This is a genomic window from Pseudomonas costantinii, from assembly GCF_001870435.1.
Classification (GTDB): Bacteria; Pseudomonadota; Gammaproteobacteria; order Pseudomonadales; family Pseudomonadaceae; genus Aquipseudomonas; species Aquipseudomonas costantinii.
The window spans coordinates 56,351-112,934 of the sequence record NZ_MDDR01000065.1 but is presented as its reverse complement, the minus strand read 5'-3'; the positions used below and the strand labels follow the sequence as shown (position 1 = coordinate 112,934).

General features: G+C 58.8%; 54 protein-coding genes (2 of these 54 cut by a window edge). 36 read left to right on the top strand and 18 right to left on the bottom strand.

Annotated elements, in window-relative coordinates; genetic code table 11:
* Window positions 1–21: the final stretch of a cold-shock protein gene (locus BFL40_RS30715; protein WP_071487465.1), read on the top strand. 189 nt of this gene lie to the left of the window's left edge; the window shows 21 of its 210 coding nt (coding positions 190–210); its start codon lies beyond the left edge, outside the window; the stop codon is at window positions 19–21.
* 52 nt (window positions 22–73) lie between these two features.
* On the opposite strand, the gene BFL40_RS30710 is transcribed toward BFL40_RS30715, so the two are convergent.
* From BFL40_RS30710 to BFL40_RS30695, 4 genes are all read right to left on the bottom strand, one after another.
* Window positions 74–451, bottom strand: coding sequence for a hypothetical protein (locus tag BFL40_RS30710; RefSeq protein ID WP_071487464.1), 378 nt, complete (start codon window positions 449–451; stop codon window positions 74–76).
* Between the two features lie 70 nt (window positions 452–521).
* On the bottom strand, window positions 522–1,331 hold the full coding sequence (locus tag BFL40_RS30705; protein ID WP_071487463.1) for a putative RNA methyltransferase: 810 nt from the start codon (window positions 1,329–1,331) through the stop codon (window positions 522–524).
* Window positions 1,331–2,482, bottom strand: a complete 1,152-nt coding sequence (dapE, locus tag BFL40_RS30700) for a succinyl-diaminopimelate desuccinylase (RefSeq protein ID WP_071487462.1) — start codon at window positions 2,480–2,482, stop codon at window positions 1,331–1,333. Before dapE ends, BFL40_RS30705 begins: the two co-directional genes overlap by 1 nt.
* Window positions 2,483–2,651: 169 nt before the next feature.
* Complete coding sequence (locus BFL40_RS30695) at window positions 2,652–5,243, bottom strand: glycosyltransferase (RefSeq protein ID WP_071487461.1); 2,592 nt, start codon at window positions 5,241–5,243, stop codon at window positions 2,652–2,654.
* 217 nt (window positions 5,244–5,460) lie between these two features.
* Here BFL40_RS30695 and tcdA point away from each other — a divergent pair, with 217 nt between their 5' ends.
* A complete protein-coding gene (gene tcdA / locus BFL40_RS30690; protein WP_052198936.1) occupies window positions 5,461–6,270 on the top strand; it encodes a tRNA cyclic N6-threonylcarbamoyladenosine(37) synthase TcdA in 810 nt (269 codons plus the stop codon).
* Window positions 6,271–6,304: 34 nt separating this feature from the next.
* On the opposite strand, the gene BFL40_RS30685 is transcribed toward tcdA, so the two are convergent.
* The 4 genes from BFL40_RS30685 to BFL40_RS30670 form a co-directional block, all read right to left on the bottom strand.
* Window positions 6,305–6,718, bottom strand: a complete 414-nt coding sequence (locus tag BFL40_RS30685) for a SufE family protein (protein ID WP_071487459.1) — start codon at window positions 6,716–6,718, stop codon at window positions 6,305–6,307.
* Entirely contained in the window at window positions 6,715–7,920 is a 1,206-nt protein-coding gene (locus BFL40_RS30680) for an aminotransferase class V-fold PLP-dependent enzyme (RefSeq protein ID WP_071487458.1), read from the bottom strand. The genes BFL40_RS30685 and BFL40_RS30680 overlap by 4 nt, the downstream gene beginning before the upstream one ends.
* Window positions 7,921–7,984: 64 nt before the next feature.
* The gene (gene dapD, locus BFL40_RS30675) at window positions 7,985–9,019 is read right to left on the bottom strand and encodes a 2,3,4,5-tetrahydropyridine-2,6-dicarboxylate N-succinyltransferase (RefSeq protein WP_071487457.1); all 1,035 of its coding nucleotides are present in this window, start codon (window positions 9,017–9,019) and stop codon (window positions 7,985–7,987) included.
* Window positions 9,020–9,051: 32 nt separating this feature from the next.
* Window positions 9,052–9,360, bottom strand: a complete 309-nt coding sequence (locus tag BFL40_RS30670) for an arsenate reductase (protein ID WP_231982825.1) — start codon at window positions 9,358–9,360, stop codon at window positions 9,052–9,054.
* 278 nt (window positions 9,361–9,638) lie between these two features.
* On the opposite strand from BFL40_RS30670, the gene BFL40_RS30665 reads away from it, so the two are divergent.
* Window positions 9,639–11,282: a Na+/H+ antiporter gene (locus BFL40_RS30665; RefSeq protein WP_071487456.1), complete on the top strand. Its 1,644-nt coding sequence runs from the start codon at window positions 9,639–9,641 to the stop codon at window positions 11,280–11,282.
* 12 nt (window positions 11,283–11,294) lie between these two features.
* On the opposite strand, the gene dapC is transcribed toward BFL40_RS30665, so the two are convergent.
* From dapC to map, 3 genes are all read right to left on the bottom strand, one after another.
* The gene (gene dapC / locus BFL40_RS30660; RefSeq protein ID WP_071487455.1) at window positions 11,295–12,494 is read right to left on the bottom strand and encodes a succinyldiaminopimelate transaminase; all 1,200 of its coding nucleotides are present in this window, start codon (window positions 12,492–12,494) and stop codon (window positions 11,295–11,297) included.
* A gap of 111 nt (window positions 12,495–12,605) precedes the next feature.
* On the bottom strand, window positions 12,606–15,308 hold the full coding sequence (locus BFL40_RS30655) for a [protein-PII] uridylyltransferase (protein WP_071487454.1): 2,703 nt from the start codon (window positions 15,306–15,308) through the stop codon (window positions 12,606–12,608).
* Between the two features lie 69 nt (window positions 15,309–15,377).
* Window positions 15,378–16,160, bottom strand: coding sequence for a type I methionyl aminopeptidase (map, locus tag BFL40_RS30650; protein WP_016974402.1), 783 nt, complete (start codon window positions 16,158–16,160; stop codon window positions 15,378–15,380).
* Window positions 16,161–16,547: 387 nt separating this feature from the next.
* On the opposite strand from map, the gene rpsB reads away from it, so the two are divergent.
* The 23 genes from rpsB to ispD all read left to right on the top strand — a co-directional run bounded on the left by rpsB (window position 16,548) and on the right by ispD (window position 42,706).
* The gene (gene rpsB / locus BFL40_RS30645; protein WP_003189158.1) at window positions 16,548–17,285 is read left to right on the top strand and encodes a 30S ribosomal protein S2; all 738 of its coding nucleotides are present in this window, start codon (window positions 16,548–16,550) and stop codon (window positions 17,283–17,285) included.
* Between the two features lie 191 nt (window positions 17,286–17,476).
* Complete coding sequence (tsf, locus tag BFL40_RS30640; RefSeq protein WP_071487453.1) at window positions 17,477–18,340, top strand: translation elongation factor Ts; 864 nt, start codon at window positions 17,477–17,479, stop codon at window positions 18,338–18,340.
* Between the two features lie 210 nt (window positions 18,341–18,550).
* On the top strand, window positions 18,551–19,294 hold the full coding sequence (pyrH, locus tag BFL40_RS30635; RefSeq protein ID WP_071487452.1) for a UMP kinase: 744 nt from the start codon (window positions 18,551–18,553) through the stop codon (window positions 19,292–19,294).
* The gene (gene frr / locus BFL40_RS30630; RefSeq protein WP_049709667.1) at window positions 19,291–19,848 is read left to right on the top strand and encodes a ribosome recycling factor; all 558 of its coding nucleotides are present in this window, start codon (window positions 19,291–19,293) and stop codon (window positions 19,846–19,848) included. The genes pyrH and frr overlap by 4 nt, the downstream gene beginning before the upstream one ends.
* Window positions 19,849–19,865: 17 nt before the next feature.
* Entirely contained in the window at window positions 19,866–20,621 is a 756-nt protein-coding gene (gene uppS / locus BFL40_RS30625; protein ID WP_071487451.1) for a polyprenyl diphosphate synthase, read from the top strand.
* Window positions 20,622–21,428 carry a phosphatidate cytidylyltransferase gene (locus tag BFL40_RS30620; RefSeq protein WP_071487450.1) on the top strand — a complete coding sequence of 269 codons (807 nt, stop codon included), beginning with the start codon at window positions 20,622–20,624 and terminating at the stop codon, window positions 21,426–21,428.
* Window positions 21,425–22,615 (top strand): 1-deoxy-D-xylulose-5-phosphate reductoisomerase, encoded by a 1,191-nt coding sequence (ispC, locus tag BFL40_RS30615; RefSeq protein WP_071487449.1) that lies wholly within the window; start codon window positions 21,425–21,427, stop codon window positions 22,613–22,615. The genes BFL40_RS30620 and ispC overlap by 4 nt, the downstream gene beginning before the upstream one ends.
* Window positions 22,616–22,668: 53 nt before the next feature.
* Window positions 22,669–24,021 carry a sigma E protease regulator RseP gene (rseP, locus tag BFL40_RS30610; protein WP_071487448.1) on the top strand — a complete coding sequence of 451 codons (1,353 nt, stop codon included), beginning with the start codon at window positions 22,669–22,671 and terminating at the stop codon, window positions 24,019–24,021.
* Between the two features lie 74 nt (window positions 24,022–24,095).
* Window positions 24,096–26,483: an outer membrane protein assembly factor BamA gene (gene bamA / locus BFL40_RS30605; protein ID WP_071487447.1), complete on the top strand. Its 2,388-nt coding sequence runs from the start codon at window positions 24,096–24,098 to the stop codon at window positions 26,481–26,483.
* A 45-nt stretch (window positions 26,484–26,528) separates the two neighbouring features.
* Window positions 26,529–27,032, top strand: coding sequence for an OmpH/Skp family outer membrane protein (locus tag BFL40_RS30600; RefSeq protein WP_003189173.1), 504 nt, complete (start codon window positions 26,529–26,531; stop codon window positions 27,030–27,032).
* Window positions 27,033–27,035: 3 nt separating this feature from the next.
* The gene (lpxD, locus tag BFL40_RS30595; RefSeq protein ID WP_071487446.1) at window positions 27,036–28,091 is read left to right on the top strand and encodes a UDP-3-O-(3-hydroxymyristoyl)glucosamine N-acyltransferase; all 1,056 of its coding nucleotides are present in this window, start codon (window positions 27,036–27,038) and stop codon (window positions 28,089–28,091) included.
* A gap of 111 nt (window positions 28,092–28,202) precedes the next feature.
* Window positions 28,203–28,643, top strand: a complete 441-nt coding sequence (gene fabZ / locus BFL40_RS30590) for a 3-hydroxyacyl-ACP dehydratase FabZ (protein ID WP_071487445.1) — start codon at window positions 28,203–28,205, stop codon at window positions 28,641–28,643.
* Entirely contained in the window at window positions 28,640–29,416 is a 777-nt protein-coding gene (gene lpxA, locus BFL40_RS30585; RefSeq protein ID WP_071487444.1) for an acyl-ACP--UDP-N-acetylglucosamine O-acyltransferase, read from the top strand. The genes fabZ and lpxA overlap by 4 nt, the downstream gene beginning before the upstream one ends.
* Window positions 29,417–29,418: 2 nt before the next feature.
* On the top strand, window positions 29,419–30,558 hold the full coding sequence (lpxB, locus tag BFL40_RS30580) for a lipid-A-disaccharide synthase (protein ID WP_071487443.1): 1,140 nt from the start codon (window positions 29,419–29,421) through the stop codon (window positions 30,556–30,558).
* Window positions 30,555–31,181 carry a ribonuclease HII gene (rnhB, locus tag BFL40_RS30575; protein ID WP_071487442.1) on the top strand — a complete coding sequence of 209 codons (627 nt, stop codon included), beginning with the start codon at window positions 30,555–30,557 and terminating at the stop codon, window positions 31,179–31,181. Before lpxB ends, rnhB begins: the two co-directional genes overlap by 4 nt.
* Before the next feature lie 82 nt (window positions 31,182–31,263).
* The gene (gene dnaE / locus BFL40_RS30570; RefSeq protein WP_071487441.1) at window positions 31,264–34,785 is read left to right on the top strand and encodes a DNA polymerase III subunit alpha; all 3,522 of its coding nucleotides are present in this window, start codon (window positions 31,264–31,266) and stop codon (window positions 34,783–34,785) included.
* 129 nt (window positions 34,786–34,914) lie between these two features.
* Window positions 34,915–35,862, top strand: coding sequence for an acetyl-CoA carboxylase carboxyltransferase subunit alpha (locus BFL40_RS30565; protein ID WP_071487440.1), 948 nt, complete (start codon window positions 34,915–34,917; stop codon window positions 35,860–35,862).
* Window positions 35,863–36,026: 164 nt separating this feature from the next.
* On the top strand, window positions 36,027–37,346 hold the full coding sequence (gene tilS, locus BFL40_RS30560) for a tRNA lysidine(34) synthetase TilS (RefSeq protein WP_071487602.1): 1,320 nt from the start codon (window positions 36,027–36,029) through the stop codon (window positions 37,344–37,346).
* A gap of 273 nt (window positions 37,347–37,619) precedes the next feature.
* Entirely contained in the window at window positions 37,620–39,251 is a 1,632-nt protein-coding gene (pyrG, locus tag BFL40_RS30555; protein ID WP_029297256.1) for a CTP synthase, read from the top strand.
* A 5-nt stretch (window positions 39,252–39,256) separates the two neighbouring features.
* Window positions 39,257–40,102, top strand: coding sequence for a 3-deoxy-8-phosphooctulonate synthase (kdsA, locus tag BFL40_RS30550; RefSeq protein ID WP_010212442.1), 846 nt, complete (start codon window positions 39,257–39,259; stop codon window positions 40,100–40,102).
* Between the two features lie 157 nt (window positions 40,103–40,259).
* Window positions 40,260–41,549: a phosphopyruvate hydratase gene (eno, locus tag BFL40_RS30545; RefSeq protein WP_071487439.1), complete on the top strand. Its 1,290-nt coding sequence runs from the start codon at window positions 40,260–40,262 to the stop codon at window positions 41,547–41,549.
* A 165-nt stretch (window positions 41,550–41,714) separates the two neighbouring features.
* Window positions 41,715–41,999, top strand: coding sequence for a cell division protein FtsB (gene ftsB, locus BFL40_RS30540; RefSeq protein ID WP_174555612.1), 285 nt, complete (start codon window positions 41,715–41,717; stop codon window positions 41,997–41,999).
* A complete protein-coding gene (ispD, locus tag BFL40_RS30535; RefSeq protein ID WP_071487437.1) occupies window positions 41,996–42,706 on the top strand; it encodes a 2-C-methyl-D-erythritol 4-phosphate cytidylyltransferase in 711 nt (236 codons plus the stop codon). Before ftsB ends, ispD begins: the two co-directional genes overlap by 4 nt.
* Before the next feature lie 115 nt (window positions 42,707–42,821).
* Here the strand turns inward: ispD and BFL40_RS30530 are convergent, their stop codons facing one another.
* Entirely contained in the window at window positions 42,822–43,718 is an 897-nt protein-coding gene (locus tag BFL40_RS30530) for a LysR substrate-binding domain-containing protein (RefSeq protein ID WP_071487436.1), read from the bottom strand.
* Window positions 43,719–43,827: 109 nt separating this feature from the next.
* Between BFL40_RS30530 and BFL40_RS30525 the strand changes: the two genes are divergently transcribed.
* The 8 genes from BFL40_RS30525 to rpoS all read left to right on the top strand — a co-directional run bounded on the left by BFL40_RS30525 (window position 43,828) and on the right by rpoS (window position 50,956).
* On the top strand, window positions 43,828–44,940 hold the full coding sequence (locus tag BFL40_RS30525; protein WP_071487435.1) for an S-(hydroxymethyl)glutathione dehydrogenase/class III alcohol dehydrogenase: 1,113 nt from the start codon (window positions 43,828–43,830) through the stop codon (window positions 44,938–44,940).
* A gap of 8 nt (window positions 44,941–44,948) precedes the next feature.
* Window positions 44,949–45,794 (top strand): S-formylglutathione hydrolase, encoded by an 846-nt coding sequence (gene fghA / locus BFL40_RS30520; RefSeq protein ID WP_071487434.1) that lies wholly within the window; start codon window positions 44,949–44,951, stop codon window positions 45,792–45,794.
* A gap of 54 nt (window positions 45,795–45,848) precedes the next feature.
* Window positions 45,849–46,322, top strand: a complete 474-nt coding sequence (gene ispF / locus BFL40_RS30515) for a 2-C-methyl-D-erythritol 2,4-cyclodiphosphate synthase (protein WP_012722614.1) — start codon at window positions 45,849–45,851, stop codon at window positions 46,320–46,322.
* On the top strand, window positions 46,319–47,377 hold the full coding sequence (gene truD / locus BFL40_RS30510; protein WP_071487433.1) for a tRNA pseudouridine(13) synthase TruD: 1,059 nt from the start codon (window positions 46,319–46,321) through the stop codon (window positions 47,375–47,377). The genes ispF and truD overlap by 4 nt, the downstream gene beginning before the upstream one ends.
* On the top strand, window positions 47,365–48,114 hold the full coding sequence (surE, locus tag BFL40_RS30505; RefSeq protein ID WP_071487432.1) for a 5'/3'-nucleotidase SurE: 750 nt from the start codon (window positions 47,365–47,367) through the stop codon (window positions 48,112–48,114). The genes truD and surE overlap by 13 nt, the downstream gene beginning before the upstream one ends.
* 41 nt (window positions 48,115–48,155) lie before the next feature.
* Window positions 48,156–48,791, top strand: coding sequence for a protein-L-isoaspartate(D-aspartate) O-methyltransferase (locus BFL40_RS30500; protein ID WP_169850588.1), 636 nt, complete (start codon window positions 48,156–48,158; stop codon window positions 48,789–48,791).
* 209 nt (window positions 48,792–49,000) lie between these two features.
* Window positions 49,001–49,843 carry a peptidoglycan DD-metalloendopeptidase family protein gene (locus tag BFL40_RS30495; RefSeq protein ID WP_071487431.1) on the top strand — a complete coding sequence of 281 codons (843 nt, stop codon included), beginning with the start codon at window positions 49,001–49,003 and terminating at the stop codon, window positions 49,841–49,843.
* Between the two features lie 105 nt (window positions 49,844–49,948).
* Window positions 49,949–50,956, top strand: a complete 1,008-nt coding sequence (gene rpoS / locus BFL40_RS30490; RefSeq protein WP_071487430.1) for an RNA polymerase sigma factor RpoS — start codon at window positions 49,949–49,951, stop codon at window positions 50,954–50,956.
* 239 nt (window positions 50,957–51,195) lie between these two features.
* On the opposite strand, the gene BFL40_RS30485 is transcribed toward rpoS, so the two are convergent.
* Window positions 51,196–51,405 carry a cold-shock protein gene (locus tag BFL40_RS30485; RefSeq protein ID WP_002554837.1) on the bottom strand — a complete coding sequence of 70 codons (210 nt, stop codon included), beginning with the start codon at window positions 51,403–51,405 and terminating at the stop codon, window positions 51,196–51,198.
* A 388-nt stretch (window positions 51,406–51,793) separates the two neighbouring features.
* Here BFL40_RS30485 and dcd point away from each other — a divergent pair, with 388 nt between their 5' ends.
* Both dcd and BFL40_RS30475 read left to right on the top strand, forming a co-directional pair.
* The gene (dcd, locus tag BFL40_RS30480) at window positions 51,794–52,360 is read left to right on the top strand and encodes a dCTP deaminase (RefSeq protein WP_071487429.1); all 567 of its coding nucleotides are present in this window, start codon (window positions 51,794–51,796) and stop codon (window positions 52,358–52,360) included.
* A gap of 107 nt (window positions 52,361–52,467) precedes the next feature.
* Window positions 52,468–52,665, top strand: coding sequence for a hypothetical protein (locus BFL40_RS30475; RefSeq protein WP_071487428.1), 198 nt, complete (start codon window positions 52,468–52,470; stop codon window positions 52,663–52,665).
* 230 nt (window positions 52,666–52,895) lie between these two features.
* On the opposite strand, the gene BFL40_RS30470 is transcribed toward BFL40_RS30475, so the two are convergent.
* The 5 genes in view from BFL40_RS30470 to BFL40_RS30450 are tightly spaced (at most 59 nt apart) and all read right to left on the bottom strand, a layout consistent with a single transcriptional unit that may run on beyond the window.
* Window positions 52,896–53,660: an ABC transporter ATP-binding protein gene (locus BFL40_RS30470; RefSeq protein ID WP_060754065.1), complete on the bottom strand. Its 765-nt coding sequence runs from the start codon at window positions 53,658–53,660 to the stop codon at window positions 52,896–52,898.
* Window positions 53,661–53,673: 13 nt separating this feature from the next.
* A complete protein-coding gene (locus tag BFL40_RS30465) occupies window positions 53,674–54,792 on the bottom strand; it encodes a succinylglutamate desuccinylase/aspartoacylase family protein (protein ID WP_071487427.1) in 1,119 nt (372 codons plus the stop codon).
* Between the two features lie 9 nt (window positions 54,793–54,801).
* Window positions 54,802–55,512: an ABC transporter permease gene (locus tag BFL40_RS30460; protein ID WP_071487426.1), complete on the bottom strand. Its 711-nt coding sequence runs from the start codon at window positions 55,510–55,512 to the stop codon at window positions 54,802–54,804.
* Window positions 55,509–56,237 (bottom strand): ABC transporter permease, encoded by a 729-nt coding sequence (locus BFL40_RS30455; protein ID WP_071487425.1) that lies wholly within the window; start codon window positions 56,235–56,237, stop codon window positions 55,509–55,511. Before BFL40_RS30455 ends, BFL40_RS30460 begins: the two co-directional genes overlap by 4 nt.
* Window positions 56,238–56,296: 59 nt before the next feature.
* Window positions 56,297–56,584: the 3' end of a transporter substrate-binding domain-containing protein gene (locus tag BFL40_RS30450; RefSeq protein ID WP_071487424.1), read on the bottom strand. The gene runs 492 nt beyond the window's last position; 288 of the gene's 780 nt are visible here — the last part of the coding sequence; the start codon falls outside the window, past its right edge — the gene reads right to left on this strand; the stop codon is at window positions 56,297–56,299.

Here is a 56,584-nt window from a genome sequence, read left to right as displayed (position 1 = left end):
GAGGATGTGGTAGGTCTGTGAACCCATGTTGATCGTACCCACGCTCTGCGTGGGAACGATCTTCAGTTTTAAATCAGGCAGTTTTCCAGGTGATTTGCTCTTCACCGTCTTCGCTGATACGAATCCAGGTGTCAGCGCTTTCCTCACCTTCTTCCTCCACCCAACTGCCCGGCGCGCAACGCACTTCAACGTTCAGCGCGGCAAACGCGGCGCGGGCGCAGGCGACGTCGTCGTCCCACGGGGTCTGGTCGCTTTCCAGATACAGGCTGTTCCATTTTCCTACTGCTTTAGGCAGCCAGGTGACGGGTACGCTGCCGGCCTTGCACTTGTAGGTTTGACCCCTCTGGACCCAGTCGGTGCACGGGCCCAACGCGGCGCCCAGCCAGGCGGAGACGGCTTTGTGATCGACGTCGGCGTCCTTCAGGTAAATCTCGATATCAGGTTGGCGCATGGATGTTCCTCGTTGCGGGATTCGAAAATCCATTCGCGGATTCAGGGTGGGCGTAGCGCCCGAAAATCGGTTATTGAAGCACGAAATAATCGTAGCGCATCGACACAGTGACCCGCAGCGGCTCGGCCGCCTCGATCACTTCGGTACGACGCTCGGCACTGGCACGCCAGCCATGGGGCGTCATCGCCAGCAGATTGGCGCGGTCTTCGGGCTCGGCCAGGCTCAGCGTGAACTCAAGTGTTTCGCTGTGCGCAAGGCTCATGCCGTCCGGCACCAGGGCCAGATGCTTGTCGTCGGTGTACTCGCGCACTTCGTCGTACAGGCGTTCGCGCAGTTCCATCAAGTGGCCGGCGGTCGGGCCAACTTTCATCAAGCCGCCGCCGGGGCTGAGCAAGCGTTTGGCCTCTTGCCAGTCCAGAGGGCTGAACACGCTGGCGAGGAACTGGCAACTGGCATCGGCCAATGGCACACGTGCCATGCTGGCGATCAACCAGGTCAGTGCCGGGTTGCGTTTGCAGGCACGCTTGACTGCTTCTTTGGAGATATCCAGCGCGTAGCCATCGGCGTGAGGCAGGGCATCGGCGATTTGCGCGGTGTAGTAACCCTCGCCACAACCGATATCCACCCAGCGCTGCGGCGCACGTTCTGCGGCAAGCTCGGCCAGGCGCTTGGCCACCGGGGCGTAGTGCCCGGCGTTGAGGAAGTCGCGACGCGCCTCGACCATGGCGAGGTTGTCGCCCGGGTCGCGGCTGTTTTTGTGCTGCACCGGCAACAGGTTCAGGTAACCCTGGCGCGCGCGGTCAAAACGGTGCCCGACCGGGCACACCACGCCATTGTCCACCGCGTTGAGCGGTGCGCTGCAAATGGGACAAGCAAGCATCAGGCGAGCAACTTGATCAGGGTTTGGTAATAGATTTCGGTCAGCACATCGAGGTCACTGGCCAGGATGCGTTCGTTGACTTGATGGATCGTCGCGTTGACCGGGCCCAACTCCACGACTTGAGTACCGAGGGTGGCGATAAAACGGCCATCGGATGTACCGCCGCTGGTGGATGCTTTGGTTTCACGACCGGTAATTGCCTTGATACTGGCCGATACCGCATCCAGCAGAGCGCCCGGCTCGGTGAGGAACGGCAGGCCTGACAAGGCCCACTCCACGTGCCAGTCCAGGCCATGCTTGTCGAGAATCGCCGCAACGCGCTGTTGCAGGCCTTCGACAGTAGATTCGGTGGAGAAACGGAAGTTGAACACTGCCGTCAGGTCACCCGGAATCACGTTAGTGGCGCCGGTACCGGAGTTCAGGTTGGAAATCTGGAAGCTGGTCGGTGGGAAGAAGGTATTGCCGTCATCCCAATGCTCGGCGGCCAGTTCGGCCAGGGCCGGTGCGGCCAGGTGGATCGGGTTCTTCGCCAAGTGCGGGTAGGCCACGTGGCCTTGTACTCCGCGTACGGTCAGGGTGGCGCCGAGGGAGCCACGACGGCCATTTTTGACTACGTCGCCAACTAGGCTGGTGCTCGACGGTTCGCCGACGATGCACCAGTCCAGGCGTTCCTTGCGTGCCGCCAGGCGTTCGATCACAGCTTTGGTGCCGTGGTGCGCCGGGCCTTCTTCATCGCTGGTGATCAGGAAGGCGACCGAGCCTTTGTGGTCCGGGTAGTCGGTGACGAAACGTTCCGATGCCACCAGCATTGCGGCCAGGCTGCCTTTCATGTCCGCCGCGCCACGGCCGCAGAGCATGCCGTTCTCGTCGATCAGCGCGTTGAACGGGTCGTTTTGCCAGGCTGTCACCGGACCGGTCGGTACCACGTCGGTGTGGCCGGCGAAACACAGTACGGGGCCTTCATGCTTGCCGTGCGTGGCCCAAAAGTTGTCCACGTCTTCAATGCGCATGGGTTCAAGCGCAAAACCTGCGTCGCCCAGGCGCTGCATCATCAGCTTCTGGCAATCGGCGTCGATCGGTGTCACCGAGGGGCGGCGGATCAGGTCGATAGCGAGTTGGAGGGTCGGCGAAAGGTCGGCATGGGCCGTCATGGGAAAACTCCGGAAAGCGTGTGATGGGCGCAGGACGAATGTGGAATACAGAACCTGAAGCCGCACAGACCCAATGTGGGAGCAGGGCTAGGCCAAGTCTTACAAAACGGCCGTTATCTTATAGCAAAACGGCGGCCAGAGGCCGCCGTTTAGTGCATTGCGCAAGTTTTTACGCGGCTGGCTCAGGTTCCGGTGCCGCCGCCGGTTTAGGCAACGAGGAGAGGAACGCCATGATCAACGCCGCTACGTACGGCAGCGATTGCACCAGCAGCATCACCACCCAGAAGCGTATGTCATTGCTTGGCAGGCCTTGCACCAGGTAGATCCCCAGCGCCGCGCCCCACAACAGCAGCATGATGAACATTTCTTCGCGGGCTTCGGAGATCGCTACCCAGAAGCCGTGGTTATCCGCGTTTTTCGGTGTACGAAAGAACGGAATACTGGTGGTGAAGAAGCCATACAGCACGGCCTTGGCGATCGTGTGAGACAACGCCAACCCAGCCAAGGCCGCGCAGAACGCATCCTTGAGGTTCACGCCCACCGCACGGCGGTAGAGGAAGATGATCTTGCCGACCTTGAACACGAACAGTGCCAACGGCGGGATCGCGAAAATCAGCAGCGGTGGGTCAACACGGGTCGGCACGATGATCATCGCCGCCGACCACAACAGGGCGCCGACGGTGAAGAAGATGTTCATGCCATCCGCCACCCACGGCAGCCAGCCCGCGAGGAAGTGGTAACGCTGGCCACGGGTCAGCTCGGTGTCCTTGCCGCGCAACAGGCTCGCAGTATGGCGCTTGATGATCTGAATCGCTCCGTAGGCCCAGCGGAAACGCTGTTTCTTGAAGTCGATAAAGGTATCCGGCATCAGACCTTTGCCGTAGCTGTCATGGTAATAGGCCGCCGACAGGCCTTTCTCGAACACGCGCAGGCCCAGTTCAGCGTCTTCGCAGATGCACCAGTCAGCCCAACCCAGCTCTTCAAGCACCGAGCGACGGGTCATGGTCATAGTGCCGTGCTGGATGATCGCGTCACGGTCGTTACGGGTGACCATACCGATGTGGAAGAAGCCCTTGTACTCCGCGTAGCAGAGCTTTTTGAAGGTGCTTTCGTTCTGGTCGCGGTAATCCTGCGGCGACTGCACCACGGCGATTTTCGGATCGGCGAAGTGCGGCACCATGTGCTTGAGCCAGTTCGGCGACACGCAGTAGTCCGAGTCGATCACCGCGATCACTTCGGCGTCCTTGGCAGTGTGCGGGATCAGGTAGTTCAGCGCGCCGCCCTTGAAACCGGCCAGGGGCGAGACGTGGAAGAACTTGAAGCGCGGGCCCAGTGTTTCGCAGTAGTCGCGCACGGGCTCCCACACGGCCGGATCCTTGGTGTTGTTGTCGATGATCAGGACTTCGAAGTCCGGGTAATCGAGGGCGGCCAGCGCGTCGAGGGTCTGTTTGACCATTTCCGGCGGCTCGTTGTAGCACGGCACATGGATCGAGACTTTCGGGCGGTAGTCCGAATCTCCTTCGACCGGCAGGAATTCACGCCGGCGCTTGTGGGTCCATACCGCTTCCGCTAACTCGTGGGCCTCGGTCAGCAATACGATAAACACGCCCAGGGCGCCGAGTGCCAGCAAGATACCGACGGTCACGCTGAACCATGTGCTGTATTGCTGGCTGTAGTCGTAGCCGATCCACACCAACACCGAGCCGCAGAGGAACGCGATAAAGGTCAGGAAGGTCCGACCACGCTGACGCAGGGCCGAGCCATCGATCATCAGCAACGTCAGGGACAACAGTGCCAGCACCACCGAACCGATGGCCAGCACGCGCCATTGCGGGATCGCGACCACCGGGCCTTCAAAGTTGAATTTCTGCTGACGCGCGGCGTTGTACACGCCCCAATAAGCGCCCGCCGAGCCTTCATCGCTGACTTTCCACGGCTGGTCGAACGCCTCAATCACGAAGTAGTTGTAGCCTTGGCGGTTCAACTTGTTCACCAGCGTACGCAGGTAAATCGCCTGGTCTGCCGGGGACGTTTCATTGCCACCGCGCATGCGCCCGTTACTCGGCCAGCCAACTTCCGACAGCAGCAGCGGCTTTTTCGGGAACAGTTTCTTCAGATCCCTGGCGCGGTCGAGTACGTACTGGCCGGCCTTGTCCATCGGGATAAACTCCCAGAACGGCAGGATGTGCGCGGCGATCAGATCGACGTGCTTGGCCAGTTGGGGGTTCTTTTCCCAGATGTGCCATTGCTCGGAGGTGGTCACCGGTACTTTCACGGCGGCGCGCACCCGGTCCAGCAACACTATCAGCGCTTCCGGGGTGATTTCTTCACGGAACAACGCTTCGTTGCCGACCACTACCCGCACGACGCTGCGCGAGCTGTTGGCCAGTTCGATGGCGCGCTGGATTTCGCGTTCGTTACGCTCCAGGTCCGGGCTGATCCAGATACCCAGGGTCACCCGCAGGCCGAACTCTTCCGCCAGCTTGGGGATATCCCCCAGGGTGCCGTCGACCGAGTAGGTACGGATGTTGTCCGTCATCTTGCTCATGATCGCAAGATCCTGGCGCATCTGGTCGTCGGTCGGGTACTGGTCTTTTTGCGGGAACTGGCCTTGCTGGAACGGCGAGTACGAAAACCCGGAGATCTGTTCAGGCCAGTTAGGGGTAGTGACTGGGCGGTTGATCAGCGCCCAGAAGCCGGTGAACAGCGCGGCAATTGCCAGCACGATCACCAGGTTGAGTCCAAATTTACGCGATGCCATGGCTATTTCGGGTTCCAAAGGGTGTGGAACGAAAAGAGGTGTCGGCCTACGCCGAACGGCGCGCATCCTACACCGGCCCTTCCCTGAGCGTACAGCAGACTGAGAAAAGCCGGACGTTAGTCAGCGAATGTTCACCTAAGTTCTTTACTTGTAGCTTGAAGCTTCGAACTTGTCGCTACGTAGTCCATAATGCGCGCCGGTTTTTGGGGTAATGGTCATGAGTACAGAAGATCCGCGGTTTGCAGGCGTCGCCCGCTTATATGGCATTGAAGGCCTGGAACGCTTGAAGGCGGCCCACGTGGCGATCGTCGGCGTCGGCGGCGTAGGCTCCTGGGCGGCGGAAGCCATGGCCCGTTGCGGGGTGGGCGAGATTTCGCTGTTTGACCTGGACGACGTCTGCGTCAGTAACAGCAACCGCCAGTTGCACGCGCTGGACAGTACCGTCGGCAAACCCAAGGTCGAAGTGATGGCTGAGCGCCTGCGCGGTATCAACCCGGACTGCACGGTGCACGCGGTGGCGGACTTCGTGACTCGCGATACCATGGCCGAATACATCACGCCGAATATCGACTGCGTGATCGACTGCATCGACGCCGTCAACGCCAAGGCGGCACTGATTGCCTGGTGCAAGCGCCGCAAGATCCAGATCATCACCACCGGCGGTGCGGGTGGGCAGATCGACCCGACGCTGATCCAGGTCTGCGACTTGAATCGCACCTTCAATGACCCGCTGGCCTCGAAAGTACGTTCCACCTTGCGCCGCGACTACGGCTTCTCCCGCACCGTGACCCGCCATTACAGCGTGCCCTGCGTGTTTTCTACCGAGCAACTGCGCTATCCCAAGCCGGACGGCAGCATTTGTTTGCAGAAGAGTTTCGTGGGGGATGGCGTAAAGCTGGACTGCGCCGGTGGGTTTGGCGCGGTGATGATGGTCACCGCGACATTTGGCATGGTGGCGGCGACCAAGGCAGTGGACAAGATTGTGGCCGGGGTACGTCGGCCGTCGGAGCGGGTCAAACCCACTTAACTACCCCTGCCTCCCACGCAAGCCAGCGGCTGCTTTAGTTTTGTGTACGACTTAGTTCACGCATGCGCTGCAATACGGCGTTGAGACCATTGCTGCGCGACGGTGATAGTTGGCGGGAAAGCCCCAATTGCTTGAACCAGTCGGGCAAGTCGACGGCCTGCAACTCGGTCGCAGACAGCCCGTTGACCCTTGCCAGCAGCAACGCCACCAGGCCACGAATCATGCGGGCGTCGCTGCTCGCGGCAAACTGCCAATGGCCGTCGTGCAAGCGCCCCACCAACCACACCAGGCTTTCGCAGCCCTGCACCAGGTTGGCGTCGATCTTCTCCTCATCGGCCAAGGCAGGTAGGCGTTCGCCCCATTGCATCAGCATTCGCGCGCGTTGTTCCCAACTGCCTACCGCCTGAAACGCTTCCAGGGCAGTAACCGCTTCTACCGGCAAGCTCATCGCAACATATCCAGTGCCTGGTCCAGCGCTTCAAAGAAGCGCTCCAGGTCATCGGAGTCGTTATACAGCGCCAGGGACACGCGAATTGCCCCCGACAAATGCATCGCCTTGAGCAGTGGCATCGCACAATGATGCCCGGCACGCACGGCAATGCCTTGTTCGGTCAGCAGATGCGCCAGGTCGGCGTTATGCACACCGTCCACCACAAAACTGGCCAACGCCACCTGTGGTGATCCCAGTACGCGCACGCCATTGCGCGCTTTCAACCCACGCAACAGGTAGTCATGCAGCGCGGCTTCATGGGCGATCACCGCGTGCTGATCCAGCGAACTCAGGTAATCCAGGCTGGCGCCCAAGCCGATCACGCTGGCAATCGGCGGTGTCCCGGCCTCGAAGCCTAACGGTGCGGGGCGGAAGCTGGCGCTGTGGTAGTCCGCCTGTTGCACCATCTCACCACCAAACTGCCAGTGGCGCAGGTGATGCAGGGCCTCGTTGCGGCCATACAGCACGCCGACGCCGTCCGGGCCGTACAGTTTGTGGCTGGAAAATACGTAGAAATCGCAACCCAGCGCCTGCACATCGTGGCGGCCGTGGACGATGCCTTGGGCACCGTCGACCACGGTCAGGGCTCCATGCGCCTTGGCCAGTGCCAGCAGGGCTTCCAGCGGTTGCCAGGCGCCGAGCACGTTGGATAGCTGGCTCACGGCCAGCAGCCGCGTGCGCGGTCCGATCAGTTCTGCGGCGGCAACGAGATCAATCACGCCGTCATCACCCAGAGGCAATACCACTAGCGTGAGTGCGCGACGCTTGGCCAGTTGCTGCCAGGGCAACAGGTTGGCGTGGTGTTCCAGGGCGCTGATGACAATTTCATCGCCCGCATTAAATAAGTGCTCAAGGCCATAGGCCAAGAGATTCAGCGCAGAGGTTGCGCCGTGGGTAAAGACAATTTGCCCGCTGTCACCTGCGTTCAACCATTGCGCGACCTTACTGCGGCTGTCTTCAAAAGCCTGGGTCGCATGGGCCCCCGGCAAATGCTGGGCACGGTGCACATTGGCCGCGCCATTGGCGTAGTAATGGCTGATGGCATCCAACAGGGCCTGGGGTTTTTGCGTGGTAGCGGCGTTGTCCAGATAGGTCTGGTCTTGCCGTTGCAGGGTGGCGATGGCCGGAAAGTCGGCGCGCCAAGGGGAGGGCACAAGCATGGTAATCAAGACTCGTATAAGCGAGCCCCAGGTTCGGGGCTCGCCAGTGGCATCGAGTCGCTGCTTAGTTGTGAGCGTGCAGCGCTGCGTTCAGTTCGATCGCCGATTTGTGGGTTTTACATTCCACGGCGCCGGTTTCGGAGTTACGGCGGAACAGCAGGTCCGGTTGACCGGCCAGTTCGCGTGCCTTGACCACTTTGACCAATTGGTTCTGCTCGTCCAGCAGCGCAACCTTGGTGCCGGCAGTCACGTACAGGCCCGACTCTACAGTGTTGCGGTCGCCCAACGGGATACCGATACCGGCGTTAGCACCGATCAGGCAGCCTTCGCCGACCTTGATCACGATGTTGCCGCCGCCCGACAGGGTGCCCATGGTGGAGCAACCGCCGCCCAGGTCCGAGCCCTTGCCGACGAACACGCCAGCCGACACACGGCCTTCGATCATGCCCGGGCCTTCGGTGCCGGCGTTGAAGTTGACGAAACCTTCATGCATCACGGTGGTGCCTTCGCCCACGTAGGCACCCAGGCGGATACGTGCTGCGTCAGCGATACGCACGCCGGCCGGTACTACGTAGTCGGTCATTTTCGGGAACTTGTCCACCGAGAACACTTCCAGCAGCTCGCCACGCAGGCGTGCTTCGAGCTGGCGTTCGGCGAGTTCGCCGATGTCGATTGCGCCCTGGCTGGTCCAGGCTACGTTCGGCAGTTGCGGGAACACACCGGCCAGGCTCAGGCCGTGAGGCTTGACCAGGCGATGGGACAGCAGGTGCAGCTTGAGGTAAGCCTCAGGCGTGGAGGTGAGTGCGGCGTCTTCGGCCAGCAGGGTGGCGACCAGCGGCTTGTGGCTTTCGGCCAGGCGGGTCAGCAGCGCGGCTTGGGTGGCGTCGACGCCTTTCAATGCGTCAGCCAGTTGCGAAGCTTGGGCCACGGTGAAGGTGATGGCTTGGTTGCCTTCGGTGTAACCGAGGATCGGCGCGATGGCTTTGATGATGTCGGCCGACGGGTTGAGCAGCGGTTGTGCGTAAAACACTTCCAGCCAAGCACCTTGGCGGTTCTGAGTGCCGACGCCGAAGCCCAGGCTGAACAGGGAGTTAGACATGCTGTTACCTCTACAAAAAATGAAGGGCTGGCCTACTTGAGGGCCGCCGAATAACTATCTGGCTTGAAGCCAATCAGGGTTCTGTCACCGAGATCGAGCACCGGGCGCTTGATCATCGAGGGTTGTGCGAGCATCAATTCAATGGCTTTCGACTGATCGAGATCGGCTTTGCGTTCGTCTTCGAGTTTGCGAAAGGTGGTGCCCGCACGGTTCAAAACCACCTGCCAACCGTGCTCGTTGCACCATTGGGTCAAGTGTTCGCGGTCGATTCCGGCCGTTTTGTAGTCGTGAAACTCATAGCTCACAGCGTGCTCATCGAGCCAGGTGCGCGCCTTTTTCATGGTGTCGCAGGCTTTGATGCCGAAAAGGTGCAACGTTTTGCTTGAAGCGGTCAAGGAATTGCCCCCTTTGAGCTAATGAAAATTAAAGGTCACGGATTATGCCACGACCAGCGGCTTTGGGTGCCGCTCGTCATGCCTGCCTATGACTAAGTGCGACTTTTGTGCAAAAGCCAGCGCGCAGCATAGGTGGGTAACATAGCCGGGTAATATGGCACTTCAACGGCGAGTTGTTGCCTGATGTGTGTCGTTGCAAGTCGATTGTCCGGGAAACCCGCGTTATGCAAACCGCCTACACCGTTCTTATCCTACTGATGCTGGTCAGTGTTTCACGTCTTGTCGGGCGTGTTATTCCTCTGCCGTTACCTTTGGTGCAGATCGCTGCGGGCGCCTTGCTGGCCTGGCCCACGCTGGGGTTGCATGTGGCGCTGGACCCGGAGTTGTTCCTGTTTCTGTTCCTGCCACCCTTGTTGTTCTCCGACGGTTGGCGCATGCCCAAGCGTGAATTGTGGCGCCTGCGGGGGCCAATCCTGACGTTGGCGGTGGGGCTGGTGCTGTTCACGGTGGTTGGGGCCGGTTACTTCATTCACTGGTTGTTGCCTACGATCCCGTTGCCGGTGGCTTTCGCCCTGGCCGCCGTATTGTCGCCAACTGACGCCGTGGCGGTGTCGGCTATTTCCCAAAATCGCCTTCCAAAACCCTTGATGCATATGCTCCAGGGCGAAGCCCTGATGAATGATGCATCGGGCCTGGTGACCTTCAAGTTTGCCCTGGCGGCGGCGTTGACCGGGGTGTTCTCCCTGGCGGATGCCAGTCTGACCTTTGTATTGGTGGCCGTCGGTGGCCTGGCCGTTGGCGTAGCGCTGAGCTGGCTGGTCGGCCGCCTGCGCGCGTGGATGATCGCGCGGGGTTGGGACGACCCGGCGACTCACGTGGTGTTCATGTTGTTGCTGCCGTTCGCCGCGTATGTACTGGCTGAGCGCCTGGGCGCATCGGGCATCCTGTCGGCGGTAGCGGCAGGCATGATGCAAAGCTGGCTCGACCTGCTGCCACGTCAGACCAGTACGCGTTTGCTCAACCGCAGTGTCTGGTCACTGCTGGAGTTTGCCTTCAACGGCTTGATTTTCCTGCTGTTGGGCTTGCAACTGCCGGACATCATCGAGGCGGTGGTCAGTCACGAGCCGACGCTGTGGCCAGCCTTGTTATATCGCTGTCTGGATGTGGTCGCGATTTTCCTGGTGTTGTTAGTGCTGCGCTTTATCTGGGTGCAGAGCATCTGGCGCCTGTCAGAGTTGTTGCGGCGGCTACGTGGGAAAAGCGAGCTTACATCCATGCCGAAAGCCCGTTCCTGCTGGCTGTTGACCGTCGGCGGTGTGCGCGGCGCGGTGACCCTGGCCGGTGTGATGTCGGTGCCTTTACTGCTGGCGCCGGGGCAGGATTTCCCTGAGCGCGACCTGCTGGTCTTTATTGCTGCGGGGGTGATCCTACTGTCACTGATCGCCGCCTGTATTGCTTTGCCGTTGCTGTTGCGTGGTATCGAAAAAAGCCCTGATGAAAAGCGTCACAACGAAGTACGCGAGGCTTGGAAAAAGACCGCAGTGGCTGCAATCCATGCCCTTGAAGCGCAGGAGCCTGCCGAAGCTGAAACCCAGGACGCCGCTCAGGCTGCACTGGTCGCGGAGCTCAAGGCACGGCTGATGTCCGAATATCGCCATCAGTTGGAAGTGTTCAACGACTCGGCCGAGGCCCAGGCGCTGGCGCAGCAGATGGACCTGCTGGAACGCAAATTGCGGCTCAAGGCCCTGCGCGCGCAACGTTTGGAGTTGTATTCCTTGAGCCGTCATCACCAGATTGGTGATGACGTTTTGAGGGAGGTGCTGGCGGATCTGGATATGAGTGAGGCGAATTTGGGTCATGTGAAATGACCCGAAAAGCCCTTATCGGCGACGCTGGATGAAGTCGCGAATCCGCTCGGCCGCTTCCACACACTCCGCCAACGGCGCAACCAGCGCCATGCGCACACGGCCGGCGCCAGGATTGAAACCGTCGACTTCACGCGACAGGTATGAGCCCGGCACCACGGTCACGTGTTCTTCCACAAATAAGTCCCGGCAGAACGCGGCATCGTCACCATTCACATTCGGCCACAGGTAGAAGCCGCCATCCGGGCTTTGCACGTCCAGCACCGGCTTGAGGATGGCCAGCACGGCGTCGAATTTTTCCCGGTACAGGTCACGGTTGGCTAGTACGTGTGCTTCGTCCTGCCAGGCAGCAATACTGGCCAGCTGGGTTTGCACCGGCATCGCGCAGCCATGGTAGGTGCGGTACAGCAGGAAAGCTTTGAGGATATCGGCATCGCCCGCCACGAACCCAGAGCGCAGGCCCGGCAGGTTGGAGCGCTTGGACAGGCTGTGGAACACCACGCAACGCTTGAAGTCCTGGCGGCCCAGTTCGACGCAGGCGCTGAGCAGACCTGGTGGCGGGGTTTGTTCGTCGAAGTACAGCTCGCTGTAGCACTCGTCGGCGGCGATCACGAAGTCGTATTCGTCGGCGAGGGCGATGAGTTTTTTCAGTGTCTCGACCGGGATCAGCGCGCCGGTCGGGTTACCTGGGGAGCACAGGAACAGGATCTGGCAGCGTTTCCAGATGTCCGGCGTGACGGCGTCGAAGTCAGGGTTGAAGCCGTTGGCGTCCAGGCATGGCAGGTAATGCGGCTTGGCTCCGGCCAGGAACGCAGCGCCTTCATAGATTTGATAGAACGGGTTCGGGCTGACTACCAGCCCATCGTCGCCACGATTGACCACTGTTTGAGTGAAGGCGAACAACGCTTCGCGGGTGCCGTTGACCGGCAAGATGTTGCGCGCCGGGTCCAGCCAGCCCTTGGGCACATTGAAGCGGCGTTCGCACCAGGCGCCGATGGCCTCACGCAGGGCCGGGATGCCCAGAGTGCTCGGGTACACCGCCATCTGGTCGAGGTTGTCAGCCAGCGCTTTGGCAACGAACGCCGGGGATTTGTGTTTCGGCTCGCCGATGGACAAGGCGATCGGGCGTTTTTCCGGGTTCGGTGTGACGCTGCCGAGCAGGGCGCGCAGTTTTTCGAACGGGTAGGGCTGCAACTGATTCAGGGCGTTGTTCATGATGGTCTCTATCAGGATCCTGTGGGAGCTGGCATCGCCTCGGGGTGCCAGATGCACCGTGGCGCCTGCATCGCAGGCAAGCCAGCTCCCACATGAATCGGGGTCACAAAGTTAAATGGTCAGGCGCGTCAGTTCGACCCCGGGTTCCTGGGTCACGCTCAGCTGCTGGACGATGGCTTCCTGCAGGCGCAGACACAACTCAGGGTCGGACAGCGGCTGGTTGTCGGCATCGGTAATGAAGAACACGTCTTCCACGCGCTCGCCGAGGGTCGCAATCTTGGCGTTCTGCAACGACAGGTCGAACTCCAGGAAGATTCCGCCGATGCGTGCCAGCAGGCCTGGGCGATCCGGTGCGCTGAGTTCCAGCACGGTCACCGGGCGCTGGGCGTCGTTGGAAATGGTCACCTGTGGCGCAAACGCAAAATGCTTGAGCTGGCGCGGTACCCGGCGCTGGATGATGGTCGGGTAGTCGTCAGGGTTGCGCAGGGCCTCGGTAAGACCCTCGCGGATTTTTTTCACGCGTGCCGGGTTATCGCCGATCGAATCGCCGTCGGTGTCGAGCACGATGTAGGTGTCGAGGGTGAACTGGCTGCTGGAGGTGATGACCCGCGCGTCATGGATGTTCAGGTTGAGCTGGTCCATGGCGGCCACGGTCACGGCGAAGAAGTCGTGTTGGTCCGGTGCGTAGATGAAAATCTGCGTGCCACCTTCGAATTCGCGCTGGGTGGTTTCCTTGATCAGCACCAGCGGGCCGCCATCGGCCGGTTGCTGCAAGATGGCATCACTGTGCCAGGCCACATCGCCGGCGGTGTGGCGCAAGAAGTAATCGTCACCTAATTGCGACCACAGTTGCTCGACGTCGTCCGGGTCGTTGCCGCCACGCACCAAAATGTCCAGGGCCGCGCTTTGGGTGCGGCGGATCTGCTCTTCGCGGTCCACCGGGTTTTCCAGGCCTCGGCGCAGCGCGCGCTTGGTCTCGGTGTACAACTGGCGCAGCAGGCTGGCGCGCCACGAGTTCCAAAGGGTCGGGTTGGTGGCGTTGATGTCGGAAACGGTCAGCACGTACAAATAGTCGAGGCGGGTTTCATCGCCGACGATCTGCGCAAAGTCGTGAATCACTTGCGGGTCGGACAGGTCCTTGCGCTGGGCGGTAGTCGACATCACCAGGTGATTTTGCACCAGCCAGACGATCAGGCGGCTGTCCCACAGCGGCAATTGGTGGCGCTGGCAAAAGGTCTCGGCGTCGACGGCACCGATTTCCGAGTGATCACCATGTCGGCCCTTGCCGATGTCGTGGTACAAGCCCGCGAGGTAAATCAGCTCAGGCTTGGGCAGTTTGGCCATCAGCTTGCTGGCTAGCGGGAATTTCTCTGACACCTGGGTGTATTGCAGCTTACGCAGGTGCTTGATCAGGTTCAGGGTGTGGGCGTCCACGGTATAGATGTGGAACAGATCGTGCTGCATTTGCCCTACGATAAAGCCGAACTCAGGCAGGTAGCGCCCGAGAATGCCGTAACGGTTCATGCGCCGCAGGTTGCGGTGGATGCCTATCTTGCATTTGAACAGTTCGATAAACAGGCTGGTGTTGCGAATGTCGTTGCGAAAATCATCGTCGATCAGGTGACGGTTTTCCCGCAGCAAACGGATGGTGTCGGCGCGTACGCCTTTGATTTCCGGCTGCTGGGCCATCAGCACGAAGATTTCCAGCATGGCGAACGGCGTACGGCGGAACACATTATCGTTGCGCGCCTCGATATAGCCGTCGTGCAACTGGAAGCGCGCATTGATCGGCTGCGGCGGCGCTTCGTCTTCGGGGGCGAGGATCACTTCTTCAAAGTGCTGGATGATCAGGTCGCTGAGCTGGGCAATGCTCATGACTACCCGGTAGTACTGTTGCATGAAGCTTTCGATGCTGGTCTTTGCGTCTTCACCTTCAAAGCCCAGCAAGGTGGCGATGGAGCGCTGATGATCGAACAACAGGCGATCTTCGGAGCGCCCGGCGAGCATGTGCAAGGCGTAGCGCACCTTCCACAGGAACTCCTGGGACGAGGCCAGCAGGGCGTTTTCGCTCTCTACCAGGAAGCCTTCGCCAGCCAGGGCACGCAGGTTCAGCGTGCCGTATTGGCGACGCGCGACCCACAGAATCGTCTGGATATCCCGCAGCCCGCCTGGCGAGCCTTTGACGTTGGGCTCCAGGTTGTATTCGGTGTCGTTGTACTTGTGGTGCCGGGCTTTTTGCTCGGCGCGCTTGGCCAGGAAGAACTCTTTGCTCGGCCACATATGCGCGGTGCTGGTGACTTCGAGCATTCGCTGGCGCAGACGCTCGGGGCCTGCGATGGTGCGGCTTTCCATCAGGTTGGTAATGACGGTCAGGTCGGCGCGGGCCTCGTCGGCGCATTCGTCCACTGAGCGCACGCTCTGACCGACTTCCAGGCCGATGTCCCACAACAGCGTCAGAAAACGCTCGATGGAATCGCGAAAGATCTCATGATCGGCGCTGTCCAGCAGGATCAGCAGGTCGATATCTGAGTAGGGGTGCAGTTCGCCGCGACCGTAGCCGCCGACCGCCACCAGAGCGATATCGGCGTCTTCGCTCCAACTGAACTGTTCCCAGGCCTTTTGCAGGATGTTATCGACGAACCAGGCACGGTCTTCAATCAGCCGGCGAATGTCCCGGCCGCTGCGAAAGCGCTCATCGAGCACTTCGCGGGCTTGCCGGATAGCCTTCTTGAAGGCGGCGATGGGGCTCGCCTTCAGTGCCAGCTCGGCCTGGAACTGGCCACGGTCGAAGAGTTCGGGATCCACCTGGGGCATCGTTCGGCTTTCCTTTCTATCTATTCAGTCATTCACAACACAGTTTGGGAAAGCCTAAGCAACCTTCTATTACGCCGAAACGCGAGGGATTGTGTCGTCCGCGCGCAGGGTGAAGATCTCGTAGCCGGTTTCGGTAACCAGCAGGGTGTGTTCCCACTGGGCCGAGAGCTTGCGGTCCTTGGTGATGGCAGTCCAGCCGTCGCCCAGCACCTTGGTGTCGGCCTTGCCCTGGTTGATCATCGGCTCGATGGTGAAGGTCATGCCTGCTTTCAGCTCCATACCGGTGCCGGCGCGGCCGTAGTGCAGGATCTGCGGTTCTTCGTGAAAGACTGTACCGATACCGTGGCCGCAGAATTCGCGTACCACCGAGAAGCCATTCTTTTCGGCGTGCTTCTGGATCACTTCACCAATATCGCCCAGGCGGCAGCCAGGCTTGACGATTTCGATGGCCTTGTACATACATTCCTGGGTGACTTGGGACAGGCGCTCGGCCCAGACCGGTACGGTGCCGACGTGGAACATGCGGCTGGTGTCGCCGAAATAGCGGTCTTTGATCACGGTAACGTCGATGTTCAGGGTGTCGCCGTCCTTCAGGGGTTTGTCACCCGGAATCCCGTGGCAGACCACGTGGTTGACCGAGGTGCAGATCGACTTGGGGAAGCCTTTGTAGTTCAGCGGGGCAGGGATGGCCTTCTGAACGTTCACTATATAGTCGTGGCAGATCTGGTTCAGCGTGTCGGTGGTGACGCCTGGCTTGACATGCTCGGCAATCATTTCCAGCACGTCGGCAGCCAGTTTGCCGGCAATGCGCATGCCGGCGATGTCTTCGGCGGTTTTCAAACTAACGGTCATACAGGCTCTCTCTAGCGCGACGCGCTGAAATCAATACGGTTTACGGGCGTGCGACAAAAGGTTACAGAATTCGCACAAGCCACAGAAAACACGATTCTAACAGACGCGGGCAGCAAATCATGAGCCCCTGACGATCGCTTCTCTCTATAGAGTAGGGGTATGTCTGCTCTATTCAAGGGGTTACACGAAAGCGGTCGTCGGCAAATGTGATTGCGGGTTTCGTTTTCGTTGTTCGTGTGGTATAAAATGCGCCGCTTTCCGGGGATACCCCGCAAAGCTTAAATCCACACACGTGTCGACACGATGACCTGGGTGCCGGAGGCCTTGATGCCGCTGGTTGGTCATTGGGATACGTGGAGGCCAAACCCGACTTATTAAGGAACTATCATGTCCCAAGTCAACATGCGCGATATGCTGAAGGCCGGTGTGCACTTCGGTCACCAGACCCGTTACTGGAACCCGAAAATGGGTAAATACATTTTCGGCGCGCGTAACAAGATCCACATCATCAACCTTGAAAAAACCCTGCCAATGTTCAACGAAGCTCTGACTTTCGTAGAGCGTCTGGCCCAGGGCAAAAACAAGATTCTGTTCGTCGGCACCAAGCGTTCCGCTGGCAAGATCGTTGCTGAAGAAGCAGCACGTTGCGGTTCGCCGTACGTCGATCACCGCTGGTTGGGCGGCATGCTGACCAACTTCAAAACCATCCGTGCTTCCATCAAGCGTCTGCGTGACCTTGAAGTGCAAGCCGAAGACGGTACTTTCGCCAAGCTGACCAAGAAAGAAGCGCTGATGCGCTCCCGTGACCTGGAAAAGCTCGATCGTTCCCTGGGTGGTATCAAGGACATGGGCGGTCTGCCTGACGCACTGTTCGTTATCGACGTTGATCACGAGCGCATCGCGATCACCGAAGCCAACAAACTGGGCATCCCTGTTATCGGCGTAGTCGATACCAACAGCAGCCCGGAAGGCGTTGACTACATCATCCCAGGCAACGATGACGCAATCCGCGCTATCCAGCTGTACATGGGTTCGATGGCTGACGCTGTAATCCGTGGTCGCAACCACGTTGCTGGTGGTACCGAGCAGTTCGTAGAAGAAGCTCCGGTAGCAGCCGCTGAGTAATTAACGCCCTGGCGTTGACTCAGTAAGCAAAAAGGGGGCTTGGCCCCCTTTTTGCCACCTCGAAAACCATTTGTCGGCAGCGCAGCTACATCATTTGTAACGTGCAGCGGCCTACAAGGGTGATTCGGGAAGAATTGATCGCCCGTTTGATCGGGTGGAATGGTTGAAAACCTATCCAAGAGGATTTTGAAATGGCAGAGATTACTGCAGCGTTGGTTAAAGAACTGCGTGAGCGTACCGGCGAAGGCATGATGGATTGCAAAAAGGCCTTGACCAAGGCCGGCGGCGACATCGAAAAAGCCATCGACGACATGCGTGCTTCCGGCGCCATCAAGGCTGCCAAGAAAGCAGGCAACGTAGCTGCTGAAGGCGCTATCGCTCTGAAAGAAGACGGTAAAACCGCAGTTCTGCTGGAAGTGAACTCGCAGACCGACTTCCTGGCCCTGCAAGATGACTTCAAGGCATTCGTTGCTGCCAGCGTTGAAAAAGCGTTCGCTGACAAGCTGACTACCGTTGAGCCTCTGATCGAAGCTCAAGAAGCTGCTCGCCTGGTACTGGTCGGCAAGGTTGGCGAAAACGTCAACATCCGTCGCCTGGCTCGCGTTGAAGGTGATGTTGTTGGTGGTTACCTGCACGGCAACAAAATCGGCGTTGTGGTTGCCCTGAAAGGCGGCGACGTTGAGCTGGCTAAAGACATCGCTATGCACGTAGCGGCCAGCAACCCTGAATTCCTGCTGCCATCGGAAGTGTCCGCTGACGCAATCGAGCGCGAAAAAGCCGTGTTCCTGAGCCTCAATGCCGACAAGATCGCCGGCAAGCCAGAAAACATCGTTGAAAACATGATCAAAGGCCGTATCAGCAAGTTCCTGGCTGAAGCGAGCCTGGTTGAGCAGGCGTTCGTCAAGAACCCTGAAATCAAGGTTGGCGAACTGGCTAAGAAAGCCGGTGCTGAAATCGTTTCCTTCACCTACTACAAAGTAGGCGACGGCATCGAGAAGCCGGTCGACAACTTCGCTGAAGAAGTTGCTGCCCAGCTGGCTGCCGCCAAGCAATAAGACAGCTTTCAACTGTCGCCCGAAAGAGGCTGCCCGCTCACGCGCGCAGCCTCTTTTCAAATGGGAAGGCTAATTTTATTTGGCTTCCTTTCGGAACTGGCTTACAAAGCCGTGTTCCGATGGCGCTGTGATAGCGTCCAGCTAGAGTGAACGCAAGCCGTAAACGGCTCGCCAAGAATTTTTAAAAATACGCCGCAGGAGAGATTCGCAATGGCTCAGCAGGGCAGTGGTTATCAGGCTCGCTATAAACGCATTCTACTCAAGCTTAGCGGCGAGGCCCTGATGGGCTCGGAAGAGTTCGGGATCGATCCCAAGGTGCTCGACCGTATGGCGCTGGAAGTCGGCCAACTGGTTGGTATCGGCGTCCAGGTTGGCCTGGTGATCGGCGGCGGTAACCTGTTCCGCGGCGCGGCACTGAGTGCGGCAGGCATGGATCGTGTTACCGGCGACCACATGGGCATGCTGGCCACTGTGATGAATGCCCTGGCCATGCGCGACGCGCTGGAGCGCGCCAACATTACCGCTATCGTGATGTCGGCTATTTCCATGGTCGGCGTAACCGATCACTATGATCGGCGCAAAGCCATGCGTCACTTGGATGCCAAGGAAGTGGTGATTTTTGCTGCCGGTACCGGCAACCCTTTCTTCACCACCGATTCGGCAGCTTGCCTGCGCGGCATCGAAATCAATGCCGACGTGGTGCTCAAGGCTACCAAGGTCGATGGCGTATACACTGCTGACCCATTCAAAGACCCGCATGCCGAGAAGTTCGATCATCTGACTTACGATGAAGTGCTGGATCGCAAGCTGGGCGTGATGGACCTGACGGCTATTTGCCTGTGCCGTGACCACAAGATGCCGCTGCGCGTATTTAACATGAACAAGCCCGGCGCCCTGCTGAATATCGTACACGGCGGTGCGGAAGGGACTCTGATCGAGGAAATCGAACAATGATCAACGAAATCAAAAAAGACGCTCAAGAGCGCATGCAGAAATCCCTGGACTCTCTGAACCATGCATTTGGCCAGATTCGTACCGGCAAGGCCCACCCAAGCATTCTGGGTAGCGTGATGGTGCCGTATTACGGCGCAGACACTTCCATCACTCAAGTCGCCAACATCACCGTAAAAGACTCGCGCACCCTGCAAGTTGTGGCTTTCGAGCGCAACATGCTCGGTGCCGTCGACAAAGCGATCCAGAGCGCCGGTCTGAACCTCAACCCGACCAACTTGGGTGAGTTGCTGCTGATCTCCATGCCTGCCCTGACTGAAGAAACCCGTAAGGGTTTCACCAAGCAGGCGCGCAGCGCAGCTGAAGATGCGCGTGTTGCCGTGCGCAACATTCGTCGTGATGCATTGGGTGACCTGAAGAAGCTGGTCAAGGACAAAGAAATCAGCGAAGACGAAGAGCGTCGTGCCGTCGCCGATATCGATAAGTTGACCAAGGACGCCGAGGCCCAGATCACCAAGGCCACGGAAGAAAAAGAAAAGGACCTGATGGCCGTATAAGGGGTCAGGACGCCTTCATGGAAAAGACCAAGCAGACTGTGCCCTCTGTGGTGCCGCGCCATGTCGCGATTATCATGGATGGGAATAATCGCTGGGCGAAAAAACGCTTTATGCCCGGCGTTGCCGGGCATAAAGCGGGTGTCGATGCGGTGCGGGCTGTAATCGAGGTGTGCGCCGAAGCCAAGGTCGAAGTATTGACCTTGTTCGCCTTCTCCAGTGAAAACTGGCAGCGTCCCGCCGAAGAAGTCAGTGCCTTGATGGACCTGTTCTTCAAGGCCTTGCGTCGTGAGGCCAAGCGCCTCAACGACAACAACATCAGCTTGCGCATCATTGGTGATCGCTCGCGGTTCCATCCGGAGCTGCAGGCTGCCATGCGCGAGGCCGAGGCTATCACCGCCGGAGCTAACCGTTTTGTGCTGCAGATTGCCGCCAACTATGGTGGTCAGTGGGACATCGCCCAAGCTGCGCAGCGACTTGCCCGCGAAGTGCAGGCCGGTCATCTGCGGCCGGAGGACATTACACCCGAGCTGTTACAAACCTGTCTGGTAACCGGCGACCTGCCGTTGCCGGACTTGTGCATCCGTACCGGCGGCGAGCACCGCATCAGCAATTTCCTGCTGTGGCAGCTGGCGTATACCGAGCTGTACTTCTCCGACCTGTTCTGGCCGGACTTCAAACACGATGCCATGCGTAATGCGTTGGCCGATTTTGCTTCCCGTCAGCGTCGCTTCGGTAAAACGAGCGAGCAGATCGAAGCTGGAGCCCGGGTTTAAATGCTTAAACAACGAATCATCACCGCACTGATCCTGCTGCCGATCGCCTTGTGTGGTTTTTTTCTGCTCGACGGTTCCGGCTTTGCGCTGTTTATCGGTCTGGTCGTGACCCTGGGTGCCTGGGAGTGGGCGCGCCTGGCGGGTTTCAATGCCCAGCTGCCGCGCGTGGTGTACGCCGCGGTCGTGGCGCTGTTGCTGTTCCTGATGTACATCCTGCCGGACATTGCGCCTTGGGTACTGGGTGCGGCGGTGCTCTGGTGGGCGCTGGCGACATTCCTGGTGCTGACCTATCCGCGTACCAGTGGTCAGTGGTCCAGTGTGGCCTGCAAGCTGGTCATTGGCTTATTGATCCTGCTGCCGGCTTGGCAAGGGTTGGTGGAGATCAAGCGTTTCCCAATCGGTAACGAGTTGATCCTGGCGGTGATGGTGCTGGTCTGGGGCGCTGATATTGGTGCCTATTTTTCCGGTCGAGCCTTCGGCAAGCGCAAACTGGCGCCGGCAGTCAGCCCGGGCAAGAGCTGGGAGGGCGTTTACGGCGGCCTGGCATTAACGTTGGTGATCGCTCTGGTTGTTGGTGTAGTGCGCGATTGGTCGGTGAAGGAAATTTTCCTGGCCCTGCTGGGCACGGCCATTGTCGTGTTTATCTCGGTAGTGGGTGACCTCACCGAAAGCATGTTCAAGCGCCAGGCCGGGATCAAGGACAGCAGCAACCTGCTGCCGGGGCATGGTGGTGTGTTGGATCGTATCGATAGTCTCACCGCTGCGATTCCGATCTTTGCCGTGTTGTTGTGGATGACTGCTTCGTGAGCCGCCTGCAGCAGGTGACTGTCTTGGGGGCGACCGGCTCGGTAGGGCTCAGCACCCTGGATGTGATCGCTCGCCATCCAGATCGCTATCAAGTCTTCGCCCTGACCGGATTCTCTCGTTTGAGCGAATTGTTGGCCCTGTGCGTGCGCCACGTGCCTCGGTTCGCCGTAGTGCCTGAAGTGACGGCAGCGCGAGGCTTGCAGGACGCGCTGCGGGCAGCGGGCCTTGCCACTCAGGTGCTGGTAGGCGAGGAGGGCTTGTGCCAGGTATCGTCCGACGCTGAGGTCGATACCGTGGTGGCGGCCATTGTCGGCGCGGCAGGTTTGCGTCCGACACTGGCGGCAGTCGATGCTGGTAAGAAGATTCTGCTGGCCAACAAAGAGGCGCTGGTTATGTCCGGCACGCTCTTTATGCAGGCGGTACACAAGAGTGGTGCGGTTTTGCTGCCCCTCGACAGCGAACATAATGCGATCTTCCAGTGTATGCCCGGTGATTTTGCCCGTGGTTTGAGTCAGGTCGGCGTGCGCCGGATTCTTCTGACTGCTTCCGGTGGTCCGTTCCGGCAGACTCCATTGGATGAGCTGGAGCATGTGTCGCCTGATCAGGCTTGCGCCCATCCGAACTGGTCCATGGGGCGTAAAATCTCCGTGGATTCGGCGAGCATGATGAACAAGGGCCTTGAGTTGATTGAGGCTTGCTGGCTGTTCGATGCTCGACCTGATCAGGTCGAGGTGGTGATTCACCCTCAAAGTGTGATTCATTCTCTGGTCGACTACATAGACGGTTCGGTGTTGGCCCAGTTGGGTAATCCCGACATGCGTACGCCGATCGCCAACGCCCTGGCTTGGCCGGAACGGATTGATTCCGGGGTCGCACCGTTGGACCTGTTCGCCATTGCCCGTCTGGACTTCGAAGCACCGGACGAGCAGCGCTTTCCGTGCCTGCGCCTGGCGCGCCAGGCGGCGGAGGTGGGTAATAGCGCTCCGGCGATGCTCAATGCGGCCAATGAAGTGGCCGTGGCGGCGTTTCTCGAACGACGCATCCGCTTTCCGCAGATCGCGAGTATCATCGAGGATGTTCTGAGTCTTGAGCCTGTAGTGGCTGTGAATGATCTTGGGGCAGTGTTCGAGGCGGATGCAAAGGCCCGCGCCCTGGCCGAACAGTGGTTGAACCGCAACGCGCGTTAGTCTGTGGGCAGGTTTGAGTCTTCAGGCACTGGATAGGAATGCGGAGAGATTAGATGAGTGCGCTCTACATGATTGTCGGCACCCTGGTTGCTCTGGGTGTGCTGGTTACCTTCCACGAATTCGGCCACTTCTGGGTGGCGCGTCGTTGTGGCGTCAAGGTATTGCGCTTTTCCGTCGGTTTCGGGATGCCGTTGCTGCGTTGGCACGACCGTCGTGGCACCGAATTCGTGATTGCCGCCATTCCGCTGGGTGGCTACGTCAAAATGCTCGACGAGCGCGAAGGCGAAGTGCCGGCGGATCAGTTGGATCAATCCTTCAATCGCAAGACCGTTGGTCAGCGTATCGCTATTGTCGCCGCCGGCCCGATTGCCAACTTCTTGCTCGCGATGGTGTTTTTCTGGATCCTGGCCATGCTGGGCAGCCAGCAGATGCGTCCAGTGATTGGTGCCGTCGAGGCAGACAGCATGGCGGCCAAGGCCGGGCTGGTAGCGGGGCAGGAAATTGTATCCATTGATGGCGAACCGACCACCGGGTGGGGTGCGGTCAATTTGCAGTTGGTTCGCCGGATGGGTGAAAGCGGCGCCATCAATGTCGTGGTGCGTGAGCTGGATTCCACCACCGAAACGCCTCGCGAGTTGGCGTTGGATCACTGGCTTAAAGGTGCGGATGAGCCTGATCCCATCAAGTCCCTGGGCATTCGTCCATGGCGTCCGGCTTTGCCGCCGGTGCTTGCCGAGCTGGATCCCAAGGGGCCTGCCCAGGCCGCAGGTCTGAAAACTGGCGATCGCTTGCTGGCACTTGATGGCCAGGCGCTTGGCGACTGGCAGCAAGTGGTCGATCTGGTGCGTGTACGCCCTGATACTAAAATTGTGCTGAAAGTTGAGCGCGATGGTGCTCAAATCGACGTCCCTGTGACCTTGTCGGTTCGCGGGGAGGCCAAGGCGGCCGGGGGTTATCTGGGCGCTGGCGTCAAGAGTCCCGAGTGGCCACCTTCGATGTTGCGTGAGATCAGTTACGGGCCGTTGGCGGCAATTGGCGAGGGTGCAAAACGCACTTGGACCATGAGTGTACTGACCCTCGAATCGCTCAAGAAAATGTTGTTCGGCGAGCTCTCGGTAAAAAACTTGAGTGGGCCGATAACCATTGCTAAAGTGGCGGGCGCTTCTGCCCAGTCGGGTGTCGCGGATTTCCTGAATTTCCTGGCTTATCTGAGTATTAGCCTTGGGGTTCTGAATTTGCTGCCCATTCCAGTATTGGATGGGGGGCATCTGTTGTTTTATCTGGTCGAGTGGGTGCGTGGTCGCCCCTTGTCGGATCGGGTGCAGGGTTGGGGGATACAGATCGGTATCAGTTTGGTGGTTGGGGTGATGTTGTTAGCTCTGGTCAACGATCTGGGACGACTGTAACGCTTCGCTGAATTGCGAATCTGCCGCATTTTGCGGCAGTTTGTTTATTGCCAGTTGGAATAAGAAAGGACTTCATGAAACGTCTGCTGCTAACTGCGGTTCTCACCGTATTGATGATCGCCGAAGTTCACGCCGAGTCCTTCACTATCTCCGATATTCGCGTCAACGGCCTCCAGCGGGTTTCCGCCGGTAGCGTCTTTGGTGCCTTGCCGTTGAACGTCGGGGAACAGGCGGATGATCGTCGCCTGGTGGAATCCACTCGTGCGCTGTTCAAAACCGGGTTCTTTCAAGATATCCAACTGGGTCGCGAAGGCAACGTCCTGGTCATCACCGTTGTTGAGCGACCTTCTGTCGCCAGTATCGCGATCGAGGGCAACAAGGCGATCTCTACTGACGACTTGATGAAGGGCCTCAAACAATCCGGCCTGGCCGAGGGCGAGATCTTCCAACGTGCCACCCTTGAGGGTGTGCGTAACGAACTGCAACGTCAGTACGTTGCCCAGGGTCGTTACTCTGCGACGGTGGAGACGGAAGTGATCCCGCAGCCTCGTAACCGTGTTGGCCTCAAGGTCAACATCAACGAAGGCACAGTAGCGGCGATTCAGCACATCAACGTGGTGGGCAACACCAAGTTCGCTGATGACGACCTGATCGACCTGTTCGAGCTCAAGACCACCAACTGGTTGTCGTTCTTCAAGAACGATGACAAGTACGCCCGTGAAAAACTGTCCGGTGACCTGGAGCGTCTGCGTTCCTACTACCTGGACCGTGGCTATATCAACATGGATATTGCTTCGACCCAGGTGTCCATCACCCCGGACAAGAAGCACGTCTACATCACCGTCAACGTCAACGAAGGCGAGAAATACACCGTTCGTGACGTGAAGCTCAGCGGCGACCTGAAAGTACCGGAAGACCAGGTCAAGTCCCTGTTGCTGGTGCAGAAAGACCAGGTGTTCTCGCGCAAGCTGATGACCACTACGTCCGAACTGATCACCCGTCGCCTGGGTAACGAAGGCTATACCTTCGCCAACGTCAACGGCGTGCCGACTCCGCACGATGATGATCACACTGTGGACATCACCTTCGTCGTCGATCCAGGCAAGCGTGCCTACGTGAATCGTATCAACTTCCGTGGCAACACCAAGTCTGCGGACGAAGTGCTGCGTCGTGAAATGCGTCAGATGGAAGGTGGCTGGGCGTCGACTTACCTCATCGACCAATCCAAGACCCGTCTTGAGCGCCTGGGCTTCTTCAAGGAAGTCAACGTTGAAACTCCAGCCGTGCCAGGTGTGGATGACCAGGTTGACGTGAACTACGCCGTTGAAGAGCAAGCATCGGGCTCGATTACTGCCAGCGTTGGTTTCGCACAGAGTGCCGGCCTGATCCTCGGTGGTTCGATTACCCAGAACAACTTCCTCGGTACGGGTAACAAGGTTTCCATCGGTCTGACTCGAAGCCAATACCAGAGCCGCTATAACTTCGGTTATGTCGACCCCTACTGGACTGCTGATGGTGTGAGCCTGGGCTACAACGCCTTCTACCGCACCACCGACTACAAAGATCTCGACGTTGACGTTGCAAGCTATGCGATCGACAGCCTCGGCGCTGGTGTCAACATCGGTTACCCGATCAGCGAGACCTCGCGCTTGACCTTTGGCTTGACCGCTCAACAGGACAAGATCAAGACCGGCGTGTACACCGTGGACGAGATTTTCAACTTCGTACGCAATGAGGGTGACCAGTTCCTGAACTTCAAGGCTTCGGCCGGTTGGTCGGAATCGACCCTGAACAAAGGTGTATTGGCGACCCGTGGTCACTCCCAGAGCTTGACCCTGGAAGCCACTACGCCGGGCAGCGACCTGTCGTTCTTCAAGCTTGACTACCGCGGCCAGTTGTTCCAGCCGCTGAGCGATAACTACACCATGCGCCTGCACACCGAGTTGGGTTATGGCGACGGTTATGGTTCGACCAGTGGTCTGCCGTTCTACGAGAACTACTATGCGGGTGGTTTCAACTCGGTTCGTGGTTTCAAGGACAGCACCTTGGGTCCACGTGGTACCCCGAGCCGTGGTGTGGGTGTGACCGGTAACCAGGGCACTGCCGTTGACTCTAACAACGACCCTCTGCCATTCGGTGGTAACGTACTGATCCAGGGTGGTGCGGAGATTTTGTTCCCGCTGCCGTTCGTCAAGGATCAACGTTCGTTGCGTACTTCGGTTTTCTGGGACGTGGGTAACGTGTTCGATTCCAAGTGCGAGCAGGTCACTAACCCGAGCGGCGTGAAGTCCCAGACCCAGTGCAACGAAGTCAGTCTGAGCAACCTTGCCAGCTCCGTAGGTGTTGGTGTGACATGGGTGACTGCGCTTGGCCCATTGAGCTTTGCTCTGGCCATGCCGATCAAGAAACCGGATAACGCTGAAACCCAAATTTTCCAATTCTCCCTCGGCCAGACGTTCTAAGCGTCTGACCCAAGATAACGACAACGGATTCTGTAGGAGTGCATCGTGCGTAAGTTGACTCAATTGGTTCTGCTGGCAACTGTGCTGGTAACCACCCCGGCCTTCGCTGAAATGAAAATCGCCGTTCTGAACTATCAGATGGCTCTGCTGGAATCCGACGCGGCCAAGCGATACGCCGTGGATGCCGAGAAAAAATTCGGTCCGCAACTGACTAAGCTGAAGACTCTGGAAAGCAGCGCCAAGGGCATCCAGGATCGTCTGGTAGCGGGTGGCGACAAGATGCAGCAAGGCGAGCGCGAGCGCTTGGAGCTTGAATTCAAGCAAAAGGCCCGTGACTACCAGTTCCAATCCAAGGAGCTGAACGAAGCCAAGGCTGTTGCTGACCGCGAAATGCTCAAGCAGCTCAAGCCGAAACTCGACAGCGCTGTGGAAGAAGTCATCAAGAAAGGTGCCTTTGACCTGGTGTTCGAGCGCGGCGCCGTGATTGACGTCAAGCCTCAATACGACATCACCCGTCAGGTGATCGAGCGCATGAACCAGCTGAAGTAAGCCATGACTGCGACTATCAAACTCGGCGAGTTGGCCGAGTTCCTGGGGGCTACCTTGCGTGGCTCCCCGGAGAAAGAAATCACTGGGCTAGCCACCTTGCAGGAGGCTGGCCCAGCTCAGTTGAGCTTCCTCGCAAATCCCCAATACCGTAAATACCTGGTCGACAGTCAAGCCGCAGCCGTGTTGCTGAAGGCTGCTGATGCTGAGGGTTTTGCCGGGGATGCACTGGTGGTGGCTGATCCTTACCTGGCTTATGCCCGTGCGTCGCACCTGTTCGATCCAAAGCCTAAGGCTGCCGACGGTATTCATCCGTCGGCCGTGATCGCCGATGATGCCCAGGTTGACCCTGCGGCCAGCATTGGCGCGTTTGCCGTGATCGAGAGTGGTGCACGTATTGCCGCTGGCGTCACAGTGGGCGCTCATTGCTTTATCGGTGCGCGTTGTGAAATCGGAGCCGATGGCTGGCTGGCTCCTCGCGTCACTCTGTACCACGATGTGCGTATTGGTGCGCGAGTAGTCATTCAGTCAGGCGCGGTGATTGGTGGTGAAGGCTTTGGCTTTGCCAATTCAAAAGGCGTTTGGCACAAGATCGCCCAAGTTGGTGGCGTATTGATCGGTGATGACGTGGAGATCGGCGTCAATACCGCAGTAGATCGTGGGGCATTGGCCGATACCGTGATCGGTAACGGTGTGAAGCTCGACAACCAGATTCAGATCGCCCACAACGTGCAGATTGGCGATCACACCGCCATGGCGGCATGCGTGGGTATTTCCGGCAGCACCAAGATCGGCAAGCATTGCATGCTCGCCGGTGGCGTAGGGCTGGTGGGGCATATCGATATTTGTGACAACGTCTTCATCACCGGCATGACCATGGTGACCCACTCGATTACCGAACCGGGTGCCTATTCTTCCGGTACCGCCATGCAGCCTGCGGCTGAGTGGCGAAAAAGTGCAGCACGGTTGAGGCAGCTCGACGACATGGCCCGGCGTCTCAAACAGCTGGAAAAGCGTGTTGCAGACGTGACCCCTGGCGCTAATGCTTCATCAGATGGCTGATACCATTTCCATATCAAGTGTGTACAGCCGCTAGACTGCCTCCTTGATTTGCTAGCGGGGCGTGCTTTTAGTCCGCCCGCCCCCAATCTTTATTACAGGCTTCCCCCCGAAATGATGGACATCAACGAGATTCGCGAATACTTGCCTCACCGTTACCCGTTCCTGCTGGTGGATCGCGTAGTGGACCTCAACACAGAGGAAAAGCGCATTCGTGCCTATAAGAATGTCAGCATCAACGAACCGTTCTTCAATGGTCACTTTCCCGAGCATCCAATCATGCCGGGCGTGTTGATCATCGAAGCGATGGCCCAGGCTGCCGGTATCCTTGGTTTTAAAATGCTTGACCTCAAGCCTGCCGACGGCACGCTTTACTATTTCGTTGGCTCCGACAAACTGCGTTTCCGCAACCCGGTCACGCCGGGTGACCAGTTGATCCTGGAAGCCAAGTTCATCAGCTGCAAGCGCCAGATCTGGAAATTCGAATGCCAGGCCTCGGTGGACGGCAAGCCAGTGTGCTCCGCTGAGATCATCTGCGCGGAACGCAAACTATGAGTTTGATTGACCCTCGCGCAATCATCGATCCGTCGGCCGTTCTGGCCGCCGACGTTGAGGTCGGCCCCTGGTCGATCATCGGCGCAGGTGTTGAAATCGGCGAGGGGACTGTCATCGGGCCGCACGTGATCCTTAAAGGTCCGACCCGCATCGGCAAACACAATCGCATCTACCAGTTTTCCTCGGTAGGTGAAGACACCCCGGACATGAAGTACAAGGGTGAAGAGACCCGCTTGGTAATCGGTGATCACAACATCATCCGTGAAGGCGTGACTATTCACCGCGGTACCGTACAGGATCGGGCTGAGACCACGTTGGGTGATCACAACCTGATCATGGCCTATGCCCATATCGGCCATGACAGTGTGATCGGCAACCATTGCATCCTGGTCAACAATACTGCGCTGGCGGGTCATGTACACGTTGATGACTGGGCGATCTTGTCCGGTTTTACCCTGGTCCACCAGTATTGCCATATCGGTGCCCACAGCTTTTCCGGCATGGGTACTGCGATTGGTAAGGATGTTCCAGCATTTGTCACCGTATTCGGCAACCCTGCCGAAGCGCGCAGCATGAACTTCGAAGGCATGCGCCGCCGTGGTTTCAGCGAAGACGCAATTCACGCCCTGCGTCGCGCCTATAAGGTGGTTTATCGCCAGGGGCTGACGGTAGATCAGGCGCTGACCGAACTGGCCGAGCCGGCAGCGTTGTTCCCGGAAGTCGCGGTGTTTCGTGACTCGATCCAGGCGTCGACTCGCGGCATCACCCGCTGATCATGGCTAATCTGCGTATCGCGCTGGTGGCCGGTGAAGCTTCCGGCGATATTTTGGGCGCAGGCCTGATGCGGGCCCTTAAAGCCCAGCACCCTGCGGTGGAATTTATCGGCGTGGGTGGCCCGCTGATGCAGGCCGAAGGTCTCGCTTCCTACTTTCCTATGGAGCGCTTGTCGGTCATGGGATTAGTGGAGGTGTTGGGCCGTTTGCGTGAGTTGCTGGCTCGCCGCAAGTTGCTGATCCAGACCCTGATCGAAGAAAAACCCGACGTTTTTATCGGTATCGACGCACCGGACTTCACCCTCAATATCGAGCTCAAGCTACGTCAGGCCGGGATCAAGACCGTGCACTACGTAAGCCCGTCCGTGTGGGCGTGGCGGCAGAAGCGCGTGCTGAAGATTCGTGAAGGTTGCGATTTGATGCTGACCCTGCTGCCCTTCGAGGCCAGGTTCTATGAAGAGAAGGGTGTGCCGGTGCGGTTTGTCGGTCATACGCTGGCTGACACCATTCCTCTGCAAGCTGACCGTGCAGCAGCCCGTGCCGAGTTGGGCTTGCCCGATGGCCCGCTCGTTGCGTTGATGCCGGGCAGTCGTGGCGGCGAAGTTGGCCGCCTAGGCGCACTTTTCTTTGATGCCGCCGAGCGCCTGCTGGCCTTGAAGCCCGGTGTGCGCTTCGTGCTGCCGTGCGCCAGCCCGCAACGTCGGACGCAAATCGAAACACTGCTTGAAGGGCGTGACCTGCCGCTGACCTTGCTGGACGGTCAGTCGCACCTGGCCTTGGCCGCTTGTGATGCGGTGCTGATCGCCTCGGGTACCGCGACCCTGGAAGCCTTGCTGTACAAGCGTCCTATGGTCGTGGCCTATCGCTTGGCGCCGCTGACCTTCTGGATTCTCAAGCGCATGGTCAAAAGCCCCTACATTTCTTTGCCCAACTTGCTGGCCCAGCGTCTTCTGGTACCGGAGTTGTTGCAGGACGCAGCGACCCCTGAAGCCCTGGCGCAAACCATACTCCCTCTGATCGACGGCGGTGAAGAGCAGACCCGTGGTTTTGATGACATCCATCGCACACTGCGCCGTGATGCGTCGAATCAGGCGGCCGACGCCGTATTGACCTTGATCGGCCAAAAACAGGAAGCGCTATGACCACCCAAATGGGCCTGGATTTCAGCCTGGTTGCCGAAGCCCACGAGCTGGTGGCCGGTGTTGACGAAGTAGGGCGTGGCCCGCTGTGTGGCGCGGTGGTCACCGCGGCGGTGATTCTCGACCCGAATCGCCCGATCCTTGGCCTCAACGACTCGAAAAAACTGACTGAAGCCCGTCGCGAAAAGCTCTTCGACGAAATCTGTGAGAAAGCCCTGAGCTGGCACATCGCCCGGGCCGAAGTTGAAGAAATCGACGAGTTGAATATCCTCCACGCGACGATGCTGGCTATGCAGCGTGCGGTAGAAGGCCTGCACATTACGCCAAAAATGGCGATGATCGACGGCAACCGCTGCCCGAAGCTGGCGATGCCGTCTGAAGCCGTGGTCAAGGGCGATGGCAAGGTTCCCGCTATCGCCGCCGCCTCGATCCTGGCCAAAGTCAGCCGTGACCGTGAAATGGCTGCTTTCGAATTGATTTACCCCGGCTACGGCATCGGAGGCCACAAGGGCTACCCGACGCCCGTTCATCTGGAAGCCTTGGCCCGCCTCGGCCCAACGCCGATACATCGACGCTCGTTTGCCCCGGTTCGCCTGGCTTATGAGGCGCGTGAGAGCCTCGGCTAGGTTTAGTCGCGAGGCTGATGTTTTTGCCAAGGCCCGGTACAATCCGGGCCTTGTTGTCTCCACGTATTAGAACAGGATCACTATGCCGGCTTCATTCGTTCACCTGCGCCTGCACACTGAATACTCCCTGGTCGACGGCCTGGTACGGATCAAACCGCTGGTCAAAACCCTGGTGGGCATGAATATGCCTGCGGTTGCGGTGACCGATCAGAACAACATGTGCTCCCTGGTCAAATTCTACAAAAGCGCCATGGGCGCTGGCATCAAGCCGATCTGCGGCGCCGACCTGTGGCTGTCCAACAAAGACCCCGATAACCCCCTGAGCCGTATCAGCCTATTGGCAATGAACGGCGTGGGTTATCGCAACCTCACCGAATTGATTTCTCGCGGTTTTATCGACGGCCAGCGTAATGGCTCGATCATCATCGAGCGTGAGTGGGTGGCTGAAGCCAGCGAGGGCGTAATCATGCTTTCGGCGGCCAAGGAGGGCGAAATCGGTATCGCGCTGCTGGGTGGCAATCCCCAGGAGGCCGAAGTGCTGGCCCGCGAGTGGATGCAGGTTTTCCCTGATCGCTTCTACCTGGAGGTCCAGCGTACCAATCGGCCCAATGATGAAGAGCATCTGCACGCCGCGGTGGCCCTGGCCGACAAGCTGGGTGCGCCGTTGGTTGCGACCAACGATGTGCGCTTTATCAAGAAGGAAGACTTCGAAGCTCACGAAACTCGCGTATGCATCGGTGAGGGCCGGGCGCTCGACGACCCGCGTCGCTCGAAGAACTACAGCGAAGAGCAATACCTCAAAAGCGCCGATGAGATGGCCGAACTGTTCAGTGACCTGCCTGAGGCGCTGGAAAACTCTGTCGAAATCGCCAAGCGTTGCAATATCGAAGTAAAGCTAGGCAAGCACTTCTTGCCTAACTTCCCGATTCCCGATGGCATGACCATCGATGAGTATTTCCGCAAGGTGTCGTTTGACGGCCTGGAAGAGCGGCTTACCGTTCTGCTGCCCAAGGACACGACCGAAGACTACGACGCCAAGCGCCAGGTGTATGTTGATCGGCTGAATTTCGAGCTGGATATCATCATCCAGATGGGGTTTCCCGGTTACTTCTTGATCGTAATGGACTTTATCCAGTGGGCCAAAAGCAACGGCGTGCCGGTAGGTCCGGGCCGGGGGTCAGGTGCTGGCTCGCTGGTGGCTTATGTGCAGAAAATCACCGACCTCGACCCGCTGGAATATGACCTGCTGTTCGAACGGTTCCTGAACCCGGAACGGGTTTCCATGCCCGACTTCGACGTCGACTTCTGCATGGACGGTCGCGACCGCGTGATCGAATATGTGGCCGAGAAATACGGCCGCAATGCTGTAAGCCAGATCATCACTTTCGGTTCCATGGCGGCCAAGGCTGTAATCCGTGACGTGGCCCGTGTACAGGGCAAGTCCTATGGCCTGGCGGATCGCCTATCGAAGATGATCCCCTTCGAAGTCGGCATGACCCTGGAAAAGGCTTACGAGCAGGAGGAAATCCTGCGCGACTTCATCAAGGTCGATGAAGAAGCGGCCGAAATCTGGGACATGGCGCGCAAGCTCGAAGGCGTAGTACGTAACGTCGGTAAGCACGCCGGTGGTGTGGTGATCGCACCGACCAAGCTCACTGACTTTTCGCCGATTTATTGCGATGAAGAAGGCGACGGCCTGGTTACCCAGTTCGACAAGGACGACGTGGAGGCAGCCGGGCTGGTGAAGTTCGACTTCCTGGGCCTGCGAACCCTGACGATCATCGACTGGGCGCTCAAGACCATTAACCGTGAGCGCGCCAAGGTCGATGAGGCGCCGCTGGATATCGCGTTTATCCCGCTGGACGACAAACCGACCTACCAGTTGCTGCAAAAGGCCGAAACCACGGCGGTGTTCCAGCTTGAGTCGCGCGGCATGAAGGAGCTGATCAAAAAGCTCAAGCCCGACTGCCTGGAAGACTTGATCGCACTGGTGGCCCTGTTCCGTCCGGGCCCGTTGCAATCGGGCATGGTGGATGACTTCATCAACCGTAAACACGGTCGCGCCGAACTGGCTTACCCGCACTCCGACTACCAGTACGAAGGCCTCAAGCCAGTACTGGCACCGACCTACGGCATCATCCTGTATCAGGAGCAGGTGATGCAGATCGCCCAGGTGATGGCGGGTTACACCCTCGGTGGCGCGGATATGTTGCGTCGAGCCATGGGTAAGAAAAAACCCGAGGAAATGGCCAAGCAGCGCGGCGGTTTCATTGAAGGTTGCGCCTCCAATAATATCGACGCGGACCTCGCGGGTAACATTTTCGACCTGGTGGAAAAATTCGCCGGTTACGGTTTCAACAAATCCCACTCCGCCGCCTACGGCCTGGTGTCGTACCAGACTGCCTGGCTGAAGGCTCACTATCCGGCGCCATTCATGGCTGCGGTACTTTCGGCGGATATGCACAACACCGACAAGGTCGTGACCTTGATCGAGGAAGTGCGCACCATGAAGCTGCGCCTCGACGCGCCGGACGTGAACGCTTCGGAGTTCAAGTTCACGGTGAATGACGAAGGCCGCATCATTTATGGCCTGGGCGCGATCAAGGGCGTGGGCGAAGGCCCGGTGGAAGCCATCACCGAAGCGCGCCAGGATGGGCCTTTCAAGGACCTGTTCGACTTCTGCGCGCGGGTTGATCTCAAACGCATCAACAAACGTACCCTCGATGGTTTGATCCGCAGCGGCGCACTCGACCGGCTCGGCCCGTATTTCCATGATGAGCCGAAGGCTTACCAGGCGAATATCGACCGCAATCGCGCCGTACTGCTGACGGCCATGGAAGAAGCGATCAAGGCCGCCGAGCAGACCGCTCGCACCCATGACAGTGGCCACGCCGATCTGTTTGGTGGGTTGTTCGTCGAAGAAGACGCGGATGTTTACGCCAACCATCGCAAGGCTAAGGAACTGACCCTCAAGGAACGTCTCAAGGGCGAGAAAGACACCTTGGGCCTGTACCTCACGGGTCACCCAATTGACGAATACGAAGGTGAAATCCGTCGTTTCGCCCGTCAGCGCATCATCGACCTGAAACCGGCGCGAGACACCCAGACCGTCGCCGGTATGATCATCGCCCTGCGGGTGATGAAAAATAAGAAGGGCGACAAGATGGGCTTTATCACCCTTGACGACCGCTCGGGCCGGATAGAGGCGTCGCTGTTTGCCGACGCGTTCCACTCCGCGCAGTCGCTGCTGCAGACCGATGCCATGGTAGTGGTGGAAGGGGAGGTCAGTAATGATGACTTCTCCGGCGGCCTGCGCCTGCGGATCAAGCGGGTGATGAGCATGGAAGATGCGCGCACCAATCTGGCCGAAAGCCTGCGTTTGAAGGTCAAGACCGAAGCCCTCAAAGGCGATCAGCTACGCTGGTTGGGTGACTTGCTTAAACGCCACCGTGGCGCGTGTCCGGTGACCATGGAGTACACCGGCAGTGACGCCAAGGCGATGTTGCAGTTTGGTGAGACGTGGCGAATTGATCCCGCCGATGGCTTGATTCAAGCTTTGCGTGACCAGTTCGGGCGAGACAACGTCTTCCTCCAATACCGTTGACGGTCAGATATGTCTGATCTCGACTAAACATTTAATCTCGACCTAAACGCGCCTCTCCCTTAAGGTAGGGCGCGAATAGACAACCGGCTGGCCAGGCACTCCTTGGCCGTCGACCCAAGACGGACGCTTATGAACCCGAATTTTCTTGATTTCGAACAGCCGATCGCTGACCTGCAAGCCAAGATTGAAGAACTGCGCCTGGTCGGCAATGACAATTCGCTGAATATCGGCGATGAGATCGCTCGCCTGCAAGACAAGAGCAGCACGCTCACCGAAGACATCTTCGGCAAGCTGACCAGCTGGCAGATTGCGCGCCTGGCTCGCCACCCGCGCCGTCCATACACCCTGGACTACATTCAGCACATCTTCACCGAGTTCGACGAGCTGCATGGCGACCGCCACTTCTCCGACGACGCGGCCATCGTGGGCGGTATCGCTCGCCTGGACGACCAGCCGGTGATGGTGATCGGTCACCAGAAAGGCCGTGAAGTACGCGAAAAAGTGCGCCGTAACTTCGGTATGCCGCGTCCGGAAGGCTATCGCAAGGCGTGCCGCCTGATGGAAATGGCCGAGCGCTTCAAAATGCCGATCCTGACCTTCATCGACACGCCGGGCGCCTACCCGGGTATTGATGCTGAAGAGCGCAACCAGAGCGAAGCGATCGCCTGGAACCTGCGCGTCATGGCTCGCCTGAAAACCCCGATCATCGCCACCGTGATTGGTGAGGGTGGTTCTGGCGGTGCATTGGCCATTGGCGTCTGCGATCAGCTGAACATGCTGCAGTACTCGACCTACGCGGTGATCTCGCCGGAAGGTTGCGCTTCGATCCTGTGGAAAACCGCAGAAAAGGCGCCGGACGCTGCCGAAGCCATGGGCATCACTGCTGATCGCCTCAAAGGCCTGGGGATCGTTGATAAAGTGATCGCCGAGCCATTGGGTGGCGCCCACCGTGATCCGGCTGCTGCGGCTGCGACCATCCGTGCTGAACTGGCTTCGCAACTGGCGATGCTCAAGAAGTTCGATAACGAGGCGCTGTTGGCCCGTCGTTATGAGCGCCTGATGAGCTACGGTCTCTAAGTTGACTCAGTGATCGTTCCCACGCTCTGCGTGGGAATGTCTCCTCGGACGCTCCGCGTCCTGCGGCTGGAGCATGGCTCCGCGTCCTGCGCAATGGTGACGCGGAGCGTCACAGGATGCATTTCCACGCAGAGCGTGGGATCGATCGTGCTTGGGGTGCCGCGATGAAATCCGCTTTGACAGCCAAACTCCTGCAAACTCTGGCCGCCTGGCGCAACGCCCCGGCGTGGCATGTCGCTTTCTCGGGTGGGTTGGATTCCACCGTCTTGCTGCACCTCCTGGCTAATCTGGCCAAAACCGACACCCTCCCGCTGCTCAGCGCCGTCCATGTTCACCATGGCTTGCAAGCTGCCGCTGACGCCTGGCCAAGTCATTGTCAGTCTGTATGCAACAGCCTGGGCGTGCCCTTGCGCGTCATGCATGTGCAGGTCCAATCTGGCGCCAGCCTTGAGCGTGCCGCCCGTGATGCGCGTTATCAGGCGTTTACCGAGGTGATCGAAGCCGGGGAGGTCTTGCTGACGGGCCAGCACCGTGACGACCAGGCTGAGACCCTGTTGTTTCGCCTGCTGCGCGGAGCGGGTGTGCGCGGGTTGGCAGCGATGCCCGTCCATCGCCCGTTGGCAGGCGGTCATCTGGTGCGCCCACTGTTGGATACCTCGCGCGCTGAATTGGAAGCCTATGCTCACGAGCACCAGCTCAAGTGGATCGAAGATCCTTCCAATGCCGACGCACGGTTCTCCCGCAATTATCTGCGCCATCGTGTGTTCCCGCTGCTGACGGAGCGTTGGCCTCAAGCCATCACCCGCTTGGCCCGAACCGCCGAGCACTTGAGCGAAGCCCAAGGTCTGCTCGATGAGCTGGCGCACATGGACCTGCAAGCCGCCGATCAGCCTTCGCCGTTTCCCTGGATGCCTTTGCCGTCATTGGCCCTTGCTCCTTTACGTGAGCTTTCCGACGCCCGCCAGCGCAATGCCCTGCGCCATTGGCTGACTCCGCTGACCCGATTACCCGACAGCGGCCACTGGGCTGGCTGGCATTCCCTGCGCGATGCCAAGGGCGACGCGCAACCATTGTGGCGCCTGGCTGACGGTGAGCTGTACCGTTGCGGCGAACGCATCTGGTGGCTACCCGTCGCTTGGTCGGAATTTTCCGACGCTCCGGTGAGCTGGCCGTATCCGCAAAACCCTCTAGCGTTACCCGGCAATGGCCAGCTGGAATTTATCGGCAACGCCCCGGAAGGCCCGTTGGTGATCCGCTATCGCCAGGGCGGCGAAATCATGGATGTGCCGGGTCGAGGTCGGCGTGACCTGAAGCGACTGCTTAATGAAAGTGCAGTGCCGGGGTTCATCCGTGGCAGATTGCCGCTGCTGTATCAAGGCGAGCAATTGCTGGCTGTCCCTAGCCTGGCTGGGCTATGGGCCATGACGTCTGGCGACTGGCAATTACATTGGTTGCCACAGACCTGCGATCAAGGTTTGAGCTGATAGAGCCTTTCCGGTAGACTACGCTCCCTTCTTGATACAACTTCTGTGGATTCGCCTGAATCGCAGCAGTTGCCGATTACCAAGCAGTCTTTGCTGGGCGATTCCAAAAAATGTGTAGCGATCAACGTACCGGTGTTCCATTGCTGGTCTGTCATCACGCGGCGGTTTTTTTGAAAGGTGCACTGTGATTAATGCAGGTGATCGGGGGCTTCGGCCTTCCTTCGCTTTCCCCGGCGGCTCCGACCGCTTTAACGCAGACTTCTAGGGTTTTTCATGACGCGCTACATATTCGTCACGGGCGGTGTTGTTTCTTCATTGGGGAAAGGCATTGCATCGGCTTCATTGGCGGCCATCCTGGAGGCGCGGGGACTTAAGGTCACCATGCTCAAGCTGGACCCGTACATCAACGTTGACCCGGGCACCATGAGCCCGTTCCAGCACGGTGAAGTGTTCGTCACCCACGACGGCGCCGAAACCGACCTGGATCTGGGCCACTACGAGCGGTTCATCCGCACGACCATGACCCAGAACAACAACTTCACCACTGGCCGTGTCTACGAGCACGTGCTGCGCAAAGAGCGCCGTGGTGACTACCTGGGTGCAACCATCCAGGTGATCCCGCACATCACCGACGAAATCAAGCGCCGCATCATCAAGGGTGCAGGCGATGCTGACGTGGCGATGGTCGAGATCGGTGGCACCGTGGGTGACATCGAGTCCCAACCGTTCCTCGAAGCCATTCGCCAGTTGCGTTTCGAAGTCGGCGCCAAGCGCGCGATGCTGATGCACCTGACCTTGGTGCCCTACATCGCCACTGCCGGCGAAACCAAAACCAAGCCTACCCAGCACTCGGTCAAGGAACTGCGTTCCATCGGCCTGCAGCCGGACGTGCTGGTGTGCCGCTCCGATCATCCGATCGACATCTCTTCGCGTCGCAAGATCGCGCAATTCACCAACGTTGAAGAACGTGCGGTGATCGCGCTGGAAGACGCCGATACCATCTACAAGATCCCGGGCATCCTGCATTCGCAAGGCCTGGATGATTTTGTGGTCGAGCGTTTCGGCCTGCAGTGCAATGGCGCGGACCTGTCCGAGTGGGAAGCCGTGGTTGACGCCAAGCTCAATCCTGAGCATGAAGTCACCATCGCCATGGTCGGTAAGTACATGGAGCTGCTGGACGCGTACAAGTCGCTGATCGAAGCGATGAGTCACGCCGGCATCAGCAACCGTACCAAGGTCAACCTGCGCTACATCGATTCCGAAGACATCGAGAACCAAGGCACCGCCCTGCTTGAAGGTGTTGACGCGATCCTCGTTCCAGGCGGTTTCGGCCTGCGTGGCGTGGAAGGCAAGATCACTGCCGTGCAGTACGCTCGTGAGAACAAGGTGCCGTACCTGGGTATCTGCCTGGGTATGCAAGTGGCCGTTATCGAGTTCGCCCGTAATGTGCTGGGCTGGAAGGACGCCAACTCCACCGAGTTCGATCACACCAGCGGCCACCCGGTCGTGGGCCTGATCACCGAGTGGGAAGATGCCACCGGTGCCGTTGAAACCCGTACCGAGACTTCCGACCTGGGCGGCACCATGCGTCTTGGCGCGCAAGACTGCCTGCTGGAGTCGGGCTCCCTGGTTCACGATTGCTATGGCAAGGACGTGATCGTTGAGCGTCACCGTCATCGCTACGAAGTGAACAACAACCTGCTGCCGCAGATCAAAGAAGCCGGTCTGAAAATCTCCGGTCGCTCCGGTGACGGCAAGCTGGTTGAAGTGGTCGAGGCACCGGACCATCCGTGGTTCGTGGCCTGCCAGTTCCACCCTGAGTTCACCTCGACACCACGCGACGGTCACCCGTTGTTCAGCGGTTTCGTTAAAGCAGCACTGACGCAACATCAGAAGAAGGCGTAAACCTGATGGCCCAGAAGATCATTCGCGTAGGCGACATCGAGATTGCCAACGACAAGCCCATGGTGCTGTTCGGCGGCATGAACGTGCTGGAAAGCCGCGACATGGCGATGCAGGTCTGCGAAGAGTACGTCAAGGTTACCGAGAAACTCGGTATCCCTTACGTGTTCAAGGCCAGCTTCGACAAGGCCAACCGTTCGTCCGTGACCTCCTATCGCGGCCCGGGCCTTGAAGAAGGCATGCGGATCTTCCAGGACATCAAGCAAGCCTTCGGCGTGCCGATCATCACCGACGTCCACGAGCCTGAGCAGGCTGCCGTGGTCGCCGAGGTGTGCGACATCATCCAGTTGCCGGCCTTCCTGTCGCGCCAGACCGACCTGGTTGTTGCGATGGCCAAGACCGGCGCTGTGATCAATATCAAGAAAGCCCAGTTCCTCGCACCTCAGGAGATGAAGCACATCCTGAACAAGTGCGTGGAAGCGGGTAACGACCAGTTGATCCTTTGCGAGCGTGGTTCGAGCTTCGGCTATAACAACCTCGTGGTGGACATGCTCGGTTTCGGCATCATGAAACAGTTCGAATACCCGGTGTTCTTCGACGTGACCCACGCGCTGCAAATGCCGGGCGGTCGCGCCGATTCCGCTGGCGGGCGTCGTGCCCAGGTATTGGACCTGGCCAAGGCCGGCATCAGCCAGTCCCTGGCGGGTCTTTTCCTGGAAGCCCACCCGGACCCGGACAACGCCAAATGCGACGGCCCATGCGCCCTGCGCCTGGACAAGTTGGAGCCGTTCCTGGCCCAACTCAAGCAGTTGGACGAACTGGTCAAGAGTTTTCCGACGGTAGAGACCGCGTAAGCACTGTTTCTCCGGTAAAGTACCCCACGCTAAATGCTCAGGCCCCCGGGCCTGAGCCTTGTCGCCTGCAAGCCTGCCCCGTTGTTCCACCCTTGCGGTCGGTCAAAAGTTTTCCTTCAGCTGCGTCGTTTTCGTCAACTTTGGAGTGTTTACAACAATGGCAAAAATCGTCGACATCAAAGGTCGTGAAGTTCTCGACTCCCGTGGCAACCCCACCGTCGAAGCCGACGTGCTTCTCGATAACGGCATCATCGGCAGCGCCTGTGCGCCGTCCGGTGCTTCTACCGGTTCGCGCGAAGCGCTGGAACTGCGTGATGGCGACAAGAGCCGTTACCTGGGCAAAGGTGTACTCAAGGCTGTAGCCAACATCAACGGCCCGATCCGTGACCTGTTGCTGGGCAAAGACCCGCTGGACCAGAAAGCCCTGGACCACGCGATGATCAAGCTCGACGGTACCGAGAACAAAGGTAGCCTGGGCGCCAACGCCATCCTCGCTGTGTCCCTGGCCGCTGCCAAAGCGGCTGCACAGGACCAGGACCTGCCGTTGTATGCCCACATCGCCAACTTGAACGGCACCCCAGGTGTTTACTCGATGCCGGTTCCGATGATGAACATCATCAACGGTGGCGAGCACGCTGATAACAACGTCGACATCCAGGAATTCATGGTGCAGCCAGTTGGCGCCAAGACCTTCTCCGAAGGCCTGCGCATGGGCACCGAGATTTTCCATCACCTCAAAGCTGTGCTGAAGGCCCGTGGCCTGAGCACTGCGGTGGGTGACGAAGGTGGTTTTGCACCGAACCTGGCGTCCAACGAAGATGCACTGAAAGTAATCTCCGAAGCCGTGGCCAACGCTGGCTACAAGCTGGGCACCGACGTGACCCTGGCCTTGGATTGCGCGGCCAGCGAGTTCTATGAAAATGGTAAGTACAACCTGTCCGGCGAAGGCCACGTGTTCACTTCGGAAGGTTTTGCTGACTACCTGAAGGGCTTGTGCGAACGTTACCCGATCATCTCCGTTGAAGATGGCCTGGACGAGTCCGACTGGGCTGGCTGGAAAATCCTTACCGACAAGATCGGCGAGAAAATCCAACTGGTGGGCGACGACTTGTTCGTGACCAACACCAAGATCCTGAAAGAAGGCATCGATAAAAAGATCGCCAACTCGATCCTGATCAAGTTCAACCAGATCGGCACCCTGACCGAAACCCTGGAAGCCATCCAGATGGCCAAGGCTGCGGGCTACACCGCCGTGATCTCCCACCGCTCCGGCGAAACCGAAGATTCGACCATTGCCGACCTGGCTGTGGGCACTTCGGCGGGCCAGATCAAGACCGGTTCCCTGTGCCGTTCCGACCGCGTTTCCAAGTACAACCAATTGCTGCGGATCGAAGAGCAACTGGCGGGTAAAGCCAAGTACAACGGCCGCAGCGAATTTCGCGGCTGATTGATGCATGGTAAAAAGTCGGCGGATTGCGTCGGAAAAAACACGACAGTGTGCATTTCGACGCTAATCTGATGGCTATCAAGCACAAGCCTGGTTCTTCCAGGCTTCGTGCTATCAGTTGCTTAAAAAGTTTGGCATGGCTGTCTTTTTTTACTGGATACCCGGATTTCGATGCGCAGTCCCAATTGGTTGTTCCTCGTCTTGCTCTTGTTGCTGGCTGGCCTGCAGTACCGCCTATGGGTCGGTAATGGCAGCTTTGCGCAGGTGAAAGAACTGACCCAGCAAATTGCTGACCAGCACGCGGAAAACGAAATACTGCTGGAGCGTAACCGCGTCCTTGACGCCGAAGTGCTTGAGCTGAAAAAAGGTACGGAGACCGTTGAAGAACGGGCTCGCCATGAATTGGGCATGGTCAAGGACGGTGAAACCCTTTACCAGTTGGCCAAATGATCAACTCACTACCGGCCTTCTGGGCCGTGATTCCTGCCGCGGGCGTCGGTGCTCGTATGGCCGCGGACCGTCCCAAGCAGTATCTGCAACTGGGCGGGCGCACAATTCTCGAACACAGCCTTGGCTGTTTTCTCGACCATCCAGCGCTTAAAGGCCTGGTGGTCAGTCTTGCTTCTGATGATCCTTATTGGCCCAACCTGGCGTGTGCCACTGACTCGCGTATCCAGCGTGCGGACGGTGGTTTGGAGCGATCGGGCTCGGTACTGAATGCGCTGCTGCAACTCAATGCCCTGGGCGCCAGTGATGACGACTGGGTGTTGGTGCACGATGCTGCTCGGCCGAACCTGAGTCGCGATGACCTCGACAAGTTGCTGGCCGAACTGGCGGATGACCCGGTCGGCGGCTTACTGGCCGTGCCGGCTCGCGACACCCTCAAGCGGGTCGACAAGCGCGGTCGGGTGGTGGAAACCGTGGACCGTAGCCTGATCTGGCAAGCTTATACGCCGCAGATGTTCCGCTTGGGTGCTTTGCATCGTGCCTTGGCCGACAGCCTGGTGGCCGATGCGGTGATCACTGACGAAGCCTCGGCCATGGAGTGGGCGGGCCAGGCGCCGCGCTTGATCGAAGGACGCTCGGACAATATCAAGGTGACTCGACCGGAGGATCTTGAGTGGCTGCGGTTGCGATGGGCTAACCGCCAGAGTTGATGATCGTTCCCACGCTCTGCGTGGGAGTGCCTCTTGTGACGCTCTGCGTCACGCTTTGGACGCAGAGCGTCCTGGGCTGCATTCCCACGCAGAGCGTGGGAACGATCAAACATCTTTAACTGCTGTACTCCGGCCGTTCAGCCAACCCCACCTTCAAAAAATCCACCAGCTTGCGCACCTTCGGCGACAAATGCCGCTGCTGCGGATACAGCGCCCACACCGCAGTGTTCGGCGGCTGATGCGCCTCCAGCAATGACACCAGCGCGCCACTGTGCAAATGTTCCAGCACGTAATAGTCCGGCAACTGGCACAACCCAACCCCTTGCAACGCCGCATCCAGCACCGCTTGCCCACTGTTGCAGCGCCAGTTGCCCTGTACGCGCTGGGAAAACTCCCGCCCGTCCTGGGCCAGTTGCCAGATATCCGAACTGCCAATCAGGCAGTTATGTCGACTCAGCTCCGACAAACTATGTGGCCGACCATACCGTTCAAGGTAGGAGGGCGACGCGCACAAGTACATGCGCCGAGGGGCCAGGCGACTGGCGACCATGCGCGAGTCTTGCAGGCGCCCTAGGCGGATCGCCAGATCGAGGCCTTCGTGTACCAGGTCCAGTTGGCGGTTGGTCAGTTCGATATCCACGCGCAATTGCGGATACAACCCCATGAATCGCGTGACAAGCGGCACGATAAACCGCTCGCCATAAGCCACCGCGCACGTCATGCGCAACATGCCCTTGGGCTCGCTGGTGAGGTCGCCTACCGCGCGCAAGGCTTCTTCGCGACCATCCTGCAAACGCTGACAGTGTTGCAGGAAGGTTTGGCCAGCTTCGGTCAGGGTCACCTTGCGCGTACTGCGGTACAGCAACCGCGTTTGCAGTCGCTCCTCCAAGCGCGCCACCTGCCGGCTGATGTGTGACGACGACACTCCCAAGCGCTCGGCCGCCGCTGTGAATTGGCTGCATTCGGCGACTGCGACGAATTCATCGATGCCTTCCCAGCGGTTTTCCAGCATGTTGATTATCCCTGTGTAGCAATAAAGTTTTGCTTTCGGTCGGATTATTAATCACAGAGCCATGTTTTACACTCGCTTCCTCAGTTTTTAACCCGATGGAGAAACCCGGATGATCAAGTCCCGCGCTGCCGTAGCCTTCGAAGCCAAAAAGCCCCTTGAGATTGTTGAAGTGGATGTCGCCATGCCCAAGGCTGGCGAGGTGCTGTTGCGGGTGGTTGCGTCCGGCGTGTGCCATACCGATGCCTACACCTTGTCGGGTGCCGATCCGGAAGGCATCTTCCCGTCGATCCTCGGTCACGAAGGCGGTGCGGTGGTTGAAGCGATCGGTGAGGGCGTGACCTCGGTAGCTGTCGGCGATCACGTGATTCCGCTGTACACCCCGGAATGTGGCAAGTGCAAATTCTGCCTGTCGGGCAAAACCAATCTGTGCCAAGCCATTCGCTCCACCCAAGGCAAAGGCCTGATGCCGGATGGCACCACGCGTTTCTCCTATAAGGGCCAGCCGATTTTCCACTACATGGGTACTTCGACCTTCTCCGAGTACACCGTGCTGCCGGAAATCTCTGTCGCCAAGATCCCTAAAGACGCGCCGCTGGAAAAAGTCTGCCTGCTGGGTTGTGGTGTTACCACCGGCATCGGCGCGGTGATCAACACCGCCAAGGTCAAGCCGGGTGACACCGTGGCGATCTTCGGTCTAGGCGGTATTGGCCTGTCGGCCGTGATCGGCGCGGTGAAAGCCAAGGCCGGTCGCATCATTGCCATCGACATCAACCCGGCCAAGTTCGAAATTGCCAAGCAACTGGGTGCCACCGACTGCATCAACCCAAAAGACTACGATCGCCCAATTCAAGAGGTGATCGTCGACTTGACTGACGGTGGCGTGGACTTCTCCTTCGAGTGCATTGGCAACGTGCAACTGATGCGTGCCGCTCTTGAGTGCTGCCACAAAGGCTGGGGCGAGTCGGTAATCATCGGCGTGGCCGGTGCAGGCCAGGAAATTGCTACCCGTCCATTCCAGTTGGTGACCGGTCGCGTCTGGCGTGGTTCGGCGTTCGGTGGCGTGCGTGGTCGCACTGAATTGCCAAGCTACGTGGAAATGGCCCAGACCGGTGAGATCCCGCTGGACACCTTTATTACCCACACTATGGGCCTGGAAGACATCAACAAAGCGTTTGACCTGATGCATGAAGGCAAGAGCATTCGTACCGTCATCCACTTCTGAGGTCGGCCATGAGTCTGGAAAACCTGTCGTGCCAGAAGAGCTTCGGCGGCTGGCATAAACGCTACAAGCATCATTCCGATGTGCTGGGTTGCGACATGACCTTTGCCGTTTACCTGCCACCGCAAGCGGAGCAGGGCGGCAAGTTGCCGGTGGTGTACTGGCTGTCCGGGTTGACCTGCACCGATGAGAACTTCATGCAGAAGGCCGGCGGCCAGCGCATGGCTGCCGAGTTGGGGCTGATCATCGTCGCGCCGGACACCAGCCCGCGTGGGCCGGATGTGCCGGGTGATCCGGACAACGCCTGGGATTTCGGCCTGGGCGCCGGCTTCTACCTCAATGCCACCCAGGAACCCTGGGCCAAGCACTATCGGATGCATGACTATGTTGTGCAGGAGTTGCCGGCACTGGTTGAAGCGCATTTCCCGGCGTCCAATAAGCGCGGGATCAGCGGCCATTCCATGGGCGGCCACGGTGCGCTGGTGTGTGCCTTGCGCAATCCGGGACGTTACCAGTCGGTGTCGGCATTCTCACCGATCAACAACCCGATGGATTGCCCGTGGGGCCAGAAAGCCTTTTCCCGTTATTTGGGCGAAGAACGCTCTAAATGGCGTGAATGGGATGCCTGCGTGCTGATCAGCGAAGCCTCGGAAAAGCTGCCATTGCTGGTGGATCAGGGCGATCGCGACGATTTCCTCGCCGTGCAGCTTAAGCCTGAAGCCCTGCAGCAAGCGGCCAAGGCGGCGGGCCACCCACTCGAACTGCGCCTGCAACCTGGCTATGACCACAGCTACTTCTTTATCGCCAGCTTCATCGAGGACCATTTGCGACACCATGGTCGTGCTTTGCTCGGTTAATGTGAGGCAAAAGTAGGTAGAATCACGCCCTGAATTAAATCGGGGCGTTTTTTTATGCGTATTGGCCATGGCTACGATGTGCACCGTTTCGCCGAAGGCGATTTCATCACCTTGGGCGGCGTGCGTATTGCGCACCACCATGGGTTGCTGGCTCATTCCGACGGCGACGTTGTGTTGCATGCCTTGAGCGATGCCTTGCTCGGCGCGGCGGCGTTGGGCGATATCGGCAAGCACTTTCCGGACACCGATCCCACCTTCAAGGGCGCGGACAGCCGCGTGTTGCTGCGCCACGTGGTGGGTTTGATCCACGCCAAGGGCTGGAAAGTCGGCAATGTCGACAACACCATCGTGGCCCAGGCCCCGAAAATGGCCCCGCATATCGAATCGATGCGTGCACTGATTGCCGCAGACCTGCAAATTGAATTGGATCAAGTGAACGTGAAAGCCACCACTACCGAAAAGCTCGGGTTTACCGGTCGTGAAGAGGGCATTGCGGTGCACTCCGTCGCCTTGTTGCTGCGCGCATGAATGACCTGCAACTGCTGGGCCCACGGGCCTACGGCGAGGCCTTGGGCCGCGCGGTCCTGAAAGCTACGGCTGAAGATTTCCAGGTAGACGAAGTGCTGGATATCCCACTGACCGGTGACGGCGAGCATCTGTGGTTGTGGGTGGAGAAGCGTGGCCTTAATACCGAAGAGGCTGCTCGGCGCATTGCCAAGGCAGCCGGTGTGCCCTTGCGCACTGTCAGCTATGCCGGCCTCAAGGACCGCCAGGCGTTGACCCGTCAGTGGTTCAGCGTGCAACTGCCAGGCAAGGCCGACCCAGACATGAGCGGTGCGGAAAACGACACCCTCAAGATTCTCAAAATCGCTCGCCACAAGCGCAAGCTGCAACGCGGCGCGCATTCGGCCAACGGCTTTACCCTGCGCCTGACCCAGTTGACCGGTGATACCGCCGCCATCGACGCGCGGTTGCAGTTGATCGCCCAGCACGGCATTCCAAACTACTTTGGTACACAACGCTTTGGCCACAACGGCGGCAACGTCGTTGACGCCCGAGAATGGGCGGCGCGCAAGGCCTTGCCGGAACAGCGCAATGTGCGTTCGCGATTGTTGTCCACCGCGCGCAGTTTCCTGTTCAACAAAGTGTTGGCGGCACGTGTTGCGGATGGTTCCTGGCAGCGCGCTCAAGTGGGCGACCTGCTGGCGTTTACTGATAGCCGCAGTTTTTTTCCGGCGGGGGAGGCTGAATGCAGCGACCCGCGCCTGGCGATTCTGGACCTGCACCCAACCGGGCCGCAGTGGGGCGAGGGTGACTCGCCAGCGAGCGGTGCAACCCATACGCTTGAGCAGGCTGTCGCCGCCAGTGAAGCTGACCTGCGCGATTGGCTGGTGAATGCCGGCATGAGCCAGGAGCGTCGCATTCTTCGACTGCCCATTGGCGGGTTGACGTGGCATTATCCCGGTCCTGACATTCTGCAATTGGAATTTGTCCTGCCGGCCGGATGCTTCGCCACTGTCTTGGTGCGCGAGCTTGTTGATCTGGTGTCGGCGGGGCAAACGGACAGCCCATGCGTATTCTGATATCAAACGATGACGGTGCCACCGCACCCGGCCTTGCCGCGCTCTATGCTGCGCTGGAAGATTATGCCGAGTGCGTGGTGGTTGCCCCCGACCAGGACAAGAGCGGCGCCAGCAGTTCGCTGACGCTCGACCGTCCACTGCATCCGCAGGTTCTGGCCAATGGCTTTATCAGCGTGAACGGTACCCCCACCGACTGCGTGCACCTGGCGATCAACAGCCTGTTGGATCAGGAGCCGGATCTGGTGGTGTCGGGTATCAACCTCGGTGCCAACCTGGGGGATGACGTGCTGTATTCCGGTACCGTGGCGGCGGCCCTTGAAGGGCGCTTTCTCGGTCGTACTTCGTTCGCCTTTTCCTTTGCCTCACGGCAACTGGATAACCTGGCGACGGCGGCGTATTTCGCGCGCAAGCTGGTGGAGGCCCATGCTTCCCTGGACTTGCCACCGCGTACAGTGCTCAACGTCAATATTCCCAACCTGCCCCTCGACCATATTCGCGGCATTCAGTTGACGCGCCTGGGCCATCGCGCCCGCGCGGCGGCGCCACTGAAGGTGGTCGACCCGCGTGGCAAGGAAGGTTACTGGATTGCAGCCGCGGGCGACGCCGAGGACGGTGGTCCGGGCACAGACTTTCATGCGGTGATGCAAGGTTATGTTTCGATTACCCCGTTGCAGCTTGATCGCACCTTCAGTGATGCCTTCAGTAGCCTCGATGGCTGGCTCGAGGGTCTGCGTTGATGGCGCGTGAACAAGACGACTTATTGCGTCGTGGCATCGGGATGACCTCTCAGCGTACCCGTGAGCGTTTAATCCAGCGTTTGTACGAAGAGGGGCTGTCAAACGCCCAGGTGCTGGAAGTCATCCGGCGCACGCCACGGCACCTGTTTGTCGATGAAGCCCTGGCGCACCGTGCCTATGAAGACACAGCGTTGCCCATTGGCCACAACCAGACCATCTCCCAGCCTTATATGGTCGCGCGCATGAGCGAACTGCTGCTCGCTGCCGGTCCGCTGGACAAGGTGTTGGAGATCGGCACCGGCTCGGGTTACCAGACCGCCGTGCTGTCGCAACTGGTGGAGCGGGTGTTCTCGGTGGAGCGCATCAAGGTCCTGCAGGACCGCGCCAAGGAGCGCCTGGTAGAGTTGAACCTGCGTAATGTGGTGTTCCGCTGGGGCGATGGCTGGGAGGGCTGGCCGGCGCTGGCGCCTTATAACGGCATCATTGTCACGGCCGTGGCGACTGATGTGCCGCAAGCGTTGCTCGATCAACTGGCCCCTGGCGGGCGGTTGGTCATCCCGGTGGGCTCCGGCGAAGTGCAACAATTGATGCTCATTATCCGTGAGGACGAAGGTTTTTCCCGGCATGTACTGGGTGCTGTGCGCTTCGTACCGTTGCTCAATGGCCCGCTGGCCTGATCATTTATTTGCAGTCAGTGAATTCTGCAGGCGGGGATGTGTCTTACAGCGGGGCTCAGTGAGTCAACATGATCGAAAGTTGGTTTTAAACATGATGAATTTTTCATTTCAGTCGTGTGCCGGTAAAAAACCAATGCCCAGTTATACTTGCGTCATATTTCAAGCCTGATACAGGCATTTATGTTCAGCCACCACAAAGGGAGCGGCGGGTGAGTCTCACAGGTCTTGCGCAGCGTATGAGTAAAACAAGCTTTCAGCGACTGGTGCTTGGCCTTGTCTTGAGTTCCTTATTGGTGGGTTGCTCCAGCTCGCCATCCAGTGGGGCCCGGGTTGTCGACCGAAATAACGCCAGCGCCGTACCGCAAAAGCCGACGGTCACCACCGGGCAATATGTGGTGCGCAAAGGCGATACGATGTTCTCGATTGCCTTTCGTTATGGGTGGGATTACAAGGCGCTCGCAGCTCGTAACAATATCCCTGTGCCATATACGATACATCCCGGTCAGACGATTCGTTTCGATGGGCGCACCGGCTCTGCGCCTACGACAGTTGTGACAAACACTGGATCTTCGCCGTCGTCTTCGAGCAAAACTACCATCATCACTCGGCCTGCAGGCAGCGCCGCGCCTACGGTTGCGAGCAAGCCGGCACCCGCGCCGCTGCCCCCTGCAGGGCCTGCTCCGACCGGTTGGGGGTGGCCTTCGAACGGGGTGTTAATTGGAAAATTCTCTTCAAACGGTAGTTTGAATAAAGGCATTGATATCGCCGGGGATTTGGGACAGCCTGTTTTAGCTGCGTCTGATGGGACAGTGGTGTACGCCGGGAGTGGTTTACGGGGCTACGGCGAGCTGGTCATCATCAAACACAGCGATACCTACGTCAGTGCCTACGGTCATAACCGTAGGCTGTTGGTTCGGGAGGGGCAGCAGGTCAAAGTCGGACAGACAATTGCCGAAATGGGGTCAACTGGTACAGACCGGGTGAAACTGCACTTTGAGATTCGCCGCCAAGGGAAACCTGTAGATCCGCTGCAATTCCTACCCCGTCGTTGATGTGTTGCCAGCCTGTTCCCTCACGTAGAAGGAACAGGCTCCAGCGTTGCCAAGGATAAAGGCGTCGCTTGAGCTTGAGGTCGAACTCACCAAAGGACTATAACAATGGCTCTCAGTAAAGAAGCGCCGGAGTTTGACATCGACGAAGAGGTTCTCCTTATGGGGGAATCTATCGATATGGAATCGATGTCGAATATTGAGGGGGCTGCTGCCCCTTCAGTTCGCACCAAATCCAAGAACTCCACCGCGTTAAAGCAACACAAGTACATTGACTACACGCGGGCGCTCGACGCGACGCAGCTGTACCTCAATGAAATCGGCTTTTCCCCTCTATTGACCCCCGAAGAAGAAGTCCATTTTGCGCGCTTGTCGCAAAAGGGTGATCCGGCTGGGCGCAAGCGCATGATTGAAAGCAACCTGCGGCTGGTGGTGAAAATCGCCCGACGCTATGTCAATCGTGGTCTGTCCCTGTTGGATCTGATCGAGGAGGGCAACCTGGGCTTGATCCGTGCGGTGGAGAAGTTCGACCCTGAGCGGGGCTTCCGCTTTTCGACCTATGCCACCTGGTGGATTCGTCAGACCATCGAACGGGCGATCATGAATCAGACCCGTACGATCCGGTTGCCAATCCATGTGGTCAAGGAGCTCAACGTCTACCTGCGGGCGGCGCGTGAGCTGACTCAGAAACTCGATCATGAACCTTCGCCTGAAGAGATCGCGAACCTGCTGGAAAAACCGGTAGGGGAGGTCAAACGCATGCTCGGCCTGAACGAGCGCGTGTCTTCGGTCGACGTCTCGCTGGGGCCGGACTCGGATAAAACCCTGCTGGACACCCTGACGGATGATCGTCCGACGGATCCTTGTGAGCTGTTGCAGGACGATGATCTTTCCCAAAGCATTGACCAGTGGCTGTCGGAGCTCACGGACAAGCAGCGTGAGGTGGTGATTCGCCGCTTCGGCCTGCGCGGCCATGAGAGCAGTACTCTGGAGGACGTAGGCCTGGAGATCGGCTTGACCCGTGAGCGGGTGCGGCAGATCCAGGTGGAGGGTCTCAAGCGCTTGCGTGAGATCCTTGAGAAGAATGGCCTGTCGAGTGAGTCGTTGTTTCAATAACGGCTTTTGACGCAGCGATGAGAACGCCCGGTGCATGGGAATGCATCGGGCGTTTTGCTGTGCGCTGATCGTTCCCACGCTCCGCGTGGGAATGCAGCCCAGGACGCTCTGCGTCCCAGGGCATGACGCAGAGCGTCACAAGAGGCATTCCCATGCAGAGCGTGGGAACGATCGCAAATCCCGGGCATAAAAAAACCCCGCTTTTAAGGGCGGGGTTTTTTCGACTAAGTCAGTACAAGTTAGATAACTTGAACTTCTTCAGCTTGCATGCCTTTCTGACCGCGGGTAGCGATGAAAGAAACCTGTTGGCCTTCTTTCAGGCTTTTGAAGCCGTCGGATTGGATAGCTTTGAAGTGAACGAACAGGTCGTCACCGGATTGTGGAGTGATGAAGCCGAAGCCTTTTTCATCGTTGAACCACTTAACGGTACCAGTTTGGCGATTAGACATGGTGTATCTCCTTGGACAAAGTTAACTGCGACTCAGGAAAAGCCCTGGCCGAGACTGAGTGCAAAGAGCAGGAAAAATTCTTGGAGATGGTTGGATCGAAATTCAACATATCGTGTAGAGATTCTCAGTGACACAAGCAGCACAGTGGCGCCACCTTAACCCTTTTTCCGGGACGTGCCAATGGTATTTCCGAAGGTTTCTCTATTTTCGTGACTGGCGGTGGTATTTACAGTCACTGGGGGCCGTGATTCGGGTCCCAGCCCCGCTGGCTGTGGCTTATAGCTGGCAGCGCGTTCATCAAGAAAAACCCCGCGCCCTTTGAACCCCAGGGCCGGCCCCGGTAAGATGCCCAACAGAATTTTCCACCTCGCTATTCAGGACACCCGCCATGAGCATCAAATCGGACAAGTGGATTCGCCGCATGGCGCAAGAGCACGGCATGATCGAACCCTTCGTAGAGCGCCAGATTCGTGGTGAAGGTGCTGACCGGGTGATTTCGTATGGTGTGTCCAGCTACGGCTACGACGTGCGTTGCGCCGATGAGTTCAAGGTGTTCACCAACATCAATTCGGCGACCGTCGATCCGAAGAACTTCGACGAAAAAAGCTTCGTCGACGTCAAGAGTGACGTGTGCATCATTCCGCCGAACTCCTTCGCCTTGGCACGCACCGTGGAGTTCTTCCGTATTCCCCGCGACGTGTTGACCATTTGCCTGGGTAAAAGCACTTACGCCCGCTGCGGCATCATCGTTAACGTGACGCCGCTTGAGCCAGAGTGGGAAGGGCACGTGACCCTGGAATTCTCCAACACCACCACCCTGCCGGCGAAGATCTACGCCAACGAAGGTGTGGCGCAAATGCTGTTCCTGCAGTCCGACGAGGCCTGTGAAGTTTCCTACAAGGACCGCGGTGGCAAGTATCAGGGCCAGCTCGGCGTCACCCTGCCACGCGCTTGATCGAAAGGTCTTACACATAAAGGGAATTTGTCTGCGGGAAGTGACTCTACTGTGAGTACTGCCCCGGCGCGTGCAAAGCGCGCCGGGCCACGCTTGAGGAGTACCTTATGAAGATCGACCCGCGAATCAGCGCCGAACTCGCCCGGCTTGAACCCAACCAGATTGGTGTTCTGGCTTGGTCCCTGATGGCCGACCCTGCCTTTGCGGGTGGCATTCCCGGCCAGCCTGATGAAGATTACCCGCAGCCGACCGAACCCGGTGAACCAGTGCTTCCGGACGAGCCGCCCCCTGCGCCGATTGCCTGATACCGGTGAATATGGCCAGTCGCTCGCTGAGCTGGCCATATTTCCTGATCGCTGTTGCGCTCCACTGAAATATCCCCCTGTAAATACGCAAAATGCCGACAGCAAGCTCATACGCCTTTCTGCAAGGCAAACGGCTTCCTGCCCTGGCGGCACACCATTTTTCGCGACGTCAGGGGTTGGCTAACGCTCTGGAGGCCCCATTCCTGAGGCCCTCCAGACGTCGTAAAGGCTTACTTCAAATTGCCGCTCAGGAACTGCTGCAAGCGCTCGCTCTTCGGATTGCCTAACACATCCTCCGGCGCGCCTTGCTCTTCCACCAGGCCCTTGTGCAGGAACAGCACCTGGCTCGACACCTTACGTGCAAAGCTCATCTCGTGCGTCACCATGATCATGGTGCGGCCTTCCTCGGCCAGCCCCTGGATCACCTTCAACACCTCACCGACCAGTTCCGGGTCGAGGGCAGAAGTGGGCTCATCGAACAGCATCACCTCAGGCTCCATCGCCAAAGCACGGGCGATGGCCACGCGTTGTTGCTGACCACCGGACAGGAACGCCGGGTATTGGTCAGCCACACGCGCCGGCAAGCCCACTTTATCCAGATAGCGACGGGCACGGTCTTCGGCGTCCTTTTTGCTGCATCCCAGCACTCGGCGCGGCGCCATGGTGATGTTTTCCAGCACGCTCATATGGCTCCACAAGTTGAAATGCTGGAATACCATCGCCAGCCGCGTGCGCAGTCGTTGCAGCTCGGCGTCGTCGGCCACGCGCATGCCGTGGCGGTCGCTGACCATGCGGATTTGTTGGCCGTCCAGGGTCATGGCGCCGTCGTTAGGGGTTTCCAGAAAATTGATGCAGCGCAAAAAGGTGCTTTTGCCCGAGCCGCTGGCGCCGATCAGGCTGATCACGTCACCGGTTTTGGCCTTGAGCGAAACACCTTTGAGCACTTCATTGTCGCCATAGCTCTTATGCAGGCCTTCAACGGTCAGTTTGTACATGGGGCGTGCATCCTCAAGGCGAAAGTAGGTAGCCGCTGCGGTAGGCTTCAGTGCCTGCGACATGGCTGATCACCATTCCGGCAGTGGCCATGCGCCGTAGCGAACGGGCGTAAAGCAGGCCGGCGTTTTTACAATGCACGGGCGTTACGCGGTCAGTAATAGGGTCGATGATTTCGGCGATCAGTTGCCCGGCCTCCAGGTATTCACCGGGCAGGGCGCTGAACACCAGTAAGCCGCCGACCGGCGTGGTTACCGGTTCGACGCCTGCCAGCGGAGTGGCCGGGTAGGGCAGCTCGGGCAGTGGTGCAATGTCGCCGGCAATGGCGCCGAAGTGGATCAGATAATCGATGATTGCCTGGCAGTCGAGGCTGGCCAGGCCGTGGTTGACGTCGCCTTGACCGCGCAGTTCGACGGTCACCGAAAAGCTGCCCATGGGAATCGGGAATCGCTCGCCGAAGCGTTGCTGCAACTGCCACCACACCAGAGTGAAACACTCATCGAAGGATTGGCCGCCGGAGTCGGTGGCGAGCAAGTTGGCTTCCGAGCCGATGTAACGCGCCAGTGGTTCCACCTGCGGCCAGGCCTCGGGTGTGGTGTACAGGTGCGCCACGGCTTCGAAGTCGCAATGCAGGTCCAGCACGATGTCGGCATCGCAGGCCAGGCGTTGTAGCACCAGGCGTTGGGATTGCAGCTGGGTCTCGGCAGTTTGCGCGGCCAGGGCAGTGGCCAGGGCGGTTCGGATTAACTCGACGTTGTGCTGCGGGTCGTCCCCCAGCAAGGCCTCGATCTGGTCTCCCACCTCTTCACTGAGGTCGACAAACAGGCGATTGAAGTTCTGCCCGCTTTCCAGCTCATAGCGGCCCAAGGGAATATCCATCAACACTTGCTCCAGGCCCACCGGGTTGGCGATGGGCACCAGCACGATCTCGCTGCGCAGGCGCCCGGCCGCCGCCAGTTGCGCCAGGCGCACCTTGAGGTGCCAGGCCACCAACATGCCCGGAAGCTCGTCGGCATGCAGTGATGACTGGATGTAGATCTTGCCTTGAGCCTGTTCCGGGCCGAAGTGGAAACTGTGAATCTGCCGCGCCGTTCCTGGCACTGGCGCGATCAGTTCATGAACCTGATGACGCATACAAACTCCTTAGTGGCTCGGCCCGAGGAAGGCCAGCCAGCGGCGCTCCGCCAGACGAAACAGACCGACCAGGGTGAAGGTCACGGTCAGGTATATCAGTGCGGCGATACCAAATGATTGAAAGGTCATGTAGGTCGCCGAGTTAGCGTCCCGGGCAATCTTGAGAATATCGGGCACCGTCGCGGTAAAGGCCACCGTGGTCGAGTGCAGCATCAGGATCACCTCGTTGCTGTAGTAGGGCAACGAGCGGCGCAACGCCGACGGCATGATCACATAGGCATACAACTTCCAGCCGCTGAGGCCATAGGCCTTGGCCGCTTCGACTTCGCCATGGGCCATGCTGCGGATCGAACCGGCGAAGATCTCGGTGGTGTAGGCACAGGTGTTGAGGGCGAAGGCAAGGATGGTGCAGTTCATCGCATCGCGAAAGAACGCATCCAACACCGGCTGCGCCCGTACTGCCGCGATGCTGTAGATCCCGGTGTAGCAGATCAGCAACTGGATATAGAGCGGCGTGCCACGAAACAGGTAGGTGTAGAACTGCACCGGCCAGCGCACCAGGCGCTTGCGCGAAACGCGGGCGATGGACAGCGGGATCGATACCAGAAAGCCGAACACCAGCGAGGCGCTGAGCAGCCACATGGTCATGGCCAGCCCGGTGATGTGCTGGCCGTCGCTATAAAGGAAGGGTCGCCAGTATTGCTGCAGAAGTTCGATCATCGCACGGCCTCCCTGGACCCAGCGGAGTAGCGACGTTCAAGCCGACGCAGGACGAAGTTGGACGCGCTGGTGATCAACAGGTAGATCAGCGCGGCGAGCACCAGGAAATAGAACAGTTGATAGGTGCTCTTACCTGCATCCTGAGCAGCCTTGACCAGGTCCGCCAGGCCGATGATCGACACCAGGGCGGTGGCCTTGAGCATCACCATCCAGTTGTTACCGATGCCTGGCAGGGCAAAGCGCATCATCTGTGGGAAGGTCACGTAGCGAAACCGCTGCCCGCGCTTGAGCCCGTAGGCGGTTGCAGCTTCCAGCTGGCCGCGGGGGACTGCGAGGATCGCGCCACGAAAAGTCTCGGTGAAGTAGGCGCCGTAGATAAAACCCAGGGTGATCACCCCGGCGCTGAATGGGTCGATTTCGATGTAGTCCCATTCCATGAAGTCGGTAAAACTGGTCAGCCAGATTTGCAGGCTGTAGAAAATCAGCAGCATCAGCACCAGGTCGGGCACGCCGCGAATCAAGGTGGTGTAGAGCTGGGCGGGGATACGCAAGAGGCGCACGCTGGATAGTTTGGCGCTGGCACCCAGCAGGCCCAGCAGGACGCTGACGGCCAAGGAGGCGACCGACAACTTCACGGTCATCCACGTACCTTGCAGCAACAGTGGGCCGAACCCCTTCAAACTGAAGGCACTCAGCCCCAGGGTTTGTAAAAGATCTTCAAACATGAATTCAGGACCTATGGCGATAAAAAAGCGCCCACCTGAAACAGGTGGGCGCCAGGGTGTTATTTACCGCTGTACAGGTTCAGATCGCCGAAGTGTTTCTTCTGGATGGTGGCGTAGGTGCCATCATCGTGTAACGCTTTGATACCTTTATCGAGTAAGGCCTTGAGGTCTTTGTTACCTTTTTTGATACCGACCGCAGTTTTGGCCGGCAGCAATGGGTCGTTGATGGGCTTGCTGACTTCGTAGCCAGCGCCCGCTGGCGACTTCAAGAAGCCCAGTTCGGCTTGCAGCATGTCCTGCACCGAAGCGTCGAGACGGCCGGAAGTCAGGTCGGCGTAAACCTGGTC

What these genes read in the sequence shown, in the direction of transcription:
- map (WP_016974402.1), bottom strand. Translation starts at nt 16,160, where the DNA reads ATGACCGTTAGTTTGAAAACCGCCGAAGACATCGCCGGCATGCGCATT.
- dnaE (WP_071487441.1), top strand. Translation starts at nt 31,264, where the DNA reads ATGCCGGCTTCATTCGTTCACCTGCGCCTGCACACTGAATACTCCCTG.
- lpxA (WP_071487444.1), top strand. Translation starts at nt 28,640, where the DNA reads ATGAGTTTGATTGACCCTCGCGCAATCATCGATCCGTCGGCCGTTCTG.
- BFL40_RS30465 (WP_071487427.1), bottom strand. Translation starts at nt 54,792, where the DNA reads ATGCGTCATCAGGTTCATGAACTGATCGCGCCAGTGCCAGGAACGGCG.
- BFL40_RS30665 (WP_071487456.1), top strand. Translation starts at nt 9,639, where the DNA reads ATGCAAACCGCCTACACCGTTCTTATCCTACTGATGCTGGTCAGTGTT.
- tcdA (WP_052198936.1), top strand. Translation starts at nt 5,461, where the DNA reads ATGAGTACAGAAGATCCGCGGTTTGCAGGCGTCGCCCGCTTATATGGC.
- BFL40_RS30565 (WP_071487440.1), top strand. Translation starts at nt 34,915, where the DNA reads ATGAACCCGAATTTTCTTGATTTCGAACAGCCGATCGCTGACCTGCAA.
- BFL40_RS30680 (WP_071487458.1), bottom strand. Translation starts at nt 7,920, where the DNA reads ATGCTTGTGCCCTCCCCTTGGCGCGCCGACTTTCCGGCCATCGCCACC.
- BFL40_RS30695 (WP_071487461.1), bottom strand. Translation starts at nt 5,243, where the DNA reads ATGGCATCGCGTAAATTTGGACTCAACCTGGTGATCGTGCTGGCAATT.
- ispD (WP_071487437.1), top strand. Translation starts at nt 41,996, where the DNA reads ATGATCAACTCACTACCGGCCTTCTGGGCCGTGATTCCTGCCGCGGGC.
- rnhB (WP_071487442.1), top strand. Translation starts at nt 30,555, where the DNA reads ATGACCACCCAAATGGGCCTGGATTTCAGCCTGGTTGCCGAAGCCCAC.
- BFL40_RS30525 (WP_071487435.1), top strand. Translation starts at nt 43,828, where the DNA reads ATGATCAAGTCCCGCGCTGCCGTAGCCTTCGAAGCCAAAAAGCCCCTT.
- surE (WP_071487432.1), top strand. Translation starts at nt 47,365, where the DNA reads ATGCGTATTCTGATATCAAACGATGACGGTGCCACCGCACCCGGCCTT.
- BFL40_RS30500 (WP_169850588.1), top strand. Translation starts at nt 48,156, where the DNA reads ATGACCTCTCAGCGTACCCGTGAGCGTTTAATCCAGCGTTTGTACGAA.
- BFL40_RS30705 (WP_071487463.1), bottom strand. Translation starts at nt 1,331, where the DNA reads ATGCTTGCTTGTCCCATTTGCAGCGCACCGCTCAACGCGGTGGACAAT.
- dcd (WP_071487429.1), top strand. Translation starts at nt 51,794, where the DNA reads ATGAGCATCAAATCGGACAAGTGGATTCGCCGCATGGCGCAAGAGCAC.
- lpxD (WP_071487446.1), top strand. Translation starts at nt 27,036, where the DNA reads ATGACTGCGACTATCAAACTCGGCGAGTTGGCCGAGTTCCTGGGGGCT.
- BFL40_RS30685 (WP_071487459.1), bottom strand. Translation starts at nt 6,718, where the DNA reads ATGAGCTTGCCGGTAGAAGCGGTTACTGCCCTGGAAGCGTTTCAGGCG.
- uppS (WP_071487451.1), top strand. Translation starts at nt 19,866, where the DNA reads ATGGAAAAGACCAAGCAGACTGTGCCCTCTGTGGTGCCGCGCCATGTC.
- pyrH (WP_071487452.1), top strand. Translation starts at nt 18,551, where the DNA reads ATGGCTCAGCAGGGCAGTGGTTATCAGGCTCGCTATAAACGCATTCTA.
- BFL40_RS30455 (WP_071487425.1), bottom strand. Translation starts at nt 56,237, where the DNA reads ATGTTTGAAGATCTTTTACAAACCCTGGGGCTGAGTGCCTTCAGTTTG.
- BFL40_RS30460 (WP_071487426.1), bottom strand. Translation starts at nt 55,512, where the DNA reads ATGATCGAACTTCTGCAGCAATACTGGCGACCCTTCCTTTATAGCGAC.
- fabZ (WP_071487445.1), top strand. Translation starts at nt 28,203, where the DNA reads ATGATGGACATCAACGAGATTCGCGAATACTTGCCTCACCGTTACCCG.
- tsf (WP_071487453.1), top strand. Translation starts at nt 17,477, where the DNA reads ATGGCAGAGATTACTGCAGCGTTGGTTAAAGAACTGCGTGAGCGTACC.
- BFL40_RS30655 (WP_071487454.1), bottom strand. Translation starts at nt 15,308, where the DNA reads ATGCCCCAGGTGGATCCCGAACTCTTCGACCGTGGCCAGTTCCAGGCC.
- rpsB (WP_003189158.1), top strand. Translation starts at nt 16,548, where the DNA reads ATGTCCCAAGTCAACATGCGCGATATGCTGAAGGCCGGTGTGCACTTC.
- ispF (WP_012722614.1), top strand. Translation starts at nt 45,849, where the DNA reads ATGCGTATTGGCCATGGCTACGATGTGCACCGTTTCGCCGAAGGCGAT.
- rpoS (WP_071487430.1), top strand. Translation starts at nt 49,949, where the DNA reads ATGGCTCTCAGTAAAGAAGCGCCGGAGTTTGACATCGACGAAGAGGTT.
- tilS (WP_071487602.1), top strand. Translation starts at nt 36,027, where the DNA reads ATGAAATCCGCTTTGACAGCCAAACTCCTGCAAACTCTGGCCGCCTGG.
- BFL40_RS30485 (WP_002554837.1), bottom strand. Translation starts at nt 51,405, where the DNA reads ATGTCTAATCGCCAAACTGGTACCGTTAAGTGGTTCAACGATGAAAAA.
- BFL40_RS30475 (WP_071487428.1), top strand. Translation starts at nt 52,468, where the DNA reads ATGAAGATCGACCCGCGAATCAGCGCCGAACTCGCCCGGCTTGAACCC.
- dapC (WP_071487455.1), bottom strand. Translation starts at nt 12,494, where the DNA reads ATGAACAACGCCCTGAATCAGTTGCAGCCCTACCCGTTCGAAAAACTG.
- dapE (WP_071487462.1), bottom strand. Translation starts at nt 2,482, where the DNA reads ATGACGGCCCATGCCGACCTTTCGCCGACCCTCCAACTCGCTATCGAC.
- truD (WP_071487433.1), top strand. Translation starts at nt 46,319, where the DNA reads ATGAATGACCTGCAACTGCTGGGCCCACGGGCCTACGGCGAGGCCTTG.
- dapD (WP_071487457.1), bottom strand. Translation starts at nt 9,019, where the DNA reads ATGTCTAACTCCCTGTTCAGCCTGGGCTTCGGCGTCGGCACTCAGAAC.
- rseP (WP_071487448.1), top strand. Translation starts at nt 22,669, where the DNA reads ATGAGTGCGCTCTACATGATTGTCGGCACCCTGGTTGCTCTGGGTGTG.
- kdsA (WP_010212442.1), top strand. Translation starts at nt 39,257, where the DNA reads ATGGCCCAGAAGATCATTCGCGTAGGCGACATCGAGATTGCCAACGAC.
- BFL40_RS30670 (WP_231982825.1), bottom strand. Translation starts at nt 9,360, where the DNA reads ATGAAAAAGGCGCGCACCTGGCTCGATGAGCACGCTGTGAGCTATGAG.
- frr (WP_049709667.1), top strand. Translation starts at nt 19,291, where the DNA reads ATGATCAACGAAATCAAAAAAGACGCTCAAGAGCGCATGCAGAAATCC.
- lpxB (WP_071487443.1), top strand. Translation starts at nt 29,419, where the DNA reads ATGGCTAATCTGCGTATCGCGCTGGTGGCCGGTGAAGCTTCCGGCGAT.
- fghA (WP_071487434.1), top strand. Translation starts at nt 44,949, where the DNA reads ATGAGTCTGGAAAACCTGTCGTGCCAGAAGAGCTTCGGCGGCTGGCAT.
- bamA (WP_071487447.1), top strand. Translation starts at nt 24,096, where the DNA reads ATGAAACGTCTGCTGCTAACTGCGGTTCTCACCGTATTGATGATCGCC.
- BFL40_RS30620 (WP_071487450.1), top strand. Translation starts at nt 20,622, where the DNA reads ATGCTTAAACAACGAATCATCACCGCACTGATCCTGCTGCCGATCGCC.
- BFL40_RS30530 (WP_071487436.1), bottom strand. Translation starts at nt 43,718, where the DNA reads ATGCTGGAAAACCGCTGGGAAGGCATCGATGAATTCGTCGCAGTCGCC.
- BFL40_RS30710 (WP_071487464.1), bottom strand. Translation starts at nt 451, where the DNA reads ATGCGCCAACCTGATATCGAGATTTACCTGAAGGACGCCGACGTCGAT.
- pyrG (WP_029297256.1), top strand. Translation starts at nt 37,620, where the DNA reads ATGACGCGCTACATATTCGTCACGGGCGGTGTTGTTTCTTCATTGGGG.
- eno (WP_071487439.1), top strand. Translation starts at nt 40,260, where the DNA reads ATGGCAAAAATCGTCGACATCAAAGGTCGTGAAGTTCTCGACTCCCGT.
- BFL40_RS30470 (WP_060754065.1), bottom strand. Translation starts at nt 53,660, where the DNA reads ATGTACAAACTGACCGTTGAAGGCCTGCATAAGAGCTATGGCGACAAT.